Raw genomic sequence first — 57,671 nt, forward strand, 5'->3', positions numbered from 1 at the left:
TTTCCTTCGCAATGGTCACACCATCGTTCGTGATAAGCGGGCTTCCGAATTTTTTCTCAAGAACTACGTTACGGCCCTTCGGACCGAGTGTTACTTTTACTGCGTTAGCAAGAGCGTCGACCCCACGAAGCATTGCGCGGCGTGCGTCTTCACTGAATTTAATTTCTTTTGCCATGAAAATGAAACCTCCCTAAGAGTAATTGGTAAGTAGGTGAAACGGATCCATAAGTATGCTTGCTGCGGACTCTATACCTGCAATCGATTAGGCTAATACAGCGAGAATATCGCTTTCGCGCAAGATCAACAGTTCGCGTCCTTCGTATTTCACTTCAGTGCCTGCATATTTGGAGAAAATGATACGGTCGCCTTCTTGGACTTCAAGCGGAACACGCACTCCATCCTTCAAAACGCCTGCTCCCGCAGCAACAACTTTGCCTTCCTGCGGTTTTTCTTTTGCAGTCTCTGGCAGCAAGATGCCGCTTGCAGTAGTCTCCTCTTTCGCAATAGCTTCAATGATTACGCGATCACCTAACGGTCTGATCATGGAAAAATAGCCTCCTTCAAATATGGTTCTTGTGAAATTTTTGGTTATTAGCACTCGTATGCGTTTAGTGCTAACAACAATTCTTATGATAAACATTTCGGCTGTATTTTGCAAGTCCTTTTACACTTTTTTCAAACTTTTTTGTACCTCTCTCATTGTATCCATCAGTTGGACAAATATTCCAAGTGTACAAGATCAGACTGTTTTATTTGGCTCCGTATTCTTGTTCCCATGCAGCGTCCTGATTTTGCTGCTTCCTGTAGATCCTGGACGATAAGAGCACCCCGATCTCGTACAGAACAATGAGGGGAATAGCGACCATTATCGCTGAGATGGCATCCGGCGGTGTAATCACAGTCGACAGAATGACCATCAGCATGTACGCATAGCGTCGAAATTTCTGCAGGCGCTTTGGATTGAGCAGTCTTATTTTCGTAAGGAACATCACGAGAACCGGCAATTCAAACACAATCGATAACGGAATGATGATATTGAACATAAAAGAAAAATACTGAGCAGCCCCATACAACTCGTTAATATCCAGGCTTTTGCTGATGGAGGAGGTGAAATGAAAAGCCAGCGGAAACACAACAAAATACCCGAAAGCCAGGCCAGCCAGAAACAGCACAAAGGCGCCCGGGATATAGATGATTGACGCTTTTTGCTCGATGGGACGAAGCCCCGGCCTTACGAATGCCCACAGATGGTAAAAGATCACCGGCAAAGTGACCAGCAGGCCAATCGCCAGCCCGAAATTCATATACAGCTTAAGCGCATCCCAGGGTGAAAATACACTCCAGCTGATGCCGCTTGCAGGCGGGATGCTTTTCATATAGCGAATCAGCGGCCGCGCACAGATTAGACCGGCGATCATACCGGCCACGAGTACGAGCAAAATCCACATAATCCTTTTGCGGAGCTCACCGAGGTGATCCACCAAAGACATTTCATCATTCGTAGACATGTTTCACCAACCCTACTCTTGCTAGTTTCAATCCGGCAGACGCCTTGGATCGCTTCTCGGAGGAGACGGCTCAGGCTTTACCTCGGTAGGAGCATCCGAAGCTGTGTCTGCTCGCGCTGGAAGCTCTGAGGGAACAACCACCGGTTCAGATGAAGGCAGCTTCTCCACCAGTTCGGCAGGAGCTTCTCTTGGCGGCTCTGTCTTCACCTCTTCAAGCAGTCCGCGCGCGCTTTTTCTGAACTCATTCAACGTTTTACCGACCATTTTGCCGATTTCCGGCAGCTTCTGCGGTCCAAACAGAATGAGCGCAACAATACCGATTAATAATATTTCAGAGAAGCCAATATTTTGCAGCATGGTGTCACCACCTTAATCGGGAGTCCTGACTCCCCCATCTTATTTTAAGTAAGCCCGCCATAGCCCATGTTCGTAATGTCTTCACGCGTGATGATTTCTCCCGCGCACACTCTCGGCAGCAAAACATCAAACGAAGTATACGGATCATGCATCACGCATCCAGGCAATCCCATTACGGGGATGTCACCCAAATAGGCCATCATCAGCATCGATCCTGGCAGCATCGGTGTCCCATAGCTGATTATGCGCGCACCAGCTTGCCGTATGGCTCCAGGTGTCCGATCATCGGGATCAACCGACATGCCGCCGGTCAGCAGGATGAGATCCACGCCGCCTTCTTCCACATAAGCGCGAATATGGTGAACAATCATTTCACTGTCATCCGGCGCTAAATGCTGGTCGATCACCTCCGAACCCAGCGCTGCGACCTTCGCTCTTACAACCGGGCCGAATTTATCCTGAATGCGGCCCTTGAACACTTCGCTGCCGGTGGTGATCAGACCCACCCGCAGCTTGCGGAACGGCTTGACCTCGATCAAGCTCACTTGCTCCTGTTGCAGCTCCCTTGCTTGCAGTTCAACACCCACGACCTTGGCTTCCTCGACGATCAGTGGAATCACCCGAGTAGCCGCAATCGATTGCCCTGCTTGGACAACACTGTTCGTGGTGATTGTGGACAGCACCAGCTGATCCACAGCATTCACGCTGTCGATAAAAGCTTTATTCAGCTTCGCCAGCCCCTGGATCGCCGACTTCAAATTGACTTTGCCTTCATTCGGCTCCGTCAAAACCACATTCGCCCCGCGAATAGCCTCAGCCATGCGCAAGGCCGCTTCATCCTCGTGCAGATAGCCGGGCTGCAGCTCCATCACATAAATATGCTCCTTGCCTATGCTGAGCAAAGCCGGGATATCGGACTCCTGAATCTGGTGTCCTTTACGAAACAACCGGCCCTTGAATTCGCCGGGCAAAATCTGCGTCAAATCATGCGGCAGGATCATGCCCACCGCATCTTCAACCTTCACTTCGCGCAGCATCGTTTCATGTTTCATCAGGATGATCCCCTTCCTTGCTGCCGGTCAGGATGCCGAGGGCATGAGACAGCTGGTCGATAATCGCCATCAAATTTTCCTGAACGCCCTTCGGACTGCCAGGCAGATTAATGATCAGCGTCCGCCCCCGAATGCCGGCAACTGCGCGTGACAGCATAGCCCTCGGCGTCTTCTGCATTGAATACATCCTCATGGCTTCAGCGAATCCCGGAGCTACACGATCAACAACCTGGAGCGTCGCTTCCGGTGTTATATCTCTAGGCGCAAGCCCTGTTCCACCAGTAGTCAAAATCAAATCGGCTTGGTAATAATCCGTCATCTCTATCAATGAGGCCATAATTTCATCCATCTCATCCGGAACAACCCGATACTCGATGACCTCGCCCTGAAGCTCCTCTTCCACCAGCTCACGGATTACCTGTGCACTCGTATCTTCCCGTTCCCCTCGAAAACCGCGGTCACTTGCGGTAAGAATCGCAACCTTCCAGCGCATCAAACTCACCTCTTCTCTCTTTTACTTTAACAAAAATAGATTAAGAAAGTGTTTCTTTTCTGTAAAAATCTCCGCTTTTACCTCCTGTCTTGGCGAGCAGCATCGTAGAGCTGATCACCATATCCTTTTCCACAGCCTTGCACATATCATAAACGGTTAGAGCGGCCGCAGATACGGCGGTCAAGGCTTCCATTTCTACGCCTGTAGGCCCGGTCGTGCGGACAGTAGCTTCTATGTATAACTCATTTTCACCATTGTCGGTAAATTGAATATCAACGCCGGTCAGAGCAATCGGATGGCACATGGGAATCCACTCTGAAGTTCGTTTGGCGGCCATAATACCTGCAACCTGCGCTACGGCCAGAACGTCGCCTTTTTTAAGCTTTCCTTGCTTGATAAGCTCCAGCGTCGTGCTTTTCATCGTAATAATGGATGTAGCTGTGGCGGAACGCTTCGTTGCCGCTTTATCCGAGACATCGACCATGCGGGCGCGTCCTTGTTCATTAAAATGGGTTAAATCAGAGGTAGATTCCATTAACTCGCCTCCTTAGAGTTTTCGTAGAAAACTTACTTCGTAAGCATCTGCCATGTTTCATTTATGCGCTTAACGACTGGGCTGCTGCAAATTCAAGGATTCCGTGATCAAGCCATCCAGCCGAAAATCATGCCAAGAAACTGGAACCTCCGGGACAACCTGCACATCAAAAGCTGCGGCGACCGAGTATGGCCTGTCGAGGCCGCGCGAGCTATATAACTGCATGAAGCGGTCATAAAAACCTCCGCCATAACCCAAACGGCCTAAATCCGTGTCAAAAGCAAGCCCTGGCACCAAAATCATCGAAATCGATAAAATTTGATCCTCCATTGGCAAGTCCACTTTGGGCTCTCTGATCCCCCATGAGTTGCTCTCAATTTCGCCGTACCCGTTAACAGCATGCAGAACGAAACTGCGGGTTTCTTTGATCACTCTGGGCAAAAGTACACGAATGCTTTCCTTCCAGCACCATTCCATAAAAGGAGTGACATCCGGCTCAGAACGAAAGGGCATATAGGTAAACACGGTTAGCGGCAATATCCGCTCTTTGGCCAACGCTACCAGCTTTTGATTAATGATCCTTTGCTTGTCGGATCGTTCTTCAGCGGTCAGTAATGCGCGTTTCTTTTCGATTTCCTGGCGCAGCTCGATTTTTCGCTCTCGGATGTTCATTCGCTTCCATGCCCTTCCTGGAGAGTGGTTTTTTTCATTTTATCATATGGAGTTGAAAAACTATACTTTTTCCAGGTTATACAACCGAATGCACAGGACTACCGCCTACACATCTGCCTGTACAATAGTGTATACTTGTGAATTAATGCTTCATGTAAATGATAGTCGAGGGAGGCACTTCCACATGCTTTTGCAAGTATCCAACGTGTCCAAAGGATATGGGGTTCGAACGATACTTTCCCAAATAACCCTGCAGATCGAGGATCGTGAGAAAATTGGTCTCGTCGGTGTGAACGGGGCGGGTAAATCCACGCTTTTGCAAATCATTGCCGGCGAGCTTTCCTATGACAGCGGGAACCTGTTCAAGGCCAAGGAAACCAAGATCGGATATTTACGCCAAAACAGCGGGTTGAACACGGATAAATCCATTTGGGACGAGCTGCTCAGCGTATTCACCTCTCTACTGGACACGGAAAAAGAGCTGCGAGAGCTGGAAATGCTTATGGCCGATCCCAAGCTCATTGAGGATGAGAAATTGTACGAATCGACAATGAACCGATATGCTGTCAAGTCGGAATGGTTTCGAGAGCATGGCGGGTATGAAATTGAAGCGCGTATTCGCGGGATTTTGCATGGAATGGGCTTTGGCCAATTCTCCCCAAGCACACCCGTGAACACACTCAGCGGCGGACAGAAAACCAGGCTTGCATTGGCTAAAATGCTGTTGGAAGAGCCGGACCTGCTCATGCTGGATGAGCCAACCAACCATCTGGATATCCCCACCCTTACCTGGCTGGAAAGCTACCTGCGCAGTTATCCGGGCGCGATTCTTGTCGTATCGCATGACCGCTATTTTCTGGATGCGCTGGTCACTTCCATTTATGAGATTGAACGGAACTCCTCACGCCGATATACGGGTAATTATTCCCGCTTTATAGAGATTAAAGAAGCCGAGTTTGAAGCGCAGATGAAGCAATTTGAAAAACAGCAGGATGAGATAGCGAAGCTGGAGGAGTTTGTACAGCGCAATATCGTGCGTGCCTCTACGACCAAACGGGCGCAAAGCCGCCGCAAGACGCTGGAAAAGATGGACCGTCTGGATAAGCCGCTCGGCGATTTGAAGCGCGCTTCCTTCTCCTTTGAGATTGAGCAGCAAACGGGCAAGGAAGTTCTGCAGGTCGAGCAACTGGCGCTCTCCTATGAGGGCCAGAAACGGCTGCTCGAAGACGTATCCTTTCAATTAAAGCGAGGTGAAACCGCAGCGCTGATCGGACCTAACGGTGTCGGGAAATCGACGCTGCTCAAAACACTAATCGGACAGCATAAGCAGGACCGGGGCAGTTACAAGTGGGGCGCGAATGTGAAGATCGGCTACTACGATCAGGAGCAAACCGGGCTGAACCCCGCTAACAGCGTGCTGGATGAGGTTTGGAACCAGTATCCGACTTTGGAGGAAGCGCGCGTTCGAACCGTTCTCGGCAATTTCTTGTTCAGCGGCGAGGATGTGTTCAAGAAAGTAGCGGCACTCAGCGGCGGGGAGAAAGCCAGAGTGTCTCTCGCCAAGCTGATGCTGCTAAACGCAAACGTACTGATTCTCGACGAGCCGACGAACCATCTGGATCTGTACAGCAAAGAAGTTCTGGAATCCGCGCTCATGGACTATGAAGGAACTCTGCTGTTCATCTCGCATGACCGATACTTTCTGAATAAAATGGCGGAAAGCATGCTCGAGCTGACACCGTATGGCATAACCGGCTATCTGGGGAATTATGACGATTACGTGGACAAGAAAGCCGAGCTTGCGGAGATCGAGGCAGCCCGCCTTGCAAAGGAAGCGGCGAAGAAAGCGGTCGGTTCGCATGGCGCGCAAGCAAGCGCCTCTGCAACAGGCGGGGCAAACGCCGGCAAGGACGCCAAGCGCGAAGAGCGCAGCCGCCAGCGGAAGCTGGAGCAGCTGGAGCTGGACATCGCCCGGCTGGAAGACGAAGTGGCCGCCCTCGAGGCGGAACTGGCCGATCCGGCCGTGTACAATAACTATGTGCTCGTCCAGGAGAAAACGACGGCCGCCGAGCACAAAAAGACCGAGCTGCAGGGCTATTACGAGGAGTGGGAAGCCCTCCTGTCTTGAAGCTGCAGCAGCTCACACAGCAAAGCCCCCGTATCTTGTTGGTACGGGGGCTTTGGCTGTGTGGTTGTGGTGCAAACATGCACCTAATTCAAGGTCGAACTGCAGAGTTGCTGGAATAAGGTGCAGAAACGCACCTAGGTCCGGCTGCTTTAGAAGCTTGAACCAAATATGGTGCAGAAATGCACCTGGCTCCAGCTACTTTAGAAGCTTGATCGAAATATGGTGCAGAAATGCACCTGGTTCCAGTGAGTTACATTAGGCAACAGGATGAGATGCATTACCTGCATCTAAAATTGCCAACAAGCCTGCTATCTATAGAACCAAATGTAAATCCTACATCCCAAGTAGCCAATCTTCCTTAATTTCCAACGATTTCGGAAATTTAGATGTAGGTTTTGCATCTCAGCAGCACATTTACAGGTCAAATCAGGAAACTAGATGTAGGTTTTGCATCTCAGCATCCTTGTACAGCCGAATTTGGGTTGTTTGTGAGAGAGACATGCATGGGGGCAACAGGATGAAATGCAATACCTGCATCTAAATTGCCAACATGCCTGCTTTCTATAGAACCAAATGTAAATCCTACATAATTTGGACCGACTGTTGTTCATAAATAAATGTCTAGTCAGCACGAAATAGCCGCTTTTCTCGAATGACTGCCCACCACCACCACCACCGTGGTCTTTCGAGTCGCTTTTTCAAAGTGAAAAGCCTAAAAAGCTTTTTCTGAGATATCTACAATTCGACAATGCGCATGATTCTGTCGAGAATCAAGACTCCCCACTAGACAGGTACATAACAAACTTTAACAATCACCTCTTGACATCGAACTTATACACACTTTCCACAAAACCATGAAAAAGTTATCCTTTTTCATAGTTATTTACAATCCCTTCATACACATGCTTACAGCAAATCTTATCCACAATATCCACAGGGGGTGTGCATAAGTTGCATCAGTTACTCACATCTCAATTTTCTTTACGAGGTTGCCGATTTTGTAAGAACGGCTGTCTTTTGCACTCTGACGGCTTGGTTGCATGCGGACACGAAGGCTTTAGCCACAGCTAACAGCACATCTTGATCAATGCTGGAGTTTTTATACATTTGTCCGTTGACGGTGATGGTGACCTCTGCTTCACCGGTTGCTTTTTCCCCAGTTGATAAAGATTGCAGCTCCATGTCCGAGAATTCCACTGGCATCGGAATGGCCTGCTTCAAGCTGTTGACAATTGCTTCTATCGGACCATCCCCCGTTGCGGAGTAAATGTGCTCCTCGCCGGTTTGATTGTTGCGGATCGTTACGGATGCCATCCTGCTGCGATCGCTGCTGCTCACTACTTGCATTTGAACAAGGGTGTAAGCTTCTTTTTGTCCATCTGCGGTAGACCCGACAAGCTCCATAAGCTGATCATCGGTTACGACCTTTTGCTCATCGGCCTTTGCCTTGAATCGAATGTACAGTTCTTCAAGCTCTTCCGTATTTAGATCTATGCCAAACTGGGTGACCCTATGCTTCAATGCATGTCGGCCGGAGTGCTTGCCCAAAATGATCATGGAACGGGGAATGCCCAGTTTTTCGGGATCCATAATTTCGTAGGTGTTTCGATTTTTCAGTAAACCGTCTTGGTGGATACCCGCTTCGTGTTGAAAAGCATTACGTCCCACAATGGGCTTGTTAAACGCGATTGGAAAATGCATGATTCTGCTGATCATTCGCGAAGTGTTGAAAATCTCCTGAGTTACAATGCCCGTTTCCACACCCATGGTTTCCTTGCGGGTTTCAATAGCCATGACCAGTTCCTCCAGCGAGCAATTCCCCGCTCTTTCCCCAACACCGTTGACTGTAACCTCTACATGGGTAACGCCGGCAGCAATCGCCGACAGACTATTGGCAACCGCCAGCCCCAAATCATTATGGCAATGCGCACTGTATTCGACATTCTCACCACCACGAACGCCTTCTCGAACTCTGCGGAACATCCTGCCATATTCCTCCGGCATCGCATATCCGACTGTATCGGGAATGTTCAAGATGGTTGCGCCCTCGGCAATAACGGCTTCCAGCACTTCAAACAAAAACTCTTCTCCGGTTCGTGTTGCATCCATCGGCGAAAATTCAATTCGATCGACGCGGCTTTTGGCGTAGGCGACCATGGTTCTTGCCATTTCAACGACTTGCTGACGGGACTTGCGCAGTTGAAAATCAAGATGAATATCCGAGGAAGAGAGGAACAAATGCAGACGGCGCTGTGCTGCATCCTGTGTCGCTCTAACTGCTGCGTCAATGTCCGCTTTGATCGATCTGGCGAAGCCGCAAATCTCAACGGTTTGAAGCTCTCTGGAAATTTGCTGAACCGCATGAAAATCTCCAGGACTCGAGATTGGAAATCCCGGCTCTATCGTATCCACACCGAGCCTCGCAAGCTGCTTGGCAATGCGAATCTTTTCTTCCGGATTGAGCGATGCTCCCGGTGCCTGTTCTCCATCCCTGAGCGTCGTATCAAATATGCGAATGCGTTTGTTTTCCATGTTCAATTTCCTCCTCTATAGTGGTTTAAAATATAAAAAACCCGCCATCTCTATAAAAAGAGACGACGGGTTGTTCAACCTGGCGCGGTACCACTCTTGTTGGCTCGACGATGCGAGCCCGCTCTAGACTCTCACCGACGGCATCCGAATGGACAAATTCATGCATCCATGCCTTATCCGGCGAGAGTCACCCGATCACGGAGGTTACCCGTTGATGCCTAACCGCCAATTAGCCGCTCAGCATTACCGCTCCCAAGCGAGTTCAAGGCCCCTGCAGTCTGCGTCGCATCCATTGGTTAAAGCTGACTATGTTACTTTACGTAGTTCGCTTTAACTAAACCCGCAGCTTTCTGTACTGTTGGGATTGCCTTTACTACTCTTGATCTTTGCGTTTGTTATATGTTTTTGAGTATCAAGGATAAGCGTTACGCCTTCCTAAATACGAGAACAACCAAAAAAGCCTGCCATCTCTATAAAAAGAGACGACAGGCTACAGCCTTCCGCGGTACCACTCTAGTTGATTCAGGCTTCCCTGAATCCGCTCATGCACCCGTTCACGAGGGTCAACCGTCAAGACCTACAGAGAGAGATCGCATGGATCCATTTCTTCGGCCTTACCGCTCCAAGGCGAGTTCAGGTGATGTTTCGACTGCGTTGCACCTATTCCTAAAGTTGACGATACCTCTGTCCGCTTTAGAAAACCCGCAGCTCTCTGCACGAAATCCATCTTCCTTACTGATCCCATTCATAGCGTTTATTAGATATTGTACATGATTATAGTATGCGTTTCATTCGATGTCAATACGTCAAACGTTGATATTAGCAATCCATAAGAAACCTCCACCATTTACAAATGATAAAATTAAGGTGTTAAAATTATGCTGGATTTGGAGGAGAATCGATGCAAACAGTACGTTCAAAGGACGGTACGACTATTGCGTTCGACAAGTTTGGCCATGGACAGTCGATCATCTTGGTAGGGGGTGCATTGAACAATCGAAACACCCCGCCAGTAGGCAAACCGCTGGCAGAACTCCTATCTGCCAATTTTACCGTGTTCGCCTACGATCGACGGGGTCGTGGTGCGAGCGGAGACACGTCGCCCTATGCGGTCGAGCGTGAGATCGAAGATTTGCAAGCTCTCATCTTGGAGGCTGGTGGAGCAGCGAATGTGTTCGGCCTCTCCTCAGGTGCAATTCTCGCGCTTGAAGCAGCAGCTTACGGGCTGAATATCAAAAAGTTGGCGTTGTTCGAGCCGCCTTTTAATGTTGTCGACAGTCGTCCCCGAATATCGTTTGCGCCGCACGTAAATGATCTGATAGCTTCAGGCCGCCGGGGGGATGCGCTCGAATTCTTCATGACTAAGGTCGTGGAGATACCTAGCGAGGTTGTTGCCCAATTCCGCAACGCTCCGATGTGGCCTTCTCTTGAAGGTCTGGCGCATACGCTCGTGTATGACCTCACGATCGTTGGGTATGGCTCGTTGCCGACCGAGCGAATCAACACTATCCTAGCTCCCGCACTGTTGATAGTCGGTGGGACAAGCCCTTCCTGGATGCGCCAAGCAGGAAAAGCGGTCATGGATGCCCTTCCACATGGGCAAGTTCGAATCCTGGAAGGTCAGAATCACTCTGCAGGACCGGAAGCCCTGGCACCCGTGTTGCAGGAATTCTTCGAAGACTGATACAAATTAAGGATGCATCGCAATATGGTCGGCGTAACCTTCAAAGTTATACTGGGATCAAAAATAATAACGGGGGTGCCTTGACAGGCTCCCCCGTTATTATTTATTTCACCCTTCGCCTTCTTTTAAAAGAAACTCGTTATATTCCAACGCTAACTCAACTATCCTGCTTGTTAATGAACGATTGTTCTGACTATGCACTCATCTAAGGTAACTATTTCTTCAAATGTTCCCCGGATTTGAAATCATGTGTGAGTAACTGCAAAACATACAGTTATTTCTCTAACAATCGTGATTCTGGATGATGTAAGTATAAAACCTGCAGGTAATTCGAGTCAAAACCTCCGAATAATCAAAAAAAGCAGAAAATAACTGTACATTTTGCAGTTAGCTGTCCAAAAAAGAATCATTCCTGCAAAATGAGATGTACTTTTTACAGGTAGCAGGGTAGACAGCAGTATCCGATTCCTAATTAGAGTACATAGTTAGAAAAGAAAATTTGGTGGCAAGCAGATTAGCCATGTTTTGCTACTTATTGCGCTTCAAGGGGCTCAATGGCTCTTTGGAGAGGCTTGCTCATCGCAAGCTACCACTGCTCCAAATCGAGCTGTGCCTCTGCTTTTAAATCAAGCGCGGCGTACTCCCGCTTGTCCCATTTCAGAAATGCAGCTGCGCCAATCATAGCTGCATTATCTGTGCATAGGCTCAGCGGGGGCAGCAGCAAGGGCACCTGCAGCTCGGCGCAGCGCTCCGCGAGCTTGCTGCGCAACCCCCGATTGGCCGCGACACCGCCGGCCAAGAGCAGCTGCTTCGCTCCGTATTCACGGACGGCGCGGCTGGCTTTCTCGACAAGAACCTCGGTTACGGATTCTTGAAAGCCTTTGGCGATTTGCGCGGTTTGCACGGCCTCACCGCGCATTTTGGCCTGATTCACTACGTTCAGTACAGCGGATTTTAATCCGCTGAAGCTGAAGTCGTAGGAATCAGGCTCGAGCCAGGCACGCGGCATGGTCACCGCGTGCTCGGCTTCGTGGGCGAGCCGATCCATGTGCGGGCCGCCCGGGTAGGGAAGGTGCATCGCCCGTGCCACCTTGTCGTAAGCCTCTCCGGCAGCGTCGTCGCGGGTGCGGCCGATAATATGGAAGCGGCCCGGGGCTTCCATGTGGATCAGTTCCGTATGACCGCCCGATACAACCAAGGCGATCAACGGATATTCCAAATCATGCGTCAGCTGATTGGCATAAATATGCCCGGCAATGTGGTGCACGCCGATCAGCGGCAGTCCCAGTGCACTGGCCAGTGCCTTGCCGGCCATAACCCCAACCAAAAGAGAGCCCACCAATCCCGGTCCCTGAGTGACGGCTATCGCTGATAATTGCTGGAGCGAAACCTGTGCCTGATCCACAGCCTCTTCAAGGATCCAGGTTATGGACTCCACATGCTTACGCGAAGCAATCTCCGGAACGACACCTCCAAAGCGCTGATGGGTCTCAATTTGGCTGGAAACCACGTTGGACCGAATAATGCGGCCATTTTCAACAATGGCCACAGAGGTATCATCACAGCTTGTCTCAATAGCGAGTATATACACAGGCTCGTCCTGACTATCCTCATTCCCGTTCTTAGCGGGCTCGTCACGTCTATCCTTACTCCTGTTCCTAACAGGCTCGTCCTGCCTGGTATCATTACGCTCATTCTTCATAGTGTTTGCGCTTCAGTCTTCCGGACTGTCCCTTCTGTACTTCGGCAGGTCGGTCCACATGATGATCGCGTCCTCCCGATTATCGGTATAATAGCCTCTGCGTATGCCCGCAGAAGCAAAGCCTAACTTATCATACAAGCTTTGTGCAATATGGTTGGATGCACGGACTTCAAGCGTCATGCGCTTTGCACCCAGATAGCTTGCCGTCCGCATGAGCTCTTGGAGCAGGCGCTTTCCGAGCTTCTGTCCCCGGTACGTATTCTTAATGGCTATGTTGGTGACATGGGCTTCATCCATGATGAGCCACATACCGCCATAACCGGCAACTTCACCGCTTATATCCAGAATCATATAATGGGCGAATTGATTGTTGGTGAGTTCGTTATGAAAAGCACCCGAGGTCCAAGGTGTGGCAAAGGCCTCCTGCTCAATTTCGCATACATGGGGAATATCCTCATATCGCATGGATCGAAATTCAAGAGCAGACTCCGGCCGCTGAAAATGCTGCTGCTCCATTTCAATCTTCCCCCTTCTGTGATTTGGCTGACAGATTCACTTCCGCTTCTGTCAGCTGTGCGTAATTTGGAACAAAGGTATGAACTTCCTGCAGTTCGCCTTGTGACCATTTCGGATAGGCCAGCAAACCTATATTCACAGCCGATAACAAATGGGGAACCACTAAAACTTCACCTATCCATTCCTCATCAAAGTTGGCAAGCATCGAGGCAAAGCCCTCTGTCTCACCTACAAAAACAAGGCGAGCAGGAGCGCCCCATTCCGTTTTCCCGGAAACATTTCGCCGCAACCCAGCATCATCTGCCAGATTCGCGATTTGCTCCAGCCATGGGTCCATCACCCGAATGGTATCTGGAATCAAAACTCTCCAGTGGTTGTTTAAATCGAAATGGTCATCCGCTGCTTCCTCGGGATTCCACTTGCCGCGGCTCTCATAAATGGCTGTAAATGCCTGTCGTCGCCGGGCATCCATGAGTGGAATGAACCAGGTGGTTCTATCCTGAATCACATTTGGGTTGCTGTCGAGAGCAGCCACGGCTTTCGCCCCAGCGCTCTTCCCGCCAAGCGCCATGGCTTCCAGGCTGGAAACGGCAATTAAAGGCAAGCCTAATGACCAGGCAAACGTTTTGGCTGCGGTAACCCCAATCCGGACTCCCGTGTAAGATCCCGGTCCTTTTCCTACCGTAATCGCTTGCAATTCTTTCGGTTTTAAGGCCAATGAAGCCAACAGTTCCTCGATGTTCGGCAAAAGTCCTATGGAATGATTTCGGTCCGCGTACGTACTCAGCTCTCCAAGAGACTTACCCTTCTCCAAAACGGCCACGGTCAAAGACGATGTGGAGGTATCTATAGCGAGTAACGGTCTGTAGGCTGCGGCACTATTTTTCAATATATCGGTCATTGTAAAATTCCGTTCTCCTTCATTTTCCGGCACCAGCTGAGATACATTTCTCCATGCGGTACAATGTGAAATAATCGCTCTTGCTCACCCATTCGCTCAATGGTCAAGCTAAGGCGCTCCACCGGCAGTAAATTTTCGATTCGGCTGGACCATTCGATGAGGGTAACTCCTTCCCCATAGAAGTATTCCTCCAACCCCAAATCCTCGGCTTCCTCCTGCGTTATGCGGTAAACATCCATATGATAAAAGGGAAGCTGCGCCCCTTCATATTCCTTAATAATGTTAAATGTGGGACTGTTTACGATTTCTGTAATCCCCATTGCTCTGGCGAGCCCTTGTGAAAATCTGGTTTTACCCGCTCCCAAATCACCATCCAAAGTTAGCACAGTGCCTGGAGTCAGGAACAAGGAAAGCTGTTTAGCCAGATTTTCGGTTTCATTTTCACCCGAGGATTTGTATCCATAGACCGCCTTATCCAGCTTCCTCATTCCTTCAATTTCTTATTTCCCCTATTATAGCCGCGCAAAAGTGCCTTAGCAACTTAAGGAAACACAAAAAAAGTTATCAAGCTCCATCAAAGCTCAATAACTTCAACGTTTATTCTTCCAGTACCGATTCCGCATCATCCATAGTATCTGTGGTGGAGGCATCGATAAGTCCGTTATTCTCGGTTACATAGCCTCCCCCCAAGCCTTCATTGACCATTCGGTCAATATCGATGAAGTGCTCATCCCTGCCTTCAACATTGTGATCCTGCTGCGGTTTTACAGAGTTCTCCAACTTAGACACCGGTTTCGTTTTTTCAAGCTTCTCCAGCTTAGACACCTCCTTTGTTGCTGCCTGTTTCACTCTGATTATTTTCTCCGCCCCGTTTAAAACCATTCCTGTATTTTTTTCGAATACCGAGCACCTAATATGGATATACTAATCCGAAAGGACTAATGAATGAGGGAGGCTTTTTTCATGCATACCGTCTGGAAAGGTGCCATCAGCTTTGGGCTCGTCCATGTACCCGTCAAGATGTTCTCTGCTACGGAAGATAAGGATATTTCCATGCGTTATATCCATAAGACCTGTATTACCCCTTTGTCCTATATCCGCAAATGCCAGACGTGTGACAAAGAAGTCGACTGGGAGGAAATCTCCAAGGGCTATGAATATGAACCGGGTCGGTTTGTGCTTTTCGAAAAAGAGGAGCTTGAACAGGTTAACGGCGAGGCGAACAAAGAGATCAAAATTCTCGATTTTGTTCATTTGACTGACATTGACCCGATCTACTTCCAAAAAACCTACTACTTGGCTCCAGGGGAAACAGGTGCAGGCGCTTATAATCTGCTGCTGGAATCGATGCGTCAAACGGGGATGATCGGCATTGCCAAAATTTCGATCCGCTCCAAAAGCTCATTGGCTGCGATCCGAGTCATTGAGAATTGTATAGCGATGGAAACTATTTTTTATCCGGACGAGATTCGTTCCATTACCCAGGTGCCCAATTTACCGGAAAAGGTCAATGTCCAGGAACGTGAATTGGATATGGCCAAAATGCTCATTGAGCAGCTATCCACGACCTTTGATCCGGAAAAGTACAAGGATGAATACCGCGGCCGGCTGCTGGAAGCTATCGAACATAAAGTCGCAGGCGAAGAGGTGCAGACCGCTCCGGAACCGCATCGGGCTAATGTCATTGATCTGATGGCCGCCTTGCAGGCTAGTCTTGATGCAACCAAGAAAGAAAAGGACGAACCTGCCGCCCGAAAGCCAAGAGCCAAAACGAAAAAGGAAAAACCGCAAGAAACTGTGTCATAACGTTGCTCTTGAGAAGGGCTGACCCCCATGCGTCATAGCGTGATTGTATTCACGCTGATGTGCCGGGATTGGCTCTTTTTTTGTTGTTGTAATAAATTTTTGTTTTTTTGTGGAAAATAATCCTCGATAAGGAGGTGGCTGCAGGATGGCATTCGCAAAAAAGGGACTGCTGGAGCTTATTTTACGCTTTCGCGGACAAGGAGAAGGCCAGGAAAACGCCCCTTCAGAGGCAGCAGATGCCTTGGATTATCATTTCATCGCAGAGCTTAAGAAAACTTCATTATCCCCGTCTCTGGATGCTAATTACCAATTTCTGAAACAGCTGTTCGACGATTGCTCGGACGTGGTCATTCGGGAATTTCAAATAGATGAAGCCGTGCCTGCATTGCTCGTGCTTGTCGACGGCCTTGTCAACTCCGAGCTGGTTAATCAAGCTATGAAGACATTAATGGTCCTGGGCGATGATGAAACTGACATTGAGCGGATCCTGGGAAACATACTTCCCGTATCGCAAACGCAAGTCACAGATAATTTCGGGGATCTGCTTCAAGGGGTGCTTAGCGGGGATACCTGTCTGATCGTTGAGAACAATACGAAAGCGATCCTCATGGGTATGCGCGGACCAGAGAAGCGCGCTGTCGCACCACCGGATACAGAGAGTGTTGTGCGTGGGCCAAAAGAAGGCTTTGTGGAGAACCTGCGCACCAACACCTCGCTTATTCGCCGAAGGCTCAAGACACCTCGGCTGAAGATGAAATCGATGACCGTAGGCAGGGAAAGCAATACTAGTCTGGTCATCGTGTATTTGGATGACCTAGCGATGCCTTCTATGGTGGAAGAGGTCGTCAAGCGGATCCAGAGGATTGACATCGATGGTATTTTGGAATCCGGCTATATTGAAGAACTGATTCAGGATGACGCCTACTCTCCGTTTCCACAAATACAAAACACGGAGCGTCCTGATGTGGTTACCAGCGGCTTGCTTGCGGGAAGAGTTGCCATCCTCATAGACGGGACCCCATTCGCTCTCTTGGTTCCTTTCGTGTTTGTACAGATTTTGCAGGCAAGCGAAGATTACTACGAACGGTATCAAGTCGCCACATTACTTCGTTGGCTGCGCTATTTATTTTTATTCCTGTCTCTAACCACTCCTGCCTTGTATGTAGCCATCACTACTTTTCACCAGGATTTATTGCCCACCACTCTCATGCTCAGTGTTGCAGCCGCTCGAGAGGCGATTCCCTTTCCCGCGTTTGTTGAAGCCCTGATTATGGAGATTACCTTCGAGGCATTGCGCGAAGCAGGGGTACGGCTGCCTAAGGCTGTTGGCTCTGCGGTCAGTATTTTGGGCGCCCTTGTCATTGGACAGGCCGCCGTTCAGGCTGGCATCGTATCTGCTCCCATGGTCATTGTCGTTTCCATTACCGGTATCGCTTCCTTTACGATACCCCGCTTTAACGGAGCGATTGCCGTTCGCATGCTGCGCTTTCCTGTTCTATTTGGGGGAGCCCTCTTTGGGCTCTACGGTATCTTTATTTGCATGATGATCATGATTGGACATTTAGCCAATTTGCGCTCATTCGGCGTACCGTATTTGTCACCCATTGGCCCGTTATCTATGGGAGATCTCAAAGATGTAGCCGTTCGTGCGCCATTGTGGAAAATGATAGAACGTCCCGCCTTCCTGCCCGTTCAGGATACTCAGAGAATGGACGCGGAGATGGTTAGCCATATCTCTCAAGATGGCGGAATGTCTGGTGATGACATCCTGCATAAGTTCAAGTCCAGCGAGGAGGAGGACAACTAGAATGCGGTCTTCAAGAATCTTGATTCGGCATTTGTTTCTTCTGGCTTTGCTGCCGATTCTACTAAGCGGCTGCTGGGATCGGACCGAAACCAACGACCTTGCTTACGTGATATCCACCGCCATTGATTTGGAAGATGATGGAAATGTGCGTATCTCTTTTTTGATGGCGCTTCCGGGGCAAATGGGCGGCGCCACCGGCGGCGGCGGAGGCACAGCCGGCAAGAAAAGCTTTTACGTAGATTCAGAAGTAGGCACCACTGTGAGGGACGCCACAAACCGGTTGCAAAAAAGGACCTCACGGAAGATTAATCTAGCTCACCGCCGAATAGTTGTGATCGGAGAAGCTGCTGCCAGGCAACGAGGGATTTATCCAATGTTTGATTCAATTCCCCGGATAGCCGAAAGCCGTATGAGCTCCTTTTTGGTTGTAGCCAAGGGCAAAGGTTATCAACTGCTCAATGCTCAGCCTAAATTTGAACGCTTCTCGGCTGAAGCAATTCGCGAGCTGGCCAAGCCTCCATTGACCATGAGATTATCGACGAAGGACGTTGGCTTAACGCTCAGCATGGGAAGTGATCCCGTCATCGCCTACATGGAATTGGCCAAAAGCCAAAAAGGCAAAAATCCAAGCGAAGAAATACAATGGATCGGCTATGCGCAATTTCAGGGTGATAGAATGGTTGGAGCTTACCAGGATGAATCCGCGATTGCTCTGACTTGGTTGAAAAATAAAATCATGGACAGCACGATCACTTTTCCGATGCAAAAAAAAAAAGAAATCAGTATTCGAGTCGTCGATGGCCATTGCTGGGTGACTCCAACTCTGAACAACGGTCAAATTTCCTTTGATGTCGACATCCAATTAAATGGGAAAGTCAGAGAGGATTTCTCAGGGCAAGACTTAAACAAAGCCTCTGCCCTGCAGAATGTGGAAAGCAAATTTTCCTCCTATGCCAAACAATATATGCAAAAAGCTATAAAACAAATGCAGGAAAGCCAAACAGATTCCGCTCAATTTGGCATGAGGGTCAGGGAAAAGTATCCTCTTGAATGGAGGCAAGGCTTGAAGAACAATTGGCGGGAGCTGTTCAGCAAAGCGACAATTTCTATCCACCTGAATACCTCGATTACAGAAACGGGACTGATCAATCAAAACATAATAAAAAAAGAGGAGGCTGAGATGCCATGAACAGCATTTTTGTAACCAGTTTTGCTTTCGTCATGTTCTTCACATGCCTTAAAGATTTGCCAAAACTGCAAGCAGGCAAAACTAGCCGGAAAATCTTATACGGGCTTATTTGCCTCACTACATTGGTATTATTGATCTGCAGACAATTCCACATAAATGTTCCCATGCCTGCGCATTTTTTTACAAATACAATTTCCCCATGGGTAATCCGGATAATTGGGATTTAGCCTTGGGGCAGAAACGGAGGGGCTTATGGACCATGAACAGATTCTGAATCAAAGGCAGCTTGGTTGGCTGACAGCTTCAATCATTTCAAGCGTCGGTATGATGTTCCTGCAAAACGTATTGATTCGGATCAGTGAATCAGATGCTTGGTTGAGCTTTTTGATACCGATGATTTACATATTTCTTATTGCTGCTTTTTTCGCTTATTTAGCGAAGAGATTCCCTCGGAAGCATATTTTTGAAATTTCCATGCTGCTTTTGGGACGATGGGGAGGCACCTTCATAAATGTGTTGATGTTGTTCCATTTCTGGATGATCCTTATGCGTGATATTTCCTTATATTCCAAATTTACTTCTACCATTTTATTGGAGAGAACCCCTTTTGAAGTCTTGACTTTACTGCCATGCCTAGTGCTTATGTACTACGGAAGAACAAGCATCGAGGTTACTGCGCGGGTCAACGATATTTTCTATCCGCTGTTTTTTGTTTCCATTGCGATGATGCCGATTCTTTTATCCAATGAAATGTCTCCGGGACTCCTGAGACCTGCTCTCAGCATGCCGCCTCTGAACATTTTGAAAGGAAATTTTCTTGCCTTTGGCGGAGCCGGAGACGTCTTTGTGCTTGGCGCCTTCTTGCACACTTTGTCTAATTCCAATCAGATTCGCTCCTCAATCCGTCATGGTGCTTTCCTGGGTACTGGTTTACTTATTACGAGCACTTTAATGATTATCATGGTACTGGGTCCCAAGATGCCGGGCAACTTCTTATATCCGGGTTTCAATCTCGCGCAAATGGTCCAAATTACTGACTTTCTGGACAGATTGGATCTGATCATGTTAATCGTCTGGTACCCGACGCTCATGTGCAAAATGTTGACTGCCTATCTCGCTTTATTAATCGGAATCAGCAGCTTGCTGAAAGAGAGAAATTATCCGATTTTCAATAAGCCCGCCGCTTTATTTGTAGCGATCACATCTCTGTTTTCTTTTCAAAGTGCAACGGATCTTTTCTCTTACTCCAACTATAGCTCTGCTGTCATTACGCTTGGATATCAGCCTTATGTGATGATCATTTTGATGATCGCGGTTCGAACTCGCAAGCGGCAGCTTTCCGAGAATGAACAGCGCAGTGAAACTGTCCCTACAACTAAAACGAGTACAGGAAAGGCTCCCGGGTCGTGGCTGTCCCGCCTTTCTTACAAGAGCTGGCTGCGGATCAGCAACGGTTTATTGGCGCTTAGCTTCATTCTCGCAGCTATTGGGCTTTTTTATGGCCGTACCCGCCCATCTCTTGGTTTTGCATTTGCAGCAGGATATTTGTTATGTCAAGCTTTATTGATTTGGTCGACCTACAGGGAGGTTACTAAATTGAAGCAAATCGAGAAAATGAAAAACGTGCCTGCAGCAAGCGCAGACACGAATATGTAAGAACAGTTATAGCGGAGTGTTTTGGTTCATCCGGTTTTTGGCGACCTTCAGATATCCGTACATGTTCAGGTACTCGCTGTCCGGAGCAAACCGCAGCCTCATCGATCCAGCCGACTCAAGGATGTAAGGCTTAAGCGCAGCTGCACCGCCGCCGATCACATAGAAGCACTGGATATCCGGGTACTTTCTCCAGCGCTTTTTGATCATTTCGACCATGCGCTGAGCGGCTCTGCGGAAGTAAAGATCAACAATCGGCCGAATATCGACCTGGCCTTCTCCCACAAGCTGAATCGTATATTCCCGATTCTTGATTCGCTGCACCAGCTTCGCCCGGCTCGGGAACGCATACCCATATGCATCCTCAACGTCGCGTATGATCGAGTCCAGGTAAGTGGCTATGCCGATTTGCTCACCGTGGCTAAAATGATTGTCGATGGCCATCCGCTTCACCACCGGGAAATCGGTGGTCAGCGCGCCAATCTCACACACGCCGATAACCCCATAATAAATCTCTTCATCCTTCACCTGCAAGCTGTCGTGAGTGGCAAGATGGAACAACGCAGCCGCGCCTTCTATGGAAATCACGGATTTGCGTATGCACACTTTAATCTTGCGGTTCTTCAGCTGCGGCGTTGAAAGGAATGTCACTTCATGCTCGCCGACCAGACGCTGCTCGAACTGCTGATTGTACTTGGCATAAGCGCGAACCGGAAGGCCGGTGCCGAGAAAATATTCAATTTCATCGGTATTGCCATAGTTTCCGCTATTGTAGGCTTGGCTCATCAGACCTTGATAAGCCAGCGCCGTTAGCGCGACGATCAGCGCCTGTTCGGAAAGTGCCTTATTATCGCTTTCTTCCAGCTCTACATTATCTTCATGTTCCATCGCCAGCACGCCTACGAAATAACGTTGATTGCTTTGCGCCAATGCATGGCTATGTATCATCACATCCAACGCATTGAGCGCTGAATCTTCTTCTTGTAAAATATGCCTTTCATATCCCGGAGCCACAATGTTCGGAATTACCAAGGGCTCTCTGGATCCATCAAGAACCAGCTTTATGCTGTCGTTACCTATATCAATTCCTGCCAGCTTAATCATATATTCCTCCTTGTGTTATACCGTAAGTCATCTATGTATAACTAAGTAATTTCGCTTATTTTGCAGAAAATCCTTCCTGCTTCAGCTTTTTTTTCGCAATTTGTCGGGACAGGGAGGTTTCTTGACGAATAATGGCGAATACTCATAGAGTTGCTTATGCCAAAATCAACCAAGAGAGAGGGAACCCATGAATCTGAAGTGGACTAAAAAGAAGCTGACAGTCGTAGTTATCCCTGATGTCAACCAAGCTGTTGTCAGACTTCGCATTCCGAATTTCTTGCCCTACGCTGCCGCCGTCTTGCTAATAGCTTTGATCTCCATTTCTTTAACGATGTCTTACTTACATATGCATTCCCTGAGCACCGCCTACGAATTAAAGTCTGAGCTTGCTCTGATCAACAATGAACGAAACGAAACCGTAAACTCCAAGGAGCAAGCCATTAGAGAGCTGCAAAATGAAGTGATTACGCTCGCCAAACAAGCGGAACAAATGAAGACCAAGGTCGCAGAGATGAAAACGTTCGAAAGCGATTTGAAATCCATCGCCCAAATTGACAGTCCAGCTCAAGGGGGCAAGGAAACACCCGCGCCCAAGGGTGCATCCACAGCTGCGGCTATAGGTGAGGGCGGGAGCTTGATTCCGGTCACACAAGATGAGATCCTGAAGCTTGGCCAACAAACAGAGGTGGACATGGCAACACTTGGCAAAGAGATCGAAGTGCTGCGTTCGAACCTCACGGTAACCAAGCAAAAGGTTGAAGAAAAGCAAAGCTTGCTTCGGGGTACCCCGACCATTTGGCCAACGACTACAACAACCGTAACCTCCAATTTCGGCTATCGAAGGGATCCGTTCACCCAAAATCCGAGCTTTCACTCCGGTATCGATTTTGGCGCCAGAGAGAATGATCCTGTCTACGCCGCTGCGGATGGAACCATCCTCACAACAGGCTCAGACAGCGCCCATGGCAATAACATTGTGATCCAACATCCTGGCAGCATCCGTACATGGTATATGCATTTGAATAAAATCAATGTTCATGTTGGCGACAACGTAAGCAAGGGACAAACAATTGGCCTTGTTGGCTCTACAGGAAGAAGCACAGGACCACATCTTCATTATGAAGTTATCAAAAATGGAACCAGTATAGATCCGACTCCCTATTTACAATCACTCAGAAAGGATGATCGATAATGTTTAAGAAAAAAGATTCACCTATTAATCCGAATACGACAGACACCTTGATCGGTGAAGGCTCAGTATTCGAAGGTCGCATACGCTCCGAAGCAAGCATTCGTATAGAAGGCCATATCACCGGAGACATTGAATGCGCCGGAGATGTCATTGTTGGCGAGAAGGGCGTTGTCAAATCGAATATTTCGGCCAGAGATATCATTATTGGTGGCAGCGTTCATGGTAATATGGTGACCAAGGGGAAGCTGACCATCACCTCCACTGGCTTGCTTCATGGCAACACAAACGCCGCTTCATTTATTATCGAGGAAGGTGCAGTCTTCCAAGGCAGCAGCAAAATGGAGCCGAAAACCGCCAATAGCGGATCTTCTTCCCATGACACTGAGTCAGGCAATGGTAACAAGCCCTTTTCCGCTCCTGGAGGCTATAACGGAAATTCTGTCGCGCTTTAAAACCCACACACATCCACTCGTTGAAACTGCCTGCAGCATGATATAATTAAAGCAATCGGCATGGATAGGAGATAGATGAGATGAAAGAACAGACGATCCTTTTTGATCTGGACGATACCTTGATTCACTGCAACAAATATTTTGATTATGTCATCGAACAATTTGCGCAGATTATGGCCTCTTGGTTTAAAGATTTCGACCTTAAAGCCGAAGACATCAAGCAAAAGCAGCTCGAAATTGACCTGATAGGCGTCAACCTTCATGGCTTTTTGGCCAATCGATTTCCGGAATCCTTCGTTGAGACCTACCGCTGGTTCTCGTCGCATTACAAACGCCTCATGATGCAGAAAGAAGAAGATCTGCTGCTGCAGCTCGGCCATACCGTATACGAATTTACAGCAGAGCCTTACCCCCAAATGACTGAAACCCTGGATATTCTGGCGGGGTCCGGACATCAATTGTATCTTTACACAGGCGGAGACGCATCGATTCAGATGAAGAAGGTTCAGGACACCGGGTTGGACGCCTACTTTCAGGATCGCATCTTCATCACCGTGCACAAAGACAACGAGTTCATGGAGTCCCTTTTGCGCACTCACACTTTTGACCGCAACCGCACATGGATGGTCGGCAATTCCATTCGTACCGATGTGCTTCCCGCGCTGCATGCCGGCATTCATTCCATCTACATTCCCGCCCCAGTAGAGTGGCAGTATAATGTGGTAGATATTGACATCGCACCCAAAGGCGCCTTTTACCAGCTGCCTTCCCTGCAGGAAGTACCTGACGCGATTGGCGATTATATACAGAAAAAAGCGAGCTCCCTTTAAGCATTTAGGGAATTCGCTTTTTTTTGTGTTCAGACTGGCAAGAAGATTTATGCGGCTACATCACGTTTCTTGAAAATGCTCCAGGAAAGAACATTAAAGATAACGAAGTAAACGATAAGCACGGTGATAGAGAATCCCATGGACATGCCATCCCGAAGCGGTTGACCTTCCAGATATTGCGTTAGATCCGTGTTGGCAAACAGAAAATATTTGCCCCAGCTGTAGCGCATTAGCAGCATGGCGATCACTTGTCCTGCAAACATGATAAAGATACTGATCCCAATGGCCAATGAAGCACTTCTGAAAACGGTAGAGATCATGAAGGCAAGAGTTACAACCATCACAAGCTCAACCAGCTTATAGGCATAAGTAGTAAACACATGGAACACCAAATTGCTTTCATGAACCGTACCGCTTGAATCGACACTCAAGAAAGGCATGCCTATATCATGAAATCCATTTAAAATTCCATTCACAAGTACGGCGCTTATAAATAAAGTGAGAAGTAACACAAGCGCAAAGAGCAGAGTGCTTATATACTTCGACAGCAAAATTTTGCTCCTGCTGGCCGGGCGTATCAAGAGAAGCTTAATCGTACCCCAAGTGAACTCTCCAGCAACCATATCACCGCAAATGATGACTGTGAAAAGAGTTATAATTTGCACCAGATTGGCCGCGTTCATCACTCCGCCCCAAAGTGTAGTTTGCATCGAGGGAATGTTGTGCTCAAGCGAGTATTGGTCTAGCTTGAGGGCTTTTTCGATTTCTGCCCTGGCTGTTCTCGGCAAGTTCGGATCCTGCAATTGTTTTTGGTTTTCTTGAATGGATTGCTGGTAATTCGATTTCCAATCGGCCTTGCTGTTATTTCCCCTGTCATAATGGCCCAAAATGGATACCATGCAGCAAAAAGCAACGAGCAGCAGCAATAAAATCCAGGTTCGCAATCTGCGGTACACTTTCATATTTTCATTTTTCACAAGATTAAGCAATTTGATCACTTCCCGTCATTTCCAGGAATTTGTCCTCGAGTGTTTTCGAAGTCGCTTGAATGCTGTAAACCTTGATGCCTGCCTGAACCAAAAGCTTATTCACTTCTGCGATTTGTTCCTTTTCCAGTAGGAGCAGGATGCGGTTCCCTTGAACGGCTATGTTCAGTTCCTGCATCATTTTATCCAAATGCTCTTTCGCCGTCTGTGCCTGATCAACCTCAAACATCACTTCTGCCATCCCGTCTTCCCCATATTCCTTGATCAGGCGCACGTCGATGAGCTTGCCGTTTTGAATGATCGCCACCCTGTCGCACATAAGCTCCATCTCGGAAAGCAGGTGACTGGATACAATGACGGAAATCCCATCCTCGCGAGTCAGCTTCCGAAGGTGATCCCTCAGTTCTCGAATTCCTGCCGGATCCAACCCATTGGTAGGTTCGTCCAGAATCAGCACAGAGGGCTTGTGGAGCAAGGCCTGCGCAATTCCGAGCCTCTGGCGCATGCCGAGCGAATAGGTTTTGACTTTGTCATCGATTCGATTTTCCATCATGACCAGGGAAACTACTTCTTCTATTCGTTCTTTGGTAACGCCTGGAATCATCCGTGCATAATGGACTAAATTTTGATATCCTGTGAGAAATTTGTACATCTCCGGATTTTCAACGATTGCCCCTACATGGCGGATGGCTTTTTCAAAATCTGTGCGGATGGAGTTCCCTCCAATCCATATATCACCGGAGGTTATCGACATAAGGCCAACCATCATGCGAATGGTCGTGGTCTTTCCTGCACCATTGGGACCCAGAAATCCGAATACTTCTCCGGGCGGCACATCGAAGCTAAGCTTGTCAATAATCGTTTTACTGCCGATTCGTTTGGTTATTTCCCGGATTTGAACGATCGGTGTTATCTTTGAGCTGGACATACTTTCTCTCCTTCATGACTGCGCTAATAAGTTTCAATGTAATCAGCATACCAAGATTGACAAAAAGTTCCTAGTGAAACGGGTCATAAAAAGTCATAGCAAAAGTCATAACGCTCATATGACCTGAAACACTACTCGAACCTGGGAATATTAGATACAATAGCATAAAGCGTTATGATAACCTGCTAAGGAGATCCATGATGGTCCAAAGAAAACAATTTGAATGGGTAGACTGGTCATTATTTGCTATCTTTATTGGTTCGTTTGCCGTTAATGTTCTTTTTATGGCAACTTCACCAAAGGAGTTTGAGCATACCACCACACAGTTTTTACTCGGGGCTTTCACTGCAGCCTTCGCTTTCCCGATGATTTTTTGGCGGCCGAATTATGTGAATCCTGTATGGTTTCCGGTTGCAGTCCTGCTTTCCATTGGCTCTGTTCAGCTTTATTTGACTTGGCTTACCCAGGTGAGCTACGGTATCCTATATTGTCCCTTGATTGTTGTCGGATACTTGTCCGACCGTAAGAATGCCTGGTGGACAGCTCCAGTCTTCATCTTGGGCTTTCCGATTGCTTCCTTTTTTCTGATTCACGGTGGACCTACACTGATAGGCTTTGTCTTCAGCATCGTCAACGGGACGCTTTTCTTCGGGATCGGGCTTGGAATACAACGATTCCAAAATACGATCGACAAGTCGAAAAAGCTGCTTCAAGAAAATCAGTACCAATATCAGCTTATCCACCAGCAAAATAAAGTATTGGAGCAGTATGCGAATCAAATTGAATACCAGACTCTCGTGGAAGAGCGGAATCGAATGGCTCGTGAGCTTCATGATACCGTAGGGCATACTTTTACCTCCGTCATTATGGGGATGGACGCAGTCTCCTATTTAATTGAAGCCTCTCCGCAAAAAGCGTTGGAAAGGCTGGATATTCTTCGTCATGTAACACGCAATGGTTTGGAAGAGGTGCGGCGCACCATTCATCAGATGGCTCCCGTAGGTGACGATTTGCTGCTCTCCTTGCAGCTGGCCGGACTGGTCAATGAGTTTGCTTTACATACGGGAACAAAAGTACATGTGGAGACGAGAGGAACCGAATATGATCTGCCCAAGCAGACGAAGCTTACTTTTATCCGCTGTTTGCAAGAGGCCCTCACCAATGCCAAGCGGCATGGCAGCGCTTCTACCGTTCATGTGGTGCTGATCTTCCAAGCCAACCGGGTTGAACTCAGCATCGAAGATGACGGAGAGGGAACTAATGAATTTAAAGCAGGCTTTGGCATCACCTCCATGCAAGAGAGGATTTCCGCATTACAAGGCATGCTTCATGTGAAATCCGCATCAGGGAGAGGAACGACCGTGGTGTGCTCAATTCCAACTCGTCTTGAGGCATACCGTGAGGCATAACCACAGGCATTTACGGTGTCAAGCTAGCTAGCTTGGACAGCGTTTAAATAGCTGAATTCGTTCCATAATGATACAATAAGAGAAGAACACGCAAGGGGGATACCATGAAAGAGATCAAGCTGCTGTTGGTCGATGACCAGGATTTAATCAGAGAGAGCCTGCATATAGTACTGGACATGGATCCCGAGATTAAAGTCGTGGGATTAGCGGAAAATGGTGCTGTCGCTTTGTCCCTCTGTGAGGATGATCAGCCTGATGTCGTTTTGATGGATATTCACATGCCGGTCATGGATGGTGTGGAAGCAACTCGACAACTTAAAACCAGATGGCCTCAAATTCGCGTTATCATCCTGACCACCTTTCAGGAAGTCAATTATGTGGTGGATGCTCTAGGTGCAGGAGCGGAAGGATATTTGCTCAAAGCCATACACCCCAAGGATCTTGCTGCTGGTATCAAATGGGTAAGCCAAGGCGGTACACTGATTCCTCAGGACGTCGCCAAGCTGCTTGTAAAGCAGCTGCAAGATGATAGGGCCCAGGGCTCTGCCGGGGGAACCGTGCAAGCAGCCTCAAGCTCGGGCGATGCCGCCATCCGTTCAGAGGCTTATGGACTTAGCGACCGTGAGCAGCAGGTTCTGCAGTGTATCTCAGATGGACTGAACAACAAAGAAATAGCGGAAAAGCTCTATCTCTCGGAAGGGACCGTCAAGAATTACATCTCCAGCATCTATTCCAAAATGGATGTCAGGGATCGCATTCATGCCTCCCGCAAAGCTCACGATGAAGGCATGCTGTGACAAGCAGATTATGGCATGCTGCGAAGCTGTAAAGTGGCGATTTGCGGCGATGGCGATATAGTGTTGAGTCTCCCGAGATAAAGGATACCTGGTTGCGATAAGATATACATAACTAAGGGTTGTCCCTCAGCTAAATTTATAGCTTTAGGGACAACCCTTTTACTAGATTTCATGGATGAATACAATTAGTCCAGCATTTTTTGAAGGAGTGATTTTTTCTTTTTGCGGTTCCGACCATAGCTTTCAATGCGGGAGAACGTTCCGGGCTCCGGAGTGGGAGGCACAACCGTTTCAATCGCGGTCGAGGCATGAGCAGCCGCAGCTTCCATCAAAGCTGTTTGCTGCTGGATCTGATACTCAAGCGCTTCAATTCGAAGAGTTAAAGATGAGACAGCTTCTTGAAGACGCGTAATGACAGCTTGATTCAAAGCTGCTGCAGTTTCCTCGGAAGTCTTTTCGTCAGTTCCGGCGCTGCTGACTTCATCATCGCCGCTCACAAAAGCTTCTTTTGCTCCCAACTGTTCTCTTTCCTCTGGCGTCAATAAGGCATTCAACTCAGCGGCAGTTATGAGATTCTCGCTTTTCATGGGTTCACCCCTGTCCATTCCATTGGGCTGCCAAGCTTTAAGCGAGCCCTATGGTCCTATTGTACCTCATAATTCATAAATATTCACTGTATTTGCTCATGAATAAGGATGATTAATGGAACCCCCCTGAGGCTCTGACGAGCAGAGGATCTTAATTTGCCGTTTAATATTTAATAAGGTTAAACTCAGGTTTAATGACTCCAAAGTCATTATTTTTCCCAATTCTTTTTGTGCAGCGTGCTACAGTGATCCCAATGTCCTAATTCGGAAGGTTTGGTTCACTAGTAATGAGCTTTCGATCACTATGGCAAGTCACATTAAGATTATGCTGAAAAATACTGAGGCTAGGTTTATTGATTGTGAGTTTAACCTCATTAACCATTAATTGCCGATCAATACAGCCAACAAATGGCAGCCTCAGAAGAGGTGTTAATGTTTCCTACGTGATGGGAAACAGCGCTATTGTGATTTAAATCATAAAAAAGAAAGACCATCGATACTTTCTCGACAGTCCCGGGTGCCCGCCTGGGGGCTGTAGCCCGTTCGGGCTCTCTGGAATGATTTATGAATTATGGAAGATTGCTTGAGCCCATCAAGTAACGGTCTACTTCACGAGCTGCCTCACGGCCCTCATTGATTGCCCATACGACAAGGCTTTGGCCCCGGCGCATATCTCCGGCTGCGAAAATGCCTTTCACGTTCGTAGCGAATTTGCCATGCTCCGCTTTGGCATTGGAGCGCTCATCCTTCTCTACTCCAAGCTGATCGAGAACTGTATTCTCCGGTCCCATGAAGCCCATGGCGAGCAGCACCAATTGTGCTGGGTAGACCTTCTCGCTGCCCGGAACTTCTGCTGGTACGAAGCGGCCTTGGTCGTCTTTCTTCCACTCGACCAGTACCGTATGCAGCTCCTTTACGTGCCCATTCTCATCTCCCACGAATTTCTTCGTGTTGATGAGATACTGGCGCGGGTCTTGACCCTGCAGTGCAGCCGCTTCCTCTTGGCCGTAATCCATTTTATATACCTTCGGCCATTCCGGCCAAGGATTGTTTGCCGCTCTTGTATCCGGAGCTTTAGCCATGATCTCAAACTGCGTAACACTGTTTGCTTTATGGCGAAGCGATGTGCCGATGCAGTCGGTACCGGTGTCGCCGCCGCCGATGACGATCACATCTTTGCCTGCAGCCGAGATGAATTGTCCATCCTGATGCTTGGAATCGAGCAAACTCTTTGTGTTTTTGCTAAGGAATTCCATCGCCAGATGGATTCCCTTCAAGTCTCTGCCTTCGATCGACAGATCACGGCCCTTAGTGGCTCCGCCGCAAAGCACTATAGCATCGAATTCTTCTTGCAGCTTCTCAACCGGATAGTTGACACCGATATGCGCGCCTGTGACGAAGGTTACACCTTCTGCCTCAAGTAAATCTACACGGCGCTGTACATATTTCTTGTCCAGCTTCATATTCGGAATGCCATACATCAGCAGTCCGCCAATGCGATCCGCCCGCTCATACACGGTCACCCAATGACCGGCTTTGTTTAACTGTGCAGCAGCAGCCAGTCCCGATGGACCTGAACCGACTACGGCTACCTTCTTGCCGGTCCGAATTTCCGGAGGCTCCGGTACGACCCAGCCCTCGGAGAACCCTTTATCAATGATAGCTTTCTCAATGCTTTTGATAGTCACCGGTGTATCATTCAGGCCTACCGTACAGGAGCCTTCACATGGAGCCGGACACACACGACCCGTAAACTCGGGAAAATTGTTCGTCTTATGCAGACGATCCAGCGCCTCTCTCCATTGTCCGCGATACACCAAATCATTCCACTCGGGAATCAGGTTATTGATGGGGCAGCCGGCAGCCATGCCGCTGATCAGCTTGCCCGTGTGGCAAAATGGAATGCCGCAATCCATGCATCTTGCGCCCTGCGTTTGCAGCTTATCGTCCGGCAGAGGGGTGGTGAACTCCTTCCAGTGGCTGACACGCAAAAGCGGAGAGGCATCGGTTGCTACTTCACGATTATATTCCATAAATCCGGTAGGTTTACCCACTGTGCTTCTTCCTCCTTAGAGTTTTGCTTTAGCAAAACTTACTTCGTAAGCGTAATCTTGAGTTTTGCTTTAGCAAAACTTACTTCGTAAGCATTAACTGTATAAATAGATAATGGCATTAATTTCCACCAACACGGGAGACATCCTTCATGTTCTCTTCAAAAGCGACCATGACGGCTTCCTGCTGGCTGAGCCCGGAACGTTTAACCTTCTCAATCGCATTAAACATGCGCTTGTAATCCTTCGGAATGACCTTCACGAACTTCCATACATATTCGTCCCAGTGGTTCAAAACACGGTGTGCCACTTCACTGTCGGTGAAGGTGGCATGATGCTGAATCATCGTTTTCAGTTCATTCATCTCAAAAGCTTCTTCCAGCTGCTCAAGGAAAACCATTTCCTTATTCGCTTTGCTGCTGAAATCGCCTTTCTCGTCAAGCACGTAAGCCGTGCCGCCGGACATCCCTGCGGCAAAGTTACGCCCTGTAGGGCCAAGAACAACGACACGGCCGCCTGTCATATATTCACAGCCATGATCGCCAACGCCTTCAACTACAGCGCGTACACCACTGTTACGGACGCAGAAGCGTTCACCAGCTCTACCGCGGATATATGCTTCGCCATCTGTAGCCCCGTAGAAAGCGGTGTTCCCGATAATCACGTTATCTTCGGGAACGAAGGTGGATTTGTGAGGCGGGAAGATCGCAAGCTTCCCTCCGGATAAGCCTTTGCCGACGTAGTCGTTGGAATCTCCTTCGAGCGACAGTGTAATGCCCTTCGGCACGAAGGCTCCAAAACTTTGACCGGCAGAGCCGTTAAAGTGGATGCGGATCGTATCGTGAGGCAGCCCTTCCGCACCGTACCGGCGAGTGACTTCACTGCCGAGAATCGTGCCCACCACACGGTTGATGTTGTGAATCGGCAGAATCGCATTCACATGCTGCTTGTGCTCAAGCGCAGGGGCAGCAATGTCGAGCAGCTGCGTCATATCCAGGGAGCGCTCGAGGCGGTGGTCCTGCTTCATTTGACAGAAACGGCCTACCTCGTCGCCGACATTCGGTTGGTACAGAAGCGGCGCTAGATCGATGCCTTTGGCTTTCCAATGCGCGATGGCTTGTTTGGTTTCAAGCACATCCGTGCGCCCTATCATCTCTTCTATCGTGCGGAAACCCAGCTCCGCCATAAGTTCACGCACATCCTGCGCGATAAAATTCATAAAGTTCACGACATGCTCCGGGTCGCCGGCAAATTTCTTGCGCAGTTCCGGATTTTGGGTGGCTACCCCTACCGGGCATGTGTCCAAATGGCACACGCGCATCATGATACAGCCCAAAGTAATCAGCGGAGTTGTGGCAAAACCGAACTCCTCGGCACCCAGCAGCGCAGCGACAACCACATCGCGGCCCGTCATCAGCTTGCCGTCGGTTTCGACGGTGATGCGGCTGCGCAGGTTGTTCAGCACCAACGTCTGGTGCGTCTCGGCCAGCCCAAGCTCCCAAGGCAACCCCGCATGGCGGATGCTTGTCTGCGGGGAAGCACCGGTGCCGCCGTCGTAGCCGCTGATCAGGACAACGTCAGCCTTGCCTTTGGCTACACCAGCAGCAATCGTGCCTACACCCACTTCCGATACCAGCTTGACGCTGATCCGGGCGCGCGGGTTGGCATTTTTGAGATCGTGGATCAGCTCCGCCAAATCCTCGATCGAATAAATATCGTGATGCGGCGGCGGGGAGATCAGCCCCACACCGGGGGTAACGCCGCGGACTTCCGCGACCCAAGGGTACACCTTGGAGCCCGGAAGCTGTCCGCCTTCACCCGGCTTGGCGCCCTGCGCCATCTTGATCTGAATCTCGTCCGCATTGACGAGATAGTTGCTCGTCACGCCGAAGCGTCCGGACGCGACCTGCTTGATGGCGCTGCGGCGCAGATCCCCGTTCTCGTCCCGAATGAAACGGTCCGAGCTCTCGCCGCCTTCGCCGGTATTGCTCTTCCCGCCGATGCGGTTCATCGCAATCGCAATAGCTTCATGCGCTTCCTTGCTGATGGAGCCATAGGACATGGCTCCCGTCTTGAAGCGCTTGAAGATCGAAGCCGCCGATTCGACCTCTTCCACGGGAATCGGCTGGCGTCCGCCCTTAAAGCTGAGCAAGCCGCGCAGCGCCATATGCTTCTCGGAATCGCGCTGAATGAATTTGACGAAATTTTTGTACAGCGCGTAGTTATTAGTTCTTACTGCAGTTTGCAGCGCATGAATCGTTTCCGGCGTATAGAGATGCTCTTCGCCGTCTTTGCGCCACTGCAGATCACCTCCTGTATCGAGAACGCGGTCAACGCCTTCCTGCTCGGAGTAAGCGCGCTGATGGCGGAGTACACTCTCTCTCGCAACCACATCGATACCGATTCCGCCAACAGGTGTATAGGTCCAGGTGAAATATTGATCCACAAGCTCTTGGCTGAGTCCGATAGCTTCAAAAATTTGCGCACCGCGGTAGCTTTGGATCGTAGAGATGCCCATTTTGGCCAAAACCTTCACGACGCCTTTGGTGACCGCCTTGATATAATTGTAAACAGCCTTTTCATGATCCATGCCCACAAGCATATTGCGGCGGATCATATCGTCCAGCGACTCCAAGGCTAGATAAGGATTAATCGCACTTGCGCCATAGCCGAGCAAGAGGGCAAAATGGTGCACTTCACGAGGCTCACCGGATTCGATGAGCAAGCTCACTTTAGTCCGTGTCCCTTCGCGGATTAAATGATGATGCAAGCCCGAGGTCGCAAGCAGCGCCGGAATGGCTGCATTTATCTCGTCTACACCGCGATCCGTGAGGATCAACAGGTTGGCGCCATCCTGGATGGCTTGATCGGCTTCTTCATAAAGAGCAGCCATGGACTTCTCTAAGCCTTCAACACCCTTGGAAGCTATGAACAGCATCGGCAGGGTTACCGTCTTGAAGCCATCACGGTTTAAATGACGCAGCTTGGCTAATTCCTCATTTGTCAAAAACGGCGATTTAAGCCGAATTTGGCGGCAGCTCTCCGGTTCCGGATGAATCAAGTTCCGCTCAGGTCCAATGGTTGTGCCTTGCGCAGTAATAATTTCTTCAAAGTTAGCATCAATCGGCGGATTCGTGACCTGCGCGAATAGCTGCTTGAAGTAGCTGTAAAGCAACTGCGGACGATCCGATAATACGGCAAGCGGAGCATCAGTCCCCATCGATCCGACCGGATCAACGGCGGTTTTGGCCATAGGCTCCAAGGTTTTGCGAAGCTGCTCAAACGTATAGCCAAAGGCCAGTTGGCGCTGCAGCACGGTCTCATGATCGGAACCGGGAACAGTATCCGCTTCCGGCAGATCCTCCAAGCTCACCAAGTGCTTGTCAAGCCATTCCCGATAAGGCTGTTCGCTGACGATTTTACGCTTGATTTCATCATCCGATACGATCCGGCCTTCCACAGTGTCGACAAGCAGCATGCGGCCAGGCGTCAGGCGCTCTTTGTAAAGGATTCGTTCCGGAGCAATATCAAGCACACCCACCTCGGAGGCGAGAACGATCAGATCGTCCTTCGTTACATAGTAACGGGAAGGACGCAGTCCGTTTCGGTCAAGCACAGCCCCAATGAGGCTCCCATCTGTAAAAGCAATGGCCGCAGGTCCGTCCCACGGTTCCATCAAAGTGCTGTGATATTCATAAAATGCCTTTTTGTCATCATCCATAGTTTCGTGCTTGGACCACGGCTCCGGAATCATCATCATCGCTGCGTGCGGCAGGGAACGTCCGGACAGCATGAGAAATTCCAGAGTGTTATCGAACATCTGGGAGTCTGATCCATCGGCATCAATGACCGGCAGGATGCGCTTTAAGTCTTCGCCAAACAGGTCAGATTCACAAATGGCTTGACGGGCGTGCATCCAGTTTACATTGCCGCGAAGCGTGTTGATCTCGCCGTTATGAATCAAATAGCGGTAAGGATGAGCGCGCTCCCAGCTTGGAAACGTATTCGTACTGAAGCGCGAATGCACCAGCGCCAAAGCAGATTCCACATTGGAATCTTGAAGCTCCAAATAATAAGAGTCTACTTGCTCAGGAGTCAGCATACCTTTATATACGATAGTTCTGCTAGACAAGCTGGAAAAATAAAATTGGACGTCGCTATACTGTTTAATGATTGCGTTTTCAGCAAGCCTGCGAATAATATAAAGCTTGCGTTCGAAATCCAGATTCGTTAGAACATCATCGCTTTGTCCAATAAAGGCCTGACGCACAAAAGGCTCGGCAGACTTGGCTGAATCTCCCAAAGAGCTGTTATCGACTGGAAGTGTACGCCAACCGAGGAACTGCTGGCCAGCTTCTTCGACAATCTTCTCCACAATGTTTTCGCAGACTTGGCGCTCCTGAAGATTCTGCGGCAAATAGACCATGCCTACGCCATATTGTCCTGCAGCAGGCAGCTTGATGCCGTCCTTACTGCTCACCGATTGAAAATATCGATCAGGGATCTGCATTAAAATGCCAGCGCCATCTCCTGTATTGCTTTCACTGCCCTGACCGCCGCGATGATCTAAATTGCAAAGCACGCGAAGTGCTTGCTTGACAATTTCATGTGACTTGACGCCTTTGATATTGGCCACAAACCCAATACCGCAAGCATCATGCTCAAATTGGGGATCATAGAGCCCTTGTTTGGGGGGCAATCCGCTTCTTCTCATGGTGTATCCTCTCTATCCTAATAAATTTTGTCAATGCTTTGTCCGATGTATGCTTTAAAGCGTTAAAACCTTTATGTTATAAATCCACCTATTTCCATCGAAAAAAAGGAAATCTATGTCTTCATATTTTTTATATTATATTAACACTTGAAGTACCATAGATCAATTTAAAAAAATTAGAAAATTTACTTATTGACGCTAGGCTTCTCATAGGAAGGCCTGCGTTCATCTATGACCTCGTTCACATCAAATAAAGGCAGCAATCTTTTCTTTTGATCGTGAAAAGCTATCCCGTCGATATGGCGTCGGTCCATCCTTACACTGTCCGTGCTTACCATGAGATAGGGCGCCGGCCCCACAGAACAGAACATGCGGAATCCCGAATCTAGCAGGAATGTATATTTCGGATCTCCCGGCAAAACTTTGCTGCCAAAGGGAAATATATAAATATTGGTTGGACCTATGAGGGGCTCAACTTCTTTAATCCAGCGCGACGTGTCTTTGGAAAAGCGATCGAAGGTTACTTTTGCCGCATCCAGATGCCCGTAACCATGTGAAGCAAAGGTCCATCCGGTATCTTTTAATTGTTGAATAACAGGTAAAACCGCTGCTTTATTTTTCTCAAAATCAGGCGAATTGAGTTGGTCCGTTCTGTATCCCAATATCCCCTCATACCCAGTCAGGGCGATAGTACCCTTGGCTCCATCCACCGAAAAATCAGGATGCAGCTTCACAAAATCGTCGAGGATCGGAATGATTTCATTATCGCGTGAAACGGACTCTTCACCTTGGGGCGTTACTGAGTAAGCAGCTATTTCCCCCTGTTTATCGAGGACAAGCCGAAATACATTTCCGTTTTCACGCATATACGTATAGTAGTTTAAATCATCAATGGAGAGAACGAGCGGCTTTTTGCCAGGAGGAAGCTTTAAAGATTTGGATTTGATCTCCGTTTTGCCTGCATTTTGCTTTTCCTCATATAGGGAACGGATATCAATCAGCACATACTGCTTGGCGTATAGAGAGTCCAGAATTTTTTTGAATTCTTTTACGGTAACAAACCAGTCGTCATATCCCTTGGACAGCGAATCCCCGTCAAAAGCAAGCTCTGGATAAGCGATCAATGGATGAAAAAAAATATGTTCAATCTGGCCTTCATAGGCAACCGTGGGGATTTGCGCCGGCGGCTCCACTTTCAATTCATTGCCTGGTTCAGAAGCGAGTTTGGAATTATGTTCTGTAAGCAAATCTGGCGGGATGCTCGATGGCGTTACAGACGGCGTTGGTTTTCCTGAATGGCTGTTATGAGCTGTGAACCACATGAATGAAGAGATTCCTAATGCAAGTAAACCCAACGTAAACCCGACCATTATTTTCCCGGAAAAAAATTTCATAAAACTTGCCTCCCCCAATATTATCCATTTATATAGACGCAGGGGTCCCAAGACCGGTTCACTCCCGTTATAGCAAATATTTGCGATTTCATGTTATGATTACGTAAACAACAAGTTTAACAGCTAGAATCCGCGAGCTAGGAGGAACCTAGTTTGAGCCTTGAACATACCTTTACTTCGGGCCGTATTTGGGAGCCGCTCTATCAGTGGGAGAAGCATCCTCTTCCCGTAGAGGTCGAGCTCTTTCAATCGGCGCCGGTTCGACGTTTGAAATTTTTATTTCATTTCGGGGCGTCCGCTCTGTTCTCGCCGATTGTTCATTCACGGTTGGAGCATACTATTGGAGTCTGGTCGCTGATGGTTCACTTTTTTCCAGATAAGCCGCTGCTGAGAATAGCCGCACTGCTGCATGATATCGGCCATTTGCCCTTCTCGCACGCTGTGGAGAAAACGCTCGGCTTCGATCATCACATGAATACGGCTGAGCTGATCGAAAGCAGCTGTATTGCAAATATATTGATCAAACACGGTGTGTCTCCTGCCTCCATCATTTCGATCCTGAATGAAGACAGTCCGTTATCCACCCAAACGCCCTTGCTCGGACTGGATCATCTGGACAGCTTTCTGCGAGATACTTTCGCTGCGGGCCAATATTTGATACTTCCTTCGGAGCTTGTCAGAAAGCTTAGCTTTCGAGGTGACTTTTTGGAGGCGGAGCTTGATGCAGTCATTCCTTTGGTCACGGCAATCGTGAATGATCATCATATGTTTCTCCAGCCGAAGTTTCTTGCGATGGACGCTCTGCTTGCCAAAGCCGTCGTTCATCACTGCGAGGCTCATCCCGGCGCGAGACTGCTGCTTCCCGGACTTGTGGACCGTGAACTGATTCAAGAGCTGCAGCAAAGCAGTGATGCTATTGCAAGGGACGTCATTCAAGTGCTGCAATATGAACCTCACCGGATATTGATCAGTGATGAGCCCGCTAGGGGAAGCATTCAGGTAAAGATCTGCAAGCTGTACAAAAAAGAGCCTCTTGTCGATGGATTGCCCGCTTCCGAAGTCATACCTGAAGCAGCCGACAAGCTTGCAGAGCTCAATCATCTTGCCGCCTCTTATTTTTTCACTTATTCATAACTCAAGCAGCATCTACAGATAGAGAGGAATGTCACAGCTTTGGCTAAACTTTATTTTCGTTATGGCACGATGAACAGCGGCAAATCGATTGAGGTGCTTCGAGTAGCCCACAATTATGAAGAACAGGGCAAAAAAGTTCTGCTTTTCACCCCATCCATCGATGACCGCTTTGGCATGGGAATGGTCAAATCCAGAATCGGCATGCAAAAAGAAGCGATCGTGGTCGATGAACATCTCGATATGAGAGTTGTGGCTGCTGCAGAGAGACCGAACTGCGTTTTGGTCGATGAAGCTCAATTTCTTCAACCCTACCAAGTTAAACAATTGATCGATATCGTGGATGACCTCAACATTCCAGTGATGGCCTATGGACTCAGGGCTGACTTTCTGGGCCAGCTGTTTCCGGGCAGCAGTCAATTGCTTGCCGTTGCCGATACGATTGAGGAAATTAAAACAGTATGCTGGTACTGCGACAAGAAAGCGATTATGAATATGCGCTGCAAAGACGGCAAGCCCATTTTTCACGGGGAACAGATTCATATTGGCGGCAATGAAAGCTACATTCCTGTTTGTCGCAAATGCTATGCCTCCAAAAAAAAAATCTTCCTAGAAACTTTGAAGGGGTTATCGCTCTAAAATCGCCCCAAGGAAAGGTGAGTTTCTTGCGTAAAAAACGAATTTTGCTTTTGTCTGAAGGATTTGGCAAAGGACACACTCAAGCTGCATACGCGCTTTCAGTAAGTATTCGGCAGAGCTCAACTGAGGTCATAACCCGAGTGATGGAGCTCGGCGCTTTTTTACATCCTACGATTGCACCCTGGATTTTTTCGGCCTACCGCCGGACCGTGACTTCACAGCCCCGGCTTTACGGCATGTTTTACCGCCGTCAGTATAAAAAATCGTTAAATCGCGTTGCGGGGCTTGCCTTACATCGTATTTTCTATAACCAGACCAAAGCAATCATCGCCCAATTGAAGCCTGACATTATCGTCTGTACGCATCCTTTTCCCAATATTATCGTCTCCCGTCTCAAACGAGCCGGTCTTTCCACTCCTTTGTTCACGCTCATCACGGATTATGACGCTCATGGAACGTGGGTCGATTCCCAAGTAGATAAATATTTGGTTTCCACCGATGCCGTGAGAAAAAAGCTGCTCGATCGTGGAGTCCCGGGATCACATATAGATGTAACGGGAATCCCCGTTCATCCCAACTTCCGCATGGAGCACAGCAAGGAACCGATTTTGCGGCAATTCGGGCTGAGGACATGCCAACGGTCATGATTATGGGGGGCGGCTGGGGTGTTTTCAGCAAGGAAGAAAAAGAACGGCTAGTGACCTACGTCTCCAACTGGCGCGACTCCATCCAGTTCCTTTTTTGCCTTGGCACCAATGAAAAGGCGAAGCAGCAGCTGCTTGAGGATAAAACCTTTCAGCATCCGAATATCCATCTGATCGGCTATACCAATGAAATCAGCAAGATTATGGATGTATCCGATCTGCTGATTACGAAGCCCGGCGGCATGACCTGTACGGAAGCGATGGCCAAAGGTATTCCGATGTTGTTCTTCAATGCCATTCCCGGTCAAGAGGAAGAGAATTGGCACTACTTCGAGGAACAGGGATACGGACAAATGATCACCTCTCCGGAGATGGTTAACCACTGGTTCCGATTGCTGCTTGAACAGTATCCGTCCATGGTTCAGCGCCGATACAATATTCGCAATCGATTGCAATTTCAAGATCAGGACAGCGTTCAAGCGATTATGCAATACTTGAAGCTATCCGCAAATCGGACTTACATAGAAGAATCGACCCAAGCACCGCTCATTCAATGGTACTGACCATGGATGAGGTGGTGCTTTTTTTGTTGATCAGAGCGAATCCTGCAAAGAAGCAGTCCTAAAAATGTGGCATGCACCTCGCCTTTGAAGAATACAATCGAAATAAGGAGGTTTTTAAACAATAAGATTTTTTTACGGAAAAGTAGGTGATCGATTGAAGTTGATCTGGGGGAAGAAAGCATTCACCTTAATGATCATTCCTGGCGCGAACCGTCGTACCGTAAGAATCAAGCTTCCGCAGAGCAGCCTTTATCTCGTGCCCGGCCTGATGCTGCTCGTTCTGGGCGGGTTCTGTTTTACGATTTATTGGCAAAATGTTCAATCCATTCAAACCAAAAACTCCCTGCAGCAAGCCTATAGCGGACAAGAGCAAAAACTCACAAGTCAAATTGCGGATCAAAACAAGGAGCTGGTGGAGCTTCAAGCGAATCTGATCGAGATGTCCCATCAAACAGAGGCATTTCAGGCCAAGCTTGAGGAAATTAAACAACTCAGGAACGTCGCAGAACTGATGACCTCTTCAGAGTCTGCCCATAAGGAAAAAAGCCAGCATGTCGGCGGGACAACCTCCCCCGTTACCCCCGAAAATGCTGCAGCCCTGGCAACAGGCACCAAGCAAGGGCTCACGCTGTTGGTACATGATATGAACGATATCGTTACAAGTTTAAAAGAATCGGAAAAACAGATTGTGGAGGCGCAGCATCTGAAAAGCATAACCCCTACGATCTGGCCGATAGCTTCACGCACTATTACCTCGGGCTTTGGGATTCGCAGCGATCCCTTCACGCAGAAACCCAGCATGCATACCGGTCTGGATATCGACGGCGAGCTGAACGATCCAGTTTATGCGACAGCTGAAGGCACAGTGCTCCTGTCCACTTGGGATACCGATCACGGCAACCATATCGTTATCGATCATACCCGAGGGATTAAAACGGAGTATCTTCATTTGAACAAAATGCTGGTCAGCCGTGGAGCGAAGGTGGTTAAAGGCCAATTAATCGGGCTTGTCGGCTCTACCGGCCGCAGTACAGGCACTCACTTGCACTATGAGGTCCGTGTCAACGATGTACCCGTAAATCCGCGGCCCTATCTTCTTAGTGATAGAAAGGATGAACCCTAATGCTTGGAAACAAGAATAAAACGAATCCCAAAACAACCGACACACTGATCGGGGGATGCACCATCTGCGAAGGGAAGGTTATCTCGGAAGCGAGCCTTCGCATCGAAGGCCAGATGAACGGAGATATTGAGTGCGCCGGAGATATCACCATCGGCGAAAATGCCGTGGTTCAATCCAGCATTCACGCGCGTGATGTTATTTTGGCAGGCAAGGTGAATGGCAACATCCATACCAAGGGCAAGCTTACCGTATTGAGTACCGGTGTCCTGATCGGCAACATCGATGTGCGCTCCTTTGTTATTCAGGAGGGCGGGATTTTTCAAGGAAGCAGCATGATGAACCTGACTGCTCATGGGGCTGACCTGGCGGGCAGCGGCAAAGTCGTCGATGCCATTGCCCATAAGCAGAAAAATGAGAAGTCGGCGGCTGCAGCAGGCGGGTAACTAATTCGATAAAGGAACACAAATATAAACAAATGGAGCTGCCTCTAAGGTCTACAAGACCTTTGAGGCAGTTCCATTTTTGCATGGGACGATTATAAGGGTTTAAAACAAAAGCTTTATTCCGGCCAAAGCTAATCCAATGAAAAAGCCGCAGATGGCGCCGTTAACGCGAATCCATTGAATATCCCCGCCGATCTTGTCTTCCATCATTTCAATCAAAGTCTCGTTATCCAGCTTATCCAGATTTTCTTGAACCAGCTGTCCGATTTTGCTGTGATTTTGTTCCAAATACCCGATGATCCGCTGCTGAATCCAGGCTTCTCCCCGCTGCACCGTTTCCGGATTCTCTTTGATCGAATCCACCAGCTTGGTTAGAAGCGGAATCACATGAACCGGAATAAAATCCGGCCGTTCCACGAACTCCTCCGCTTGCTTGCGAAGCCGCTGCATAAGCTGAACCAGCTTATCCTCGATAGCAAAGAACGCAGGCAGCTGCGCCTTCCAAGCCTCCAGCTCCGCCAGGAGCGTCGGGTTATACTCCAGCTTTTGCAGCTCTGAGCGTATCGCCTGGAGCATAGACTCACGTCGTGGGTGATCCAAAGTGCGAAGCTGCTCCGTATAAGAAAGAATGAAATTCTGCAGGATGGAGCCGAGCTTTTCTTCATTGACCATGCCGATAAAAGCATTCACGGCAAACTGCATGAATCCGTTCGTCTGCAGACCTTCAAAAGCCTTTAGCGCCATGGCCCCGAGCTGCAGCTGGGTCTCTTCCTTCGCCGCCCATGCATCGACTTTGTCGAGGATAAAATCAAACGCCTTCTCATCATAGTTATGGGCGGTAATGCGCTCTACAATCGTGCGAAGCAGGCGGGACGTATCCACACCCTGGATCGCTTTGTCAATTTCCTTGGCTATGACAGGAACCAGATTCTCCAGGTCAACAGCCTGAATAGCCTGCCTGCTCAGATGGACAAGTCCTTGCTGCAAAGCCTCATTATGGAAGTTCTTTTCAGCCAGCTCCAAGCCTCTCTTCAGGAATTGAATCTGCTGGAGGCGCATGCTAATCGTCTCTTTGGAGAGGAGCTGATTTTCAACAGTTGAAACCAGCGCCTTGGTAATTTTCTCTCTATTGTTGGGCAGCAAAGCCGTATGCGGAATCGGAATGCCGAGCGGATGGCGAAATAAGGCCGTGACGGCAAACCAGTCCGCTAGTCCGCCGACGACTCCTGCCTCAAAACCACCCTGCAGCAGGATTTTCATCGTAGAGGGTTCAAGCGGCAGTGTCGCTGCAAATCCTGCACCCATAATACCCAGGGATATGGTTGCAATATGTTTAACTTCATCTTTCATTGACGTATACATCTCTTTCTGCTCCAAATTTAGGTGAAGCGATCAGCAGCTGGAAGCATACTTGTATTTTAGCATAAAAACCTGCATTGTCATTCCTTCCCGACACTGAAGCGGTTTATCAGCTCTGCCTTATCTTATCTTATCTTTTCCCTTCCCACTCCAGATAAAACTGCTCCAGAAACTGCTCCATGAAGCGGTGCCGCTCCTCGGCCAGCTGCCGGGCGTAGCCGGTGTTCATCAGCTCCTTCAGCTTCAGCAGCTTCTCATAAAAATGATTGATCGCCGTATCATTGCCGCTGCGATACTCTTCCGCCGTAAGCCGCTCTCTTGGCGGCATGGACGGGTCATGGATCGGGCGGCCCTTCCATCCCGAATAAGCAAACACGCGCGAGATGCCCACCGCGCCTATTGCATCCAGACGGTCGGCATCCTGCACGACCTGCCCTTCCAGCGTGCGCATCGGCGGCCGCTGCCCGCCCTTGAACGACATCGTCGCAATAATCTCCAGCACATGGGCTGTCGATTCTGCTCCTGCGCCGCTCGCTTCCAGCCATTCCCGCAGCTCCCTCTCCGCGGCTGCCGGGTCGGCATTCAGCTTCTCGTCGGCTGCATCGTGCAGCAGCGAGGCCAGCTCGCATACGAACAGATCCGCCCGCTCCTGGGCAGCGATCGTTTTCGCTGTCTGTGTCACGCGGTAGATATGCCACCAATCATGGCCGCTGCTGTCCTTCCCCAGCTTTGTTTTAATAAACGACTCAGCCTCATCCAATATCGCTCTCTCCTGAGCTGCTTTCATCTCTTTTTTCTCCTTTTTAGTTCGGTGTTGGTTGCAGTCGTATATTTTTGGATGATTTTTTTAAAATTCCTGCCATATCGATCCTCCAGCTTAGCACCCGAATCCTGCTGCAGCTCGTGGAGCACGACATCCTGAAAGAAGCTGTGGATCAGCAGCTCCACCATAGCGGGGTGCTCGGTAATTACAGCCTTTGTAGGTTCAGATCCGCCCCTTGTTCCGATAATCGCGAGATTTCGGTCAAGCACAAAAGAAAACTTTCTTCCGGAACCTTCCTGCCAAGCTTCGTCCCGGACATGAGGGAATACCTGAATCCCGGGCAAATCTGATGCACCTACTGCAGATACAAGGATTCTCGCCCCCTGCTCCACCGCTTGATTCAATGCCTTCGACCATAGCTTTGCTTCCTCGGACCATAAATCACAGAGCGCTTCTGTCTTCACTTTGCCGAGCTCTGCGCGGATCCGCTCCAAAACCTTGGCGTCGCCATCTACAGTAAAGTATTCAGTCCGCTTCGCATCCTGCTTGGGCATATGCTCTTTGACATAGCGAATGGACGCTTTAAAATGGGCTTCGATGGTATCTGCGATCTCGTCGATTGAAATGGTCTGATACAAGGTCGGCTCTCCTTTGCTTTCAAGAACGAAACCCTTCTCCACCAGCTTCTGTAAGGCGGCATACACATTGGATCTGGAAATTCCCATCCTCTTGGCGATTTCATAGCCGGTTATCGAGCCCAATTCCGAAAGTACATGCAAGCACTTGGCCTCAAGCTCCGTAAAACCAAATCTTCGCAAATGTTGAAAAAGCTCTGTTGCTGCTGCCAACACACTTTCCCTCCCTCAAGTTCATACAAGTCCGATCCATAGTAGTAATTAATACAACAACTTTAGTACAATCTCGTGCTATTTACAATTTCCATAGACCAAAACGCCCTCCAGGATTTGTAAAATCCGAAGGGCGGCCTTCTTTGTAAAACTTTATGGACATGGATCATTTGCGATTCATGAACATTTCCTGGTTATAAAACTGATAGCCGTTTCTGCCTTTGCCTTTTACATGGTAGAGTGCTATATCGACCTTCTTCAGAAGCACACTGTAGTCTTCACCATCCGTTGGATATAGGGCAATTCCCATGCTTATCGATGATTGAAACTGATTGCCGTCCAGCTGGTACGGTTCCTCGATACTCTGGAAAATTCGTTTTGCCACAGTTTCCACACTTTGGACCGAATCCATTAACGGAAGTAAAATGGTGAATTCATCGCCCCCCATTCGTGAGAACAAATCCACTTCCCGCAGACAGCTGCGTACTCGATGGGAGAAAGCTTGAAGAAAAGCGTCGCCCACATCGTGTCCCATGGTATCATTAATAATCTTGAAATCATCGAGATCCAAATAAAGCAAAGCCATCATTTTTCCGGTTCGCTTCGCATAAAGGATTTCTTGATGCAAATGCTCTTTAAACCGTCTGCGATTCGGAAGTCCCGTCAGAGGATCGTGGTAGGCCATAGCTATAAGCTTAGCCTCCTGTAATTTTTTGACGGTAATGTCATTGGACATGAAGGCAACTTGATAAATCGTCCCGTCGGGGTCCCGGATTGGAAGCGCCAGAGTTTCAAACCAAAGCCAACTTCCATCCAGAATCTGAAAGCGGAACTCCAGCCTGCCTTTTTTGCCGATTTGCACGGCATTGTGAAACAGTTTGCGCATGTCGACCCGATATTCCGAATCCACTCGAGCAATGAGATCATTCACTTGGGCAGGAAGAAAGCCGATATTCTTTTCATGTGAGCTGGAAGCAAAAAGAAGGCTGCCAGTAATATCAAACAGACATATTGCGTCCCAGGCATCCAATACCATTTGGCGAAATAATGGCTCAGTTTGAGGCCAATTGAACCCTTGAAATTGAGTGAGATCTTCGCTGTACAATTTTACTGCCTCCATTCGCAATTTTCCTGCAAGCATTTACAGAGGCACGGCCCGCTTTTTGCTTCATTGCTTCAAGCTTCTATGCTTCCTTTGTTCCCATTTTCTTATTTAAATCCATTATATGTAAACTTTTAAAGGTTTAGGGATATACAAAAATTGACAATCACAGCGTAGCACTCTATGATAAAATTTACATAAAGAATTGATAAAAATTAGGTCAAAAGGAGCAATTTTTGATCCCTGCAAATCTTTTATTATTTGACAGCGTTTTTATATATAGAAACAAAAATATAGAAATTATTGAGATATACGGTCTATAATAAGAACAAGTATGTTTTTAGTACGTTGTTTAGGAGGATTCCACGAATGACAGGAGAAAAAATACTGGTTGTTGACGATGAACCGGAGATCGTGGAACTTATCAGCATCTATTTGATCAAGGAAGGTTTTGAGGTCATCAGCACAGGAAATGGGCAGCAGGTTTTTGACTTGGTGCTGCAGCACAATCCGAGCTTGATTATTCTTGATATTCTGCTTCCCGGCATGGACGGTATTGAGGTATGCAGACAATTGCGTAAGACCTATAATATGCCTATTATTTTTATTTCCGGGAAAAGTGAAGATATTGATATTATTCTTGGACTCAGTATGGGCGGAGACGATTATATGACCAAACCATTCAGTCCCGGCCAATTGGTAGCGAGAGTCAAAGCGCACTTGCGGCGCTATACCCTAAACGACCAGAAAAAGGATGATCCGCAAATCCTTAAATTCCCTGGTCTCGAAATTGACCTTGTCAGCCATATTGTCAAAGCAGGCAAACAGTTCATTTCGCTTTCCGCAAAGGAATTCGATTTGTTGACTCTGCTTGCTAAGACACCGAACCGGGTATACAAAATTGAGCATTTGTTTGAATTGATCTGGAGCCTGGACAGTCTGGGAGATCCCAGAACGCTTATTGTTCATATCAGCAACCTGCGTAAAAAAATTGAGCCAAATCCGGCAGAGCCGCGCTATATCATCACAGTAAGAGGTGTTGGTTATAAGTTTAACGGTTTTTTTGTTTAGGATCTCATTCTAGTGAAACCAGATCGTAAGCCAATCAGATACTTGCTTGTAAACAGGTACGGAAATGGCAGCGATCAGAAGTGAAGGCAGCAGATTGGCGACATTGATTTTCTTGATCAGCAAAATGTTAATTCCTATCCCGATGATCAGTATTCCGCCTACAGCCGTTACTTCTACAATGATGGCGTTCAATGAAGCATCGCTGATCATTAGCGTGATGAATGTGGCGGCAACAGCGATAGCCCCCTGGTATAGCAAAACAGGTACTGCAGAAAATATGACGCCTATGCCCAATGTGGAAGCAAAAATGATAGAAGAAAAGCCGTCCAGCATGGATTTGGTATATAATATACCATGGTCGTGCCTGAGACCGCTATCAATAGATCCGATAATAGCCATGGCTCCAATGCAGTAGACCAAGGTCGCTGTTACGAATCCTTCAGCTATGCCGCTTTGGCCAGCGGTTTTGACGGAGACTTTCCCCACCTGCTTTTCCAGCCATTTACCCAGCTGCTGCAGCCTCAATTCTATGCGCAGCCATTCTCCCAAAATACCTCCAAGCACCAGACTGATGATCACAATCAAAAAGTTATTGGATTTAAGAGCCATTGTAATCCCAAGCACAACCACCGCTAGACCGAGTCCTTGCATCACCGTATTGCGCATTCCCTCGGAAATGCGCGGCAGGAGAATGCCGAGCAATCCTCCCACAATAATGGCAAGCGCATTTACGATCGTCCCCCATAGTGCCACTGATGTAACTTCCTCTCTATCTTGCTGTTGCTTTTTATTCTACACCAATCTGACTTGGGCGAAAAGCTTAATTCCTAATCCTTTATGATATAATCAGATTGGCAGTTACCAGCCGTTACCCTTGCAGGATTGAGGAGAAGACGCATGAACGGAAAACGGATCACGATTGTAACCGGAGGAATTATTGGAGACTGGGCGCTGCAGGAGCTTCGGCAGGCGGACTTGCTGATCGGCTCCGATCGGGGGGCCCTATTCCTTGTTCGTCAAGGCTTTAAGCCGGATATATCACTCGGTGACTTCGACTCGGTTTCCGATGATGAGCGCGCCGAGATTCAAGCGGGAAGCAAGGACTTTCTCAGCTGCGATCCGATTGACAAGGATTTGACGGATACCGAGATGGCCTTCCAATGGGCACTTGAGCAAAAGCCTGCCGAAATCAAGCTTCTCGGCGCACTGGGAACGCGGTTTGATCACTCACTCGCTAATATTCATCTGCTGCGACGAGGATTGGAACATGGCGTTTCCTGCAAAATCATAGATGCCTACAATGAAGTCGTTTTAATCAATAGTCTCTCTGTGATCACCAAAGGGAGATTTACGCATATATCCCTGCTGCCCCTTAGCCTTGAAGTGACTGGGATTACACTGCATGGATTTGTTTATCCCCTCCGGAATGCCACACTCACCATTGGACAATCGCTGGGGATCAGTAATATTCTTCAGCACGAGCAAGGACGCATCGAGCTGGAATCGGGTTATTTGCTGGTGATTCAAAGCAAGGATCCCGAATGAGTATCCCGAACAAGAATCCCGGTTAGGATCTTGCTTCTTCCTTGATGGCCTTGAGCTGCTTCATGACATCATTCTGGCCGCGGCCGAAATAATCGTGCAGCTTGGAGTATTCCTGATATAGCTTCTCATAAACCTCAACATTCTCCGGAATCGGCTTGTAGGTTTCATTGCGCACTCTGGCCATCTTCCGGGCTGCATCTACGATCGAATCATAGCCGCCCTTGACCGCCCCTGCGGCAACGGCCCCAAACATGGCTGCACCCAGCGCAGAAGTCTGCTTGGAATCAGCGATCTTGATTTCGCGGTTGGTCACATCCGCGTAAATCTGCATCAGCAGCTGATTGCGCTGCGGCAGCCCGCCGCAAGCATACAGCTCATCAACAGCGACGCCGCTCTCCTGGAAGGCATCCACGATTTTGCGCGTCCCGAAAGCGGTTGCTTCAAGCAGCGTGCGGTAGATCTCCTCCGGCTTGGTGAGCAGCGTAAAGCCGACCATTACTCCGGTCAGATCGGTATCCACCAGCACCGAGCGGTTCCCGTTCCACCAGTCCAGCGCCAGCAGGCCTGTTTCTCCAGGCTTGTAAGCGGAGGCCCGCTGCTCCAGCCACTCGTGGACGCTGATGCCTTCCTTCTCCGCTGCTTCCTGCACATACGCCGGGACGGCTTCTTTCACGTACCACTGGAACATATCGCCGAGGGCGGATTGCCCAGCCTCATAGCCCAGGTACCCTGGGATGATCCCGTCTTCCACTACGCCGCACATGCCCTCCACATGCTTCTCTTCCTTGCCTAGCAGCATGTGGCAAGTGGATGTGCCCATCGCCATGACCAGCTTGCCTGGTGTGACTACACCAACGCCCGGGACAGCGGCATGCGCGTCTATGATACCTACGGCTATGGCCGTTCCCGCTTGCATCCCGATGAGCTGCGCCATCTCTTCCGTCAGCTCTCCGGCTTTGGTGCCAAGCACAGCCACATCGCCGCGCAGCTTTGTGGCCGTTAAATCTTCAAGCCGAGGATCGAGCGACTTGAAGAATTCCTCGCTTGGATAGCCATCCTGCTTATGCCAATTAGCTTTGTAGCCAGCTGAGCAGCTATTGCGGACAAAGCTGCCGGTCAGCTTGCTAATGACCCAATCCGCGGCCTCGAGGAATAAATCGGTCCGATTGAAAATAGCGGGTGCCTCGTTGAGAACCTGCCATATCTTCGCGATCATCCATTCCGATGATATTTTGCCGCCGTACCTTGGCAGGAACGCTTCTCCGCGATCCTCGGCAAATTGATTGATCAGGTTCGCTTCATCCTGAGCGGCATGATGTTTCCATAGCTTCACCCAGCTATGGGGATTGTCCTTCAGCTCGGGCAGGAAGCAGAGCGGCTCGCCCTGCGCATCCACCGGCAGCATGGTGCAAGCCGTAAAATCGATGCCTAGCCCGATCACATCGGCTGCATGGATGCCTGACTCCTTAATCACCGCAGGTATGGAGCGCTGTAACACTTCTATGTAATCGCCAGGGTGCTGCAGGGCCCAGCCGATATCAAGCTTAATTCCTGATCCAGGCAGTGTTTCGTCAATGACATTGTGGGGATAAGGCGTGACATGATCCGCAACCTCAGTTCCATCGGAAAGATCTACGAGTACCGCACGGCCGGATTGAGTGCCGAAATCCACACCTATCGCATATCTTTTGCTCATCTTTAATCTCCTTTTAATTATTTCTTGCTTACATTCAAAATGGATTCCCTGATCCGAGACCGATCGAATGGTTTGACGATGAAATCCTTTGCCCCGGCTTGCATGGATTCCATGATTAGATTGAAAGACCCCATTGACGAGCAAACGATGATCTTCGCCGAGGAGTCTAATTCCCTAATTCGCTTGATCGCTGTAATCCCGTCCATTTCCGGCATCGTAATATCCATTATGGTCACATCCGGACGGTATTTCGTATAAGACTTAACTGCGGCATAACCATCGCCTGCTTCAATGGCAACTTCAAAACCCATTCCCTCCACAATCTCACGGAGAACCGTTCTTAAAAAAGCCGCATCATCAACGATCATTACCTTCGTCATCCCGTCGCTTCCTCCAAGCTAAGTCCATATCTATCACGGGGAGTCCCCGACTTAAGTCGAGTATATCATACAGCTTAGGTCCGTTTCATCCAAACGTTTAAAAAGTTACCCTATGGATATAGGCTATACAGGAGAAAATCGCATCGTCCATAATTAAAAACTAATAAATAATGGTATAATAGGAAAAAAGGAGTGCACAGTCATGTATCAAGCGAAAACGAAAGTGCTTATTCTCTCCGGAGACTTGGGCGACGGACACCAGCAAGCAGCCAATGCGCTTATGGAAACTGCCAAGCTTGTTCAACCTGACGCGGAAGTCACTATCATTAATTTTATGGAACTGGCCCATCCATATTTACATACGTTTGGACGGTATTTATTCGTCAAAGGGGTAAAAAATTTCCCATCCGTTTACGGCTACCTCTACCGCAAAACACGACATTCGGATACGCCTTCTTCCGTGCTCAAGACATTTAATCTATTCAGTGTGGGCCGTTTGTTTAAATTGCTGGAGGAGCTTCAGCCTACTGTCGTCGCAAGCACCTTTCCGCTGGCTGCCTACGCGATGTCGCTGCTAAAAAGCAAAGGCTTAACGGCCGTTCCAACGGTTACCGTCATCACGGACCATACCGACCACAGCTACTGGGTGCATCCCCATACAGACCAATACATAGTGGGCTCCGAACACGTTCGGACACGTTTAAACCGGATAGGTATCATGGATTCCCTTATTTCGGTGACAGGCATTCCTGTGCGTCCGTCCTTCAACCAGACTTATGAGCGGGAAAACCTCCGTGAAAAGTATGATCTACATCCTTTCCTTCCTACTGTACTTATTATGGGCGGTGGGTACGGAATCATTGACAAAGGAATCTCAAGCTTGTTAAAGAGCGACAAGTTCACGGAGCAAATGCAGTTCATCATTGTCTGCGGGCGCAACGACAAGCTCAGGCAGCAATTGATTGCGGAAGCTGAGCACTCGAAGCATCGGATTGTGGTCACCGGCTTTGTCGATCACATCTATGAAATTATGGCACTCGCCGATTTAATCATCACCAAGCCTGGCGGTTTGACGACTTCGGAAGCACTGACGCTTGGCATTCCAATGCTTCTTTATAAGCCTCTTGCCGGACAAGAGCAGGATAATGCCGCTTTCCTGCTTGAAGCAGGAGCAGCTATGCAAGCAGTGGATGCCGTGGATTTGCAGATCAAATGCTCGGAGCTTATCCGGCAGCCGAAGCTGTTATTTATGATGAAGCAAAATGCGAAGCGTATCCGATCGGTGAATTCAGCTTATCAGGCTGTGGAAGTAATGCTGCAAACCGCGCAAATGTTAACGGATCAAATGGAGTATTCTCATGCATGAAAATTAAATGCGAAGATCACGCCTTTACCTGGTTGATCATTCAGCACTTCTATCCGGACTTGATGCAGGTCCGCGGTTCTTTTGACGATCATCATGCCGAGCCCGAACTTGCCGCCTTTCCCCTTTTGAAACGGCTGGAACAGCATGGCTTTCGTATCCTCGGAAATCGGGGGACCGTCGTTGCCGATCCGCAACACGGTGCCCTCTACTGTTTTCATAAGATCCATACGGATTTCCGACTCCGCATATCGAATCTGATTATCGATCAAATTTTCCATTGCGATCATCCACTGCTCATCGTAACCGTGAATCAACAGTGGAGCCAGTTCCACGTGCCAGACGAGCTCCGGTCTTTTCCACCTCAACCGCTCCACAGTTTCTTCAATCACCTGCGAAAGATCAAACTCCACCTTATCCGGACCCGGATGGGCCCGCAAGTAATCCAGCTTCGTTAGATATAACAAATTTTGTACACGATGCTCGAGCCTCAGGGCTTCTTGATCAATCACCTCTATGGAGCCTGTCAAGTCGCCTTTTGGAAAAATGCCTTCATGAATAGCTTCGGTGTAGCTGCGAATGACCATGATTGGTGTTTTCAGCTCATGCGAAATATGCTGCAAAAAGCTTTGCTGGGCTTGATCCTGCTGGACCAGCTTTTGTCGCATCGTCTCAATGGAGGACGACAGCTGCCCAATTTCATCGCCGCGAATCATGGGGACCAGAGGTTCATGCCAATCTCGATCCGCTATGCGCTTGACCTGTTTAACCATAAGACCCAAGGGCTTCGATACATATCGGATCAACCACATGGAGGGCAGCCAACTAATCAGCAGAATGAGAAGGATCACATAGAGCAGCTTGCTGTAGAGCGCTTTAACCAGCTCTTTCGAATAGGTATCCCATAAATAGGATAAGATGTAGGAAGTTTTGTTATTGATGGTTACTTTTCGAATCTGATACAAAATGCTGGAATTTTCGATTTGCATCTTGTAGCGGGCAGTTTCTTCCTTTTGCGCCATGGCTTCAGCTCTGAAAGCCTCCAATTGCTGAGGGGAAAAGGTGCTGCGCTGTCCTCCTTTTGCACCGCTCGGACTGGTTGGCTTTTGATCCAAAATAATATGCCGAACCGTGCGAAAATCCTGTTGATCGATTTCTCGCTCCTGAGGTGTTTGAAACGGAGACTCCAGGCCGTCGCTGAGTACATTGCTCTGCGCAGCATCGATTGTCAAATAGATCTGATTGGTAAAAAAGCTTCTGAGAGTAGTGGGTAGCACCAGGAGCATTACGATGGAAAGAAGTAGGATAAATGAAGCGAAAACGAGCCATATTTGCCAGCCCAGCGGGAGCTTTCTCACAGGACCACCATCCTGTACCCGTAACCATACATCGTTTCTATGCGAAGCTCAGGCAATTTTTTACGCAGACGGCGAATCAAGTCATCCACAACCCTATCGGTGCCAAAATAATCATCGCCCCAAACCTGCCGCAGCACTTGTTCTCTGGAAAAAGCCTGGCCTTGGTGGTTTTTAAACAGCAGAAGAATGTCGAATTCTTTCGAGGTGAGATCCACCATGCCGTCAGCATCCAGCACCATCCGCTTCTGCTCATCTATGGTATAAGGTCCTAGACCACTCAGCTCTGCAGACTGCTCTTTGATCAGACCGGACCCATAAACCCGCTCCAGCAGCCTTTTCACTCGAATGACCAGTTCTCTGGGCAAAAAAGGCTTTGGCAAATAGTCATCGCTGCCCATTTCCAGCCCGATCACTCGATCCAGCTCTGCATCTCTGGCTGAGATAAAAACCACCGGTGTTTGGGAATATTTCTCCTTAATCTCTCTAAGCAGAGAAAAACCGTCCGTATCCGGCAGCATAATATCGAGTATCCACAAGTCTGCGGGAATTTGCATAAACGGTTGTATGGCCTCTCCTGCGGTAAAGGAAAGGACCTCCCAGCCTTCTTTTTGCAGATAGGTGGTGAGTACCTGATTCAAATTAACTTCATCTTCAACGAGATAAATGCGGTATGCCATTTCAGTCCACCTCCTGGTTGAATACATTCTGGAAGCAAGCCAAGGATTCCTGCTGGAATCCCATGGGAAAGAGCACATGGATGATCACCATGCGCTCTGATTGCCCGGCAGCTCTTTTCCTAGCGAAGGTACACTTTGGATTAAGTGAATTATTTAGCTGCAACTTCTGTTTTAAGCTGAGCCAAACGATCGTTAAGCTTTTGGTTTTCGGCTTTCAAGTTCTCAACCAGTTTAGGGAGGACTTGTGTCAGTTGATCCGCGCTTCCGCCGTTTACAACCGTTTGAACTGCTGCATCGAAGGAATCATTAAGCGCTTTTTGAGCAGTTTTTTGAGCTGTTTCATCTGCAGGAGATAATTCCTTATCCATCTCGTTTGCAGCTTTAAGCGCCTTGATTTGTTCATCTGCTTGTGCTTGAGTAAGCTCGCCACTTGTTACTTTTGCTTTGATGGCATCCACTTTTGCTTTCTCGTCCGTACGTTTTTGAGTCAGCGCTGCCTTGTTGGCAGTCGTAAGATCCTGGATTTGCTTGCTGATCGAAGCCTTCTCGTCGTATGCCGCTTTGATGGCTGCCGCTTGATCCGGCGCATATTTCTCAGCTAGCAGAGTCAAGTACTCTTGGCTGTGTACACTACCTTTGACTCCGCCTTTTTCAATGCCGCCGCCCATGAAGCCTTCTCCGCCGCGTCCTTTGTCGGAGCCGCCTTTGTCATGACCGCCTTTGCCTTTTCCTTTTCCTTCATGAGTGTCAGCGGCTTCCGTCGAATCTGCTGCAGGTGCAGTCGTTGCTGCCACGATGGAGGTTGGCGCTGGCGATGGGGATACCGATGCTGCCCAAGCGGACACACCCGGTATGGCGACTACTACGGCTATTGCTGCTGAAATCCAAACTGTTTTCTTTTTCAATATTAACATCTCCTTTTTTATGTTGCTCTCTTGTCTACCTCCCTACAATAACTCCACATTTTGGTACAAATATCACAACATTATGGGAAATTGTGTGAGATTACGTTTTGTGAAATGGCAAATATTTGAAACTTCCCTTGATCTCCTGCGTCTATTTATAGGGACACATTAGCAAGTAAGGGAGTGAATGGCTTGAATTGGATGATTTATACTGCAGTTATTTGCCAACTAAGCTTAGGTTTATTAATAGGGTGTGATTGTGAAAACCCTAACATTGTAAGCAATTCTATAAACATTGAATCCTCATCTCCTGCACTATTGCCGTCATCACCAACCTCAACATCCAATTCTATCCAATCCTTACCTGCAACCACGCCTGCTCTATCCACACAATCAGCCATTCCAGTCAAAATTCTTAATATGAAAGGAAAAGAAGGATGGGCCTTAAGTAAGCAAGAGCTTCTTTTTACGACAAATAAAGGTAATAGCTGGATTGAGAAAATACCAAATGGAATTACACCGGAAGAACTATTAATCGACGCAGCATTTGCAAACCCTGTAAACGGTTTTGCCTTTTATCTGAGAAATGGCAAGAATCCAACACTCCGAACTGCCCATCAAACGATAGATGGTGGAGGGAATCTTACTGGGTGGGAGATCGCCGATCTACCTGCCAAAGAAGCTTGGGAAGTCTCGCCTGACGTGAAGCCTTATGTTTTCCTTGCGGATTATAATCCGAATTGGGTTCTCCTTACTTCAGGACCAGCATTGGGGCTGATGAATAAATCCCTATTCCAAACGGCAGATCATGGAAAATCATGGATTCGTGTTGCCGATATCAGCAATCAAGTCAGCGGCTACCCAAACGGGATCGCGTTTCGAATACCAAAAGAAGGGTGGATTACTGCCACAAATCACGGACAAAGCTTTATCCCCTTCTATCGAACAAAGGATGCCGGACTGACATGGGATATTCAGCCTCTTGCTATTCCTGATAAATTTAAAAATGGTTATGCAAATACATATCAAGTTGTTTTTGATCAAGAAAATGATCATCACGGCATGGTTACCGTTGAATTTGTTCAAGATGAACAAAGAACACTTATTCCATATGAAACTATAGATGAAGGAGCGACTTGGAATCCGATTCCGTATATCTTGCCCGATCTACAAGCACCCCCTATCTTCCACTTTGACGATCTAATCAGAGGCAGCGCTGTATCTTTGGATGGATCAACTCTTTATACAATCGATATGTACAGTAAAGAAGATTGGAAATCAGTAAAACCTAATCTTTCCCTGAAACAGATTTCCCAGTTATATATTCGTGACGATGGAATGGGTTGGTTTTTAAGAAACGGAAAGATCATGGTCACTTCCGATGGCGGAAAAACATGGACTCTGCCATAAATTGAATAAACCCTAACTCACCATTCAGGGTCTTCTTGTCATTAAATAGCTTGTTTACTTTACTCTCTGTATGTGTATAAAGAGAATATAATACACGCGGAGGGCGGAAAGAGTATGGCTAAGCATCAGCGGAAAGACAAATGGATCGATTACTTTGAGATTGCACTTTATGCACTTGCTGCCATTTGCTTTGTTTATTTTCTTACTCGGGGGGTTCGCTCGAAGATCCTTGAGCCTGTTTTAATCGTTGTCGTTTTGTTAATCCTTCGAGGCGTAGTCAAAATAACCAAAGCAGAATTGTTTCCTGCCTTGCGATTATCCATATTGCTTTTTATTTTTGTTACGATGTTTCTCGCTAATGAGTTTGGTTTCTATGGGATTATTCCCGAATTAGATAAAATCGAGCATCTGTTTTCCGGTCTCATTCTGTGCTTCGTCGGGCTGCTTATCTATAAAAAAATGCTGAGTAAGGAGGAATCTGCCCAGTCTCACCCCAAAATTGCCCTATGGTTCAGCTTATTTTTCTCGGTTGCCATGGCAGGATGCTGGGAGATTTACGAGTACACCACAGATCATCTCTTTGGTCTCAATTCCCAAAGAGGCAGTCTTGACGACACCATGTTGGATATCATTAGTGGAACGATCGGGGCAGTCTTAACGACCGTTTATTTAGCCTATAAAGCAAAGCGAAAGGATCTGCCTATTTAATTCGCAGCTCACATAAATCATTCATGCTTTTACCGATGTTTGTTCTTTTGTTTCAGAAACACGGACGGATTCCCCAAGCCTATAAAAGCCTATCGCGCTCATGGCTACGACCGCCATGGTGAGGAACAAAACCTTTCCGTTGTATTGACTGAGCAGTATCCCGCCGATCCACGGACCCAGGAAATGTCCCAGGCTGCTGAAGGTTTGAGCTCCGTAATAGGTTCCTCGCATGCTCTCCGGAGCTATTCGGTCAATAAGCAGATTAGTTGAAGGATAAGTCAGCATCTCTCCAAAGGTGAATATGATCATGGAGATTATGAAGGCAATCCAACCCGTAGACAAGCCGAATCCGACATTGCCCAGTGCAAAAAAGATCACTCCAACCGTTAACACAGTTAGGGGGGAGTGCGGACTCGCCCATTTGGTAAAAGGAATCTGCATAACGACGACTGTAATAGCATTAACGCTCATCATGACAGCAAACAAGGTGATTCCATCAATCAGCTTATTCCCCACATATTGGGACAGCGTTACCGTCATCTGTGAATATCCGAGCGCAGTCACGATACCACCGAGAAGATAATACCTGAGTACAACATCGCTTTTCACCACTCTCCAGGTAGACAGGAAGGTTGTATTGGCTTTATGATCTCCTTCGATGGTTCTAATTCCGAATTTGTTCAGCAGGAAGTATATGCCGCAAGCATAGAAAAGATAGACACAGCCGGTAATGATAAAAGGAAGAGTGCTGTCCAAGGTCGCAAATAAAGCGCCGAGCAGCGGACCCACCGAAACTCCGATATTAACGGCCAGATATCTCAAGGAAAATACTTTAAACCGCTTTTCTTTCTCGGTCAGGTCCGCCATTAGCGCCTGGGAAACAGGTTCATAAAACGACCGGCAGAGTCCATTGAGCAGACTGAGCAGGAAGAATATCAGAGCACTTTTAGCAATCGCAAAACCA

At 48.3% G+C, this 57,671-nt stretch carries 52 protein-coding genes, 1 pseudogene and 1 other annotated feature (2 of these 54 cut by a window edge); of the genes and pseudogenes, 21 read left to right on the top strand and 32 right to left on the bottom strand.

Annotation, left to right across the window (positions count from 1 at the left end):
* The 8 genes from groL to BLV33_RS15020 all read right to left on the bottom strand — a co-directional run.
* On the bottom strand, nucleotides 1–175 hold the start of the coding sequence (gene groL / locus BLV33_RS14985) for a chaperonin GroEL (protein ID WP_090793121.1). Its footprint begins 1,463 nt before the window's first position; 175 of the gene's 1,638 nt are visible here — the first part of the coding sequence; its start codon is at nucleotides 173–175; its stop codon lies beyond the left edge, outside the window.
* An 87-nt stretch (nucleotides 176–262) separates the two neighbouring features.
* Nucleotides 263–544, bottom strand: a complete 282-nt coding sequence (groES, locus tag BLV33_RS14990; protein ID WP_090793125.1) for a co-chaperone GroES — start codon at nucleotides 542–544, stop codon at nucleotides 263–265.
* 205 nt (nucleotides 545–749) lie between these two features.
* Nucleotides 750–1,508, bottom strand: a complete 759-nt coding sequence (gene tatC, locus BLV33_RS14995) for a twin-arginine translocase subunit TatC (protein WP_090793128.1) — start codon at nucleotides 1,506–1,508, stop codon at nucleotides 750–752.
* Nucleotides 1,509–1,535: 27 nt separating this feature from the next.
* Nucleotides 1,536–1,865 carry a twin-arginine translocase TatA/TatE family subunit gene (locus BLV33_RS30460; RefSeq protein WP_090793131.1) on the bottom strand — a complete coding sequence of 110 codons (330 nt, stop codon included), beginning with the start codon at nucleotides 1,863–1,865 and terminating at the stop codon, nucleotides 1,536–1,538.
* Nucleotides 1,866–1,909: 44 nt separating this feature from the next.
* Complete coding sequence (locus BLV33_RS15005; protein WP_090793134.1) at nucleotides 1,910–2,917, bottom strand: molybdopterin-binding protein; 1,008 nt, start codon at nucleotides 2,915–2,917, stop codon at nucleotides 1,910–1,912.
* On the bottom strand, nucleotides 2,907–3,410 hold the full coding sequence (gene mog, locus BLV33_RS15010) for a molybdopterin adenylyltransferase (RefSeq protein ID WP_090793140.1): 504 nt from the start codon (nucleotides 3,408–3,410) through the stop codon (nucleotides 2,907–2,909). Before mog ends, BLV33_RS15005 begins: the two co-directional genes overlap by 11 nt.
* A 40-nt stretch (nucleotides 3,411–3,450) precedes the next feature.
* Nucleotides 3,451–3,945 (bottom strand): cyclic pyranopterin monophosphate synthase MoaC, encoded by a 495-nt coding sequence (gene moaC, locus BLV33_RS15015; protein WP_090793142.1) that lies wholly within the window; start codon nucleotides 3,943–3,945, stop codon nucleotides 3,451–3,453.
* Between the two features lie 69 nt (nucleotides 3,946–4,014).
* Complete coding sequence (locus BLV33_RS15020; RefSeq protein ID WP_090793145.1) at nucleotides 4,015–4,617, bottom strand: 5-formyltetrahydrofolate cyclo-ligase; 603 nt, start codon at nucleotides 4,615–4,617, stop codon at nucleotides 4,015–4,017.
* Between the two features lie 184 nt (nucleotides 4,618–4,801).
* On the opposite strand from BLV33_RS15020, the gene BLV33_RS15025 reads away from it, so the two are divergent.
* Nucleotides 4,802–6,745 carry an ABC transporter ATP-binding protein gene (locus BLV33_RS15025; RefSeq protein ID WP_090793148.1) on the top strand — a complete coding sequence of 648 codons (1,944 nt, stop codon included), beginning with the start codon at nucleotides 4,802–4,804 and terminating at the stop codon, nucleotides 6,743–6,745.
* Nucleotides 6,746–7,726: 981 nt separating this feature from the next.
* On the opposite strand, the gene BLV33_RS15030 is transcribed toward BLV33_RS15025, so the two are convergent.
* Nucleotides 7,727–9,277 carry a 2-isopropylmalate synthase gene (locus BLV33_RS15030; RefSeq protein WP_090793152.1) on the bottom strand — a complete coding sequence of 517 codons (1,551 nt, stop codon included), beginning with the start codon at nucleotides 9,275–9,277 and terminating at the stop codon, nucleotides 7,727–7,729.
* A 475-nt stretch (nucleotides 9,278–9,752) separates the two neighbouring features.
* Nucleotides 9,753–10,035 (bottom strand) — a binding site (T-box leader).
* A 143-nt stretch (nucleotides 10,036–10,178) separates the two neighbouring features.
* On the opposite strand from BLV33_RS15030, the gene BLV33_RS15035 reads away from it, so the two are divergent.
* Nucleotides 10,179–10,961 carry an alpha/beta fold hydrolase gene (locus BLV33_RS15035; RefSeq protein ID WP_090793157.1) on the top strand — a complete coding sequence of 261 codons (783 nt, stop codon included), beginning with the start codon at nucleotides 10,179–10,181 and terminating at the stop codon, nucleotides 10,959–10,961.
* A 586-nt stretch (nucleotides 10,962–11,547) separates the two neighbouring features.
* Here the strand turns inward: BLV33_RS15035 and tsaD are convergent.
* The 5 genes from tsaD to BLV33_RS15060 form a co-directional block, all read right to left on the bottom strand.
* Complete coding sequence (gene tsaD / locus BLV33_RS15040) at nucleotides 11,548–12,552, bottom strand: tRNA (adenosine(37)-N6)-threonylcarbamoyltransferase complex transferase subunit TsaD (RefSeq protein ID WP_253187241.1); 1,005 nt, start codon at nucleotides 12,550–12,552, stop codon at nucleotides 11,548–11,550.
* Nucleotides 12,553–12,675: 123 nt separating this feature from the next.
* Complete coding sequence (gene rimI / locus BLV33_RS15045) at nucleotides 12,676–13,179, bottom strand: ribosomal protein S18-alanine N-acetyltransferase (RefSeq protein ID WP_090793163.1); 504 nt, start codon at nucleotides 13,177–13,179, stop codon at nucleotides 12,676–12,678.
* A 1-nt stretch (nucleotide 13,180) separates the two neighbouring features.
* On the bottom strand, nucleotides 13,181–14,080 hold the full coding sequence (gene tsaB, locus BLV33_RS15050; RefSeq protein ID WP_090793167.1) for a tRNA (adenosine(37)-N6)-threonylcarbamoyltransferase complex dimerization subunit type 1 TsaB: 900 nt from the start codon (nucleotides 14,078–14,080) through the stop codon (nucleotides 13,181–13,183).
* Nucleotides 14,077–14,568 (bottom strand): tRNA (adenosine(37)-N6)-threonylcarbamoyltransferase complex ATPase subunit type 1 TsaE, encoded by a 492-nt coding sequence (gene tsaE, locus BLV33_RS15055; protein ID WP_090793170.1) that lies wholly within the window; start codon nucleotides 14,566–14,568, stop codon nucleotides 14,077–14,079. The genes tsaB and tsaE overlap by 4 nt, the downstream gene beginning before the upstream one ends.
* Before the next feature lie 109 nt (nucleotides 14,569–14,677).
* Entirely contained in the window at nucleotides 14,678–14,860 is a 183-nt protein-coding gene (locus BLV33_RS15060; protein WP_090798952.1) for a hypothetical protein, read from the bottom strand.
* A 183-nt stretch (nucleotides 14,861–15,043) separates the two neighbouring features.
* Here BLV33_RS15060 and BLV33_RS15065 point away from each other — a divergent pair, with 183 nt between their 5' ends.
* The 4 genes from BLV33_RS15065 (at nucleotide 15,044) to BLV33_RS15085 (ending at nucleotide 20,538) form a co-directional block, all read left to right on the top strand.
* Nucleotides 15,044–15,886 carry a non-homologous end joining protein Ku gene (locus BLV33_RS15065; RefSeq protein WP_090793175.1) on the top strand — a complete coding sequence of 281 codons (843 nt, stop codon included), beginning with the start codon at nucleotides 15,044–15,046 and terminating at the stop codon, nucleotides 15,884–15,886.
* Between the two features lie 145 nt (nucleotides 15,887–16,031).
* Complete coding sequence (locus tag BLV33_RS15070) at nucleotides 16,032–17,693, top strand: spore germination protein (protein WP_090793178.1); 1,662 nt, start codon at nucleotides 16,032–16,034, stop codon at nucleotides 17,691–17,693.
* Between the two features lies 1 nt (nucleotide 17,694).
* Entirely contained in the window at nucleotides 17,695–18,882 is a 1,188-nt protein-coding gene (locus BLV33_RS15075; protein WP_171909168.1) for a Ger(x)C family spore germination protein, read from the top strand.
* 252 nt (nucleotides 18,883–19,134) lie between these two features.
* Entirely contained in the window at nucleotides 19,135–20,538 is a 1,404-nt protein-coding gene (locus BLV33_RS15085) for a GerAB/ArcD/ProY family transporter (protein ID WP_090793188.1), read from the top strand.
* Between the two features lie 6 nt (nucleotides 20,539–20,544).
* Here BLV33_RS15085 and BLV33_RS15090 read toward each other — a convergent pair whose 3' ends face one another.
* Complete coding sequence (locus tag BLV33_RS15090; RefSeq protein ID WP_090793193.1) at nucleotides 20,545–21,639, bottom strand: ParM/StbA family protein; 1,095 nt, start codon at nucleotides 21,637–21,639, stop codon at nucleotides 20,545–20,547.
* A 187-nt stretch (nucleotides 21,640–21,826) separates the two neighbouring features.
* On the opposite strand from BLV33_RS15090, the gene BLV33_RS15095 reads away from it, so the two are divergent.
* The 3 genes from BLV33_RS15095 to BLV33_RS15105 all read left to right on the top strand — a co-directional run bounded on the left by BLV33_RS15095 (nucleotide 21,827) and on the right by BLV33_RS15105 (nucleotide 24,113).
* The gene (locus BLV33_RS15095) at nucleotides 21,827–22,831 is read left to right on the top strand and encodes a M23 family metallopeptidase (RefSeq protein WP_090793196.1); all 1,005 of its coding nucleotides are present in this window, start codon (nucleotides 21,827–21,829) and stop codon (nucleotides 22,829–22,831) included.
* The gene (locus BLV33_RS15100) at nucleotides 22,831–23,283 is read left to right on the top strand and encodes a bactofilin family protein (protein WP_090793201.1); all 453 of its coding nucleotides are present in this window, start codon (nucleotides 22,831–22,833) and stop codon (nucleotides 23,281–23,283) included. Before BLV33_RS15095 ends, BLV33_RS15100 begins: the two co-directional genes overlap by 1 nt.
* Nucleotides 23,284–23,363: 80 nt before the next feature.
* The gene (locus BLV33_RS15105) at nucleotides 23,364–24,113 is read left to right on the top strand and encodes an HAD family hydrolase (protein WP_090793205.1); all 750 of its coding nucleotides are present in this window, start codon (nucleotides 23,364–23,366) and stop codon (nucleotides 24,111–24,113) included.
* Nucleotides 24,114–24,160: 47 nt separating this feature from the next.
* Here the strand turns inward: BLV33_RS15105 and BLV33_RS15110 are convergent, their stop codons facing one another.
* Together BLV33_RS15110 and BLV33_RS15115 are read right to left on the bottom strand one after the other, a co-directional pair.
* A complete protein-coding gene (locus tag BLV33_RS15110) occupies nucleotides 24,161–25,111 on the bottom strand; it encodes an ABC transporter permease subunit (RefSeq protein ID WP_171909169.1) in 951 nt (316 codons plus the stop codon).
* A complete protein-coding gene (locus BLV33_RS15115) occupies nucleotides 25,095–26,027 on the bottom strand; it encodes an ABC transporter ATP-binding protein (RefSeq protein ID WP_090793214.1) in 933 nt (310 codons plus the stop codon). The genes BLV33_RS15110 and BLV33_RS15115 overlap by 17 nt, the downstream gene beginning before the upstream one ends.
* Before the next feature lie 200 nt (nucleotides 26,028–26,227).
* Between BLV33_RS15115 and BLV33_RS15120 the strand changes: the two genes are divergently transcribed.
* Complete coding sequence (locus BLV33_RS15120; RefSeq protein WP_171909170.1) at nucleotides 26,228–27,436, top strand: sensor histidine kinase; 1,209 nt, start codon at nucleotides 26,228–26,230, stop codon at nucleotides 27,434–27,436.
* 104 nt (nucleotides 27,437–27,540) lie between these two features.
* Nucleotides 27,541–28,233, top strand: a complete 693-nt coding sequence (locus tag BLV33_RS15125; protein ID WP_090793221.1) for a response regulator — start codon at nucleotides 27,541–27,543, stop codon at nucleotides 28,231–28,233.
* Nucleotides 28,234–28,418: 185 nt separating this feature from the next.
* On the opposite strand, the gene BLV33_RS15130 is transcribed toward BLV33_RS15125, so the two are convergent.
* The 4 genes from BLV33_RS15130 to BLV33_RS15145 form a co-directional block, all read right to left on the bottom strand.
* On the bottom strand, nucleotides 28,419–28,820 hold the full coding sequence (locus BLV33_RS15130; protein ID WP_090793225.1) for a hypothetical protein: 402 nt from the start codon (nucleotides 28,818–28,820) through the stop codon (nucleotides 28,419–28,421).
* A 569-nt stretch (nucleotides 28,821–29,389) separates the two neighbouring features.
* Nucleotides 29,390–30,874, bottom strand: a complete 1,485-nt coding sequence (locus BLV33_RS15135) for a glutamate synthase subunit beta (protein ID WP_090793230.1) — start codon at nucleotides 30,872–30,874, stop codon at nucleotides 29,390–29,392.
* Between the two features lie 118 nt (nucleotides 30,875–30,992).
* A complete protein-coding gene (gene gltB / locus BLV33_RS15140) occupies nucleotides 30,993–35,585 on the bottom strand; it encodes a glutamate synthase large subunit (RefSeq protein ID WP_090793232.1) in 4,593 nt (1,530 codons plus the stop codon).
* A 185-nt stretch (nucleotides 35,586–35,770) separates the two neighbouring features.
* The gene (locus BLV33_RS15145; protein WP_090793237.1) at nucleotides 35,771–36,979 is read right to left on the bottom strand and encodes a polysaccharide deacetylase family protein; all 1,209 of its coding nucleotides are present in this window, start codon (nucleotides 36,977–36,979) and stop codon (nucleotides 35,771–35,773) included.
* A gap of 153 nt (nucleotides 36,980–37,132) precedes the next feature.
* On the opposite strand from BLV33_RS15145, the gene BLV33_RS15150 reads away from it, so the two are divergent.
* The 5 genes and pseudogenes from BLV33_RS15150 (at nucleotide 37,133) to BLV33_RS15170 (ending at nucleotide 41,522) form a co-directional block, all read left to right on the top strand.
* A complete protein-coding gene (locus BLV33_RS15150) occupies nucleotides 37,133–38,113 on the top strand; it encodes an HD domain-containing protein (protein WP_090793242.1) in 981 nt (326 codons plus the stop codon).
* Nucleotides 38,114–38,152: 39 nt separating this feature from the next.
* Nucleotides 38,153–38,749 (top strand): thymidine kinase, encoded by a 597-nt coding sequence (locus BLV33_RS15155; protein ID WP_090793246.1) that lies wholly within the window; start codon nucleotides 38,153–38,155, stop codon nucleotides 38,747–38,749.
* Nucleotides 38,750–38,775: 26 nt separating this feature from the next.
* A pseudogene (locus BLV33_RS15160) lies at nucleotides 38,776–39,956 on the top strand (glycosyltransferase).
* Between the two features lie 154 nt (nucleotides 39,957–40,110).
* Entirely contained in the window at nucleotides 40,111–41,079 is a 969-nt protein-coding gene (locus BLV33_RS15165; RefSeq protein WP_253187083.1) for a M23 family metallopeptidase, read from the top strand.
* Entirely contained in the window at nucleotides 41,079–41,522 is a 444-nt protein-coding gene (locus BLV33_RS15170) for a bactofilin family protein (RefSeq protein WP_090793249.1), read from the top strand. Before BLV33_RS15165 ends, BLV33_RS15170 begins: the two co-directional genes overlap by 1 nt.
* Nucleotides 41,523–41,624: 102 nt before the next feature.
* Here BLV33_RS15170 and BLV33_RS15175 read toward each other — a convergent pair whose 3' ends face one another.
* The 4 genes from BLV33_RS15175 to BLV33_RS15190 all read right to left on the bottom strand — a co-directional run bounded on the left by BLV33_RS15175 (nucleotide 41,625) and on the right by BLV33_RS15190 (nucleotide 45,597).
* Nucleotides 41,625–42,884 (bottom strand): DUF445 domain-containing protein, encoded by a 1,260-nt coding sequence (locus BLV33_RS15175; protein WP_090793252.1) that lies wholly within the window; start codon nucleotides 42,882–42,884, stop codon nucleotides 41,625–41,627.
* A 127-nt stretch (nucleotides 42,885–43,011) separates the two neighbouring features.
* Entirely contained in the window at nucleotides 43,012–43,668 is a 657-nt protein-coding gene (locus BLV33_RS15180; protein WP_090793255.1) for an HD domain-containing protein, read from the bottom strand.
* Nucleotides 43,665–44,492, bottom strand: a complete 828-nt coding sequence (locus BLV33_RS15185) for a TrmB family transcriptional regulator (protein WP_171909171.1) — start codon at nucleotides 44,490–44,492, stop codon at nucleotides 43,665–43,667. The genes BLV33_RS15180 and BLV33_RS15185 overlap by 4 nt, the downstream gene beginning before the upstream one ends.
* Nucleotides 44,493–44,658: 166 nt before the next feature.
* A complete protein-coding gene (locus tag BLV33_RS15190) occupies nucleotides 44,659–45,597 on the bottom strand; it encodes a GGDEF domain-containing protein (protein WP_171909172.1) in 939 nt (312 codons plus the stop codon).
* 366 nt (nucleotides 45,598–45,963) lie between these two features.
* Between BLV33_RS15190 and BLV33_RS15195 the strand changes: the two genes are divergently transcribed.
* Nucleotides 45,964–46,665 (top strand): response regulator transcription factor, encoded by a 702-nt coding sequence (locus BLV33_RS15195; protein WP_090793271.1) that lies wholly within the window; start codon nucleotides 45,964–45,966, stop codon nucleotides 46,663–46,665.
* A gap of 9 nt (nucleotides 46,666–46,674) precedes the next feature.
* Here BLV33_RS15195 and BLV33_RS15200 read toward each other — a convergent pair whose 3' ends face one another.
* Complete coding sequence (locus BLV33_RS15200) at nucleotides 46,675–47,418, bottom strand: DUF554 domain-containing protein (RefSeq protein WP_090793275.1); 744 nt, start codon at nucleotides 47,416–47,418, stop codon at nucleotides 46,675–46,677.
* Between the two features lie 144 nt (nucleotides 47,419–47,562).
* Here BLV33_RS15200 and BLV33_RS15205 point away from each other — a divergent pair, with 144 nt between their 5' ends.
* Complete coding sequence (locus BLV33_RS15205; RefSeq protein WP_090793278.1) at nucleotides 47,563–48,210, top strand: thiamine diphosphokinase; 648 nt, start codon at nucleotides 47,563–47,565, stop codon at nucleotides 48,208–48,210.
* A gap of 22 nt (nucleotides 48,211–48,232) precedes the next feature.
* On the opposite strand, the gene BLV33_RS15210 is transcribed toward BLV33_RS15205, so the two are convergent.
* Nucleotides 48,233–49,906, bottom strand: a complete 1,674-nt coding sequence (locus BLV33_RS15210) for a ribulokinase (protein WP_090793281.1) — start codon at nucleotides 49,904–49,906, stop codon at nucleotides 48,233–48,235.
* Nucleotides 49,907–49,923: 17 nt separating this feature from the next.
* Nucleotides 49,924–50,286, bottom strand: a complete 363-nt coding sequence (locus BLV33_RS15215; protein WP_090793284.1) for a response regulator — start codon at nucleotides 50,284–50,286, stop codon at nucleotides 49,924–49,926.
* A 202-nt stretch (nucleotides 50,287–50,488) separates the two neighbouring features.
* Between BLV33_RS15215 and BLV33_RS15220 the strand changes: the two genes are divergently transcribed.
* On the top strand, nucleotides 50,489–51,652 hold the full coding sequence (locus BLV33_RS15220; protein WP_090793288.1) for an MGDG synthase family glycosyltransferase: 1,164 nt from the start codon (nucleotides 50,489–50,491) through the stop codon (nucleotides 51,650–51,652).
* Here the strand turns inward: BLV33_RS15220 and BLV33_RS15225 are convergent.
* From BLV33_RS15225 to BLV33_RS15235, 3 genes are all read right to left on the bottom strand, one after another.
* A complete protein-coding gene (locus tag BLV33_RS15225) occupies nucleotides 51,643–53,007 on the bottom strand; it encodes a HAMP domain-containing sensor histidine kinase (protein WP_090793293.1) in 1,365 nt (454 codons plus the stop codon). The genes BLV33_RS15220 and BLV33_RS15225 overlap by 10 nt on opposite strands.
* Nucleotides 53,004–53,684 carry a response regulator transcription factor gene (locus tag BLV33_RS15230; RefSeq protein ID WP_090793297.1) on the bottom strand — a complete coding sequence of 227 codons (681 nt, stop codon included), beginning with the start codon at nucleotides 53,682–53,684 and terminating at the stop codon, nucleotides 53,004–53,006. Before BLV33_RS15230 ends, BLV33_RS15225 begins: the two co-directional genes overlap by 4 nt.
* A gap of 149 nt (nucleotides 53,685–53,833) precedes the next feature.
* Nucleotides 53,834–54,589: a hypothetical protein gene (locus BLV33_RS15235; RefSeq protein WP_090793300.1), complete on the bottom strand. Its 756-nt coding sequence runs from the start codon at nucleotides 54,587–54,589 to the stop codon at nucleotides 53,834–53,836.
* A 192-nt stretch (nucleotides 54,590–54,781) separates the two neighbouring features.
* Here BLV33_RS15235 and BLV33_RS15245 point away from each other — a divergent pair, with 192 nt between their 5' ends.
* Together BLV33_RS15245 and BLV33_RS15250 are read left to right on the top strand one after the other, a co-directional pair.
* Nucleotides 54,782–55,999 carry a WD40/YVTN/BNR-like repeat-containing protein gene (locus BLV33_RS15245; protein ID WP_139305754.1) on the top strand — a complete coding sequence of 406 codons (1,218 nt, stop codon included), beginning with the start codon at nucleotides 54,782–54,784 and terminating at the stop codon, nucleotides 55,997–55,999.
* 114 nt (nucleotides 56,000–56,113) lie between these two features.
* Entirely contained in the window at nucleotides 56,114–56,707 is a 594-nt protein-coding gene (locus tag BLV33_RS15250; RefSeq protein ID WP_090793313.1) for a DUF2238 domain-containing protein, read from the top strand.
* A gap of 21 nt (nucleotides 56,708–56,728) precedes the next feature.
* Here BLV33_RS15250 and BLV33_RS15255 read toward each other — a convergent pair whose 3' ends face one another.
* Nucleotides 56,729–57,671 carry the 3' portion of an MDR family MFS transporter gene (locus tag BLV33_RS15255; protein ID WP_090793317.1) on the bottom strand. The gene runs 299 nt beyond the window's last position, so the window shows 943 of its 1,242 coding nt (coding positions 300–1,242); its start codon lies off the right edge, out of view; it ends in the stop codon at nucleotides 56,729–56,731.

The sequence above is a fragment of the Paenibacillus sp. GP183 genome, from assembly GCF_900104695.1.
GTDB lineage: Bacteria > Bacillota > Bacilli > Paenibacillales > NBRC-103111 > Paenibacillus_AI.

What these genes read in the sequence shown, in the direction of transcription:
- BLV33_RS15115 (WP_090793214.1), bottom strand. Translation starts at nt 26,027, where the DNA reads ATGTCCAGCTCAAAGATAACACCGATCGTTCAAATCCGGGAAATAACC.
- BLV33_RS15020 (WP_090793145.1), bottom strand. Translation starts at nt 4,617, where the DNA reads ATGAACATCCGAGAGCGAAAAATCGAGCTGCGCCAGGAAATCGAAAAG.
- BLV33_RS15030 (WP_090793152.1), bottom strand. Translation starts at nt 9,277, where the DNA reads ATGGAAAACAAACGCATTCGCATATTTGATACGACGCTCAGGGATGGA.
- BLV33_RS15085 (WP_090793188.1), top strand. Translation starts at nt 19,135, where the DNA reads ATGGACCATGAACAGATTCTGAATCAAAGGCAGCTTGGTTGGCTGACA.
- BLV33_RS15065 (WP_090793175.1), top strand. Translation starts at nt 15,044, where the DNA reads ATGCATACCGTCTGGAAAGGTGCCATCAGCTTTGGGCTCGTCCATGTA.
- BLV33_RS15170 (WP_090793249.1), top strand. Translation starts at nt 41,079, where the DNA reads ATGCTTGGAAACAAGAATAAAACGAATCCCAAAACAACCGACACACTG.
- BLV33_RS15180 (WP_090793255.1), bottom strand. Translation starts at nt 43,668, where the DNA reads ATGAAAGCAGCTCAGGAGAGAGCGATATTGGATGAGGCTGAGTCGTTT.
- BLV33_RS15125 (WP_090793221.1), top strand. Translation starts at nt 27,541, where the DNA reads ATGAAAGAGATCAAGCTGCTGTTGGTCGATGACCAGGATTTAATCAGA.
- BLV33_RS15210 (WP_090793281.1), bottom strand. Translation starts at nt 49,906, where the DNA reads ATGAGCAAAAGATATGCGATAGGTGTGGATTTCGGCACTCAATCCGGC.
- BLV33_RS15025 (WP_090793148.1), top strand. Translation starts at nt 4,802, where the DNA reads ATGCTTTTGCAAGTATCCAACGTGTCCAAAGGATATGGGGTTCGAACG.
- BLV33_RS15090 (WP_090793193.1), bottom strand. Translation starts at nt 21,639, where the DNA reads ATGATTAAGCTGGCAGGAATTGATATAGGTAACGACAGCATAAAGCTG.
- BLV33_RS15220 (WP_090793288.1), top strand. Translation starts at nt 50,489, where the DNA reads ATGTATCAAGCGAAAACGAAAGTGCTTATTCTCTCCGGAGACTTGGGC.
- tsaE (WP_090793170.1), bottom strand. Translation starts at nt 14,568, where the DNA reads ATGAGGAAGCTGGATAAGGCGGTCTATGGATACAAATCCTCGGGTGAA.
- tsaB (WP_090793167.1), bottom strand. Translation starts at nt 14,080, where the DNA reads ATGACCGATATATTGAAAAATAGTGCCGCAGCCTACAGACCGTTACTC.
- gltB (WP_090793232.1), bottom strand. Translation starts at nt 35,585, where the DNA reads ATGAGAAGAAGCGGATTGCCCCCCAAACAAGGGCTCTATGATCCCCAA.
- BLV33_RS15105 (WP_090793205.1), top strand. Translation starts at nt 23,364, where the DNA reads ATGAAAGAACAGACGATCCTTTTTGATCTGGACGATACCTTGATTCAC.
- rimI (WP_090793163.1), bottom strand. Translation starts at nt 13,179, where the DNA reads ATGGAGCAGCAGCATTTTCAGCGGCCGGAGTCTGCTCTTGAATTTCGA.
- BLV33_RS15070 (WP_090793178.1), top strand. Translation starts at nt 16,032, where the DNA reads ATGGCATTCGCAAAAAAGGGACTGCTGGAGCTTATTTTACGCTTTCGC.
- BLV33_RS15100 (WP_090793201.1), top strand. Translation starts at nt 22,831, where the DNA reads ATGTTTAAGAAAAAAGATTCACCTATTAATCCGAATACGACAGACACC.
- moaC (WP_090793142.1), bottom strand. Translation starts at nt 3,945, where the DNA reads ATGGAATCTACCTCTGATTTAACCCATTTTAATGAACAAGGACGCGCC.
- BLV33_RS15230 (WP_090793297.1), bottom strand. Translation starts at nt 53,684, where the DNA reads ATGGCATACCGCATTTATCTCGTTGAAGATGAAGTTAATTTGAATCAG.
- BLV33_RS15195 (WP_090793271.1), top strand. Translation starts at nt 45,964, where the DNA reads ATGACAGGAGAAAAAATACTGGTTGTTGACGATGAACCGGAGATCGTG.
- BLV33_RS15095 (WP_090793196.1), top strand. Translation starts at nt 21,827, where the DNA reads ATGAATCTGAAGTGGACTAAAAAGAAGCTGACAGTCGTAGTTATCCCT.
- mog (WP_090793140.1), bottom strand. Translation starts at nt 3,410, where the DNA reads ATGCGCTGGAAGGTTGCGATTCTTACCGCAAGTGACCGCGGTTTTCGA.
- BLV33_RS15130 (WP_090793225.1), bottom strand. Translation starts at nt 28,820, where the DNA reads ATGAAAAGCGAGAATCTCATAACTGCCGCTGAGTTGAATGCCTTATTG.
- groES (WP_090793125.1), bottom strand. Translation starts at nt 544, where the DNA reads ATGATCAGACCGTTAGGTGATCGCGTAATCATTGAAGCTATTGCGAAA.
- BLV33_RS15120 (WP_171909170.1), top strand. Translation starts at nt 26,228, where the DNA reads ATGGTCCAAAGAAAACAATTTGAATGGGTAGACTGGTCATTATTTGCT.
- BLV33_RS15250 (WP_090793313.1), top strand. Translation starts at nt 56,114, where the DNA reads ATGGCTAAGCATCAGCGGAAAGACAAATGGATCGATTACTTTGAGATT.
- BLV33_RS30460 (WP_090793131.1), bottom strand. Translation starts at nt 1,865, where the DNA reads ATGCTGCAAAATATTGGCTTCTCTGAAATATTATTAATCGGTATTGTT.
- tatC (WP_090793128.1), bottom strand. Translation starts at nt 1,508, where the DNA reads ATGTCTACGAATGATGAAATGTCTTTGGTGGATCACCTCGGTGAGCTC.
- BLV33_RS15005 (WP_090793134.1), bottom strand. Translation starts at nt 2,917, where the DNA reads ATGAAACATGAAACGATGCTGCGCGAAGTGAAGGTTGAAGATGCGGTG.
- BLV33_RS15175 (WP_090793252.1), bottom strand. Translation starts at nt 42,884, where the DNA reads ATGTATACGTCAATGAAAGATGAAGTTAAACATATTGCAACCATATCC.
- BLV33_RS15205 (WP_090793278.1), top strand. Translation starts at nt 47,563, where the DNA reads ATGAACGGAAAACGGATCACGATTGTAACCGGAGGAATTATTGGAGAC.
- BLV33_RS15035 (WP_090793157.1), top strand. Translation starts at nt 10,179, where the DNA reads ATGCAAACAGTACGTTCAAAGGACGGTACGACTATTGCGTTCGACAAG.
- BLV33_RS15075 (WP_171909168.1), top strand. Translation starts at nt 17,695, where the DNA reads ATGCGGTCTTCAAGAATCTTGATTCGGCATTTGTTTCTTCTGGCTTTG.
- BLV33_RS15215 (WP_090793284.1), bottom strand. Translation starts at nt 50,286, where the DNA reads ATGACGAAGGTAATGATCGTTGATGATGCGGCTTTTTTAAGAACGGTT.
- BLV33_RS15145 (WP_090793237.1), bottom strand. Translation starts at nt 36,979, where the DNA reads ATGAAATTTTTTTCCGGGAAAATAATGGTCGGGTTTACGTTGGGTTTA.